Consider the following 57,153-nt stretch of genomic DNA (forward strand, 5'->3'; position numbering starts at 1 on the left):
TCCTTCTCTTCGGATGCGTATGAACTCGCAACGATGCCTATCGTCGGCAGTGTGGGGCGCAGACAGCGCTTGCGAAAAGGAACCACCCTCGACGAGCGGCGTGATCGCTTGCGCCGCAGAATGGCTTCTGCGGCGCAACAAGTACGGCGATCAGGCCGCCGCGAAATTGCTGGGATAGAGCGCCCGCATCAAATCTTCGTCGCCCGGTGTCTTGAAGCTCTTGCCGTCAGCGATGCTATTGGCCACCTCGACAGCCGGTCGGGCATTGATCGCCTCGAACCAGCGCGCGACCTCGGGAAAGCGCGCCAGCCCGTCGTCGCCCAGAACACGGCCGCCCCGCATTGCCCAGCCCCAAAGCGACATATCGGCGATCGAATAGCAGTCACCCACCACGAAGTCGCGGCCTTTCAGGTGAGTGTCCAGAACCTGGTAATGCCGTTCGATTTCGCGCATGTAGCGGTTCTTGGCATAGGGCACGTCTTCGGGCGCGGCATGGTGGAAATGCACCGACTGGCCCGAAAACGGGCCAAGCCCGGTAGCGACGAACATCAGCCACGAGAGGAGCGCGCCGCGCTCTTCCGGGACCACGCCGAACTGGCCGGTCTTCTCGGACAGGTACATCAGGATCGCTGTGCTGTCGAAGACCGCGAGCTCTCCATCCAGGATCGCCGGGACCTTGCCGTTGGGGTTGATCGCCCGGAACTCGGGCGTGTGCTGCTCGCCCTTCGCGGTGTCAACGGGGACCAGTTCGAACGGCATTCCGGTTTCGGCTAGAAATAGCGCGACCTTCATCGGGTTGGGCGTCGGATGGTAGAAGAATTTCAGCATAGTGTCTCCGTTTCTGGGTAAAATCATCAACTTGCAGGCGCGAGTTTGTCCTGCGTCCTCAGGTCGAAATCCGAGGCGTCGTGGCGTTCGCGGAGCTGTTCGTTGAGCGGCCCCGAGGTGCGGTTGACGATGCGCCCGCGCCGGACGGCCGGCCGCTGCAGGACCTCCTGCGCCCAGCGGCGCAGGTGCGTGTAGCGTTCGACGTCAAGGAATTCGCCGGCCTCGTAGGCATGGCCAAGGGCAAGATTGCCATACCAAGGCCAGGTCAGCATGTCGGAGATCGTGTAGGTGTCGCCGCCCAGGTAAGGACGTTCGGCCAGGGCGCGGTCGAGCACGTCCATCTGGCGCTTCACCTCCATCGTGAAGCGGTTGATCGGGTATTCGAACTTTTCCGGCGCGTAGAAATAGAAGTGCCCGAAACCGCCGCCCAGGTACGGCGCCGATCCCTGCAGCCAGAACACCCAGTTCATCACCTCTGCCCGGTGCGCCGGATCCTCGGGCACGAAGGCCCCGAACTTATCGGCGAGATAAAGCAGGATCGCCCCGCTTTCGAATACGCGGATGCCGGTGTCGCGGTCGAGCATGGCGGGGATCTTGGAATTCGGGTTCAACGCCACGAAGCCCGACGAGAACTGATCGCCTTCGCCGATGCGGATCAGATGCGCGTCGTATTCCGCGCCGGTCCGGCCGATGGCCAGCAGCTCTTCGAGCATGATGGTCACCTTCTGCCCGTTCGGCGTGCCCATGGAATAGAGCTGGATTGGGTGCCGTCCGACAGGCAGCTCGGCATCATGGGTCGCGCCGGCGACCGGGCGATTGATGCTAGCCCAGTTGCCGCCGTTCTCGGTGTCCCATGTCCAGACCTTCGGCGGGATGTAGTGCGCCATGCTCTACGCTCCTTGGTTGATGCTCGGTGTCGGTGGGTCGGATGCCGGCCGGAATCACCAGCAGCCTGGAGTGTCTTACTCCCTGCTACTAGCCTATTATTGAGCGACCGCTCAAGTCGAATTTGAGTGATCGATCAAGAAAATCCGCGGCCTCCCCTTCTGCCCGGCACAAGCATGAGTATGTTCGCGACATGGCACGCACTGCTTCATATGATCGGGACGCAGCGCTGGACGCCGCCATGACCCTGTTCTGGGTCTGGAGGGCTCTGATGATGGGTTGGGTAGCCCCTCCTGACGGCACTTGTGCCAGATTGATCCATGGAGGATCAGGAGGAAAGGGCTATGAAGGAAGTCTGTCAACGTGTATGGTCGCTCCCGGCTGAGCAAGAGTTTTCTGAAACTAGGTCTGGATGGAGCGGTCGAGTTCCTACGTGTATCCGCCCTCAAGTTGCGGCTTTCTACGCCGCGGGCCCTCATGGCAATTTCGTGGGCAGGTCCAAATCGGCGGATCGCGCTCGACCGCGCTCCGTTGACAACTGGTTTTCCCGCCCCGTTACTGTCCCGCTCTTCCATGATCTCCTGGCAGAACTTCCGCTCGGCCAGAACCGGCGAGGTCTACGACCTCATGCCGGAACTCTGTAGTATCCGCCCCGCGAAATAAGCGCCCATGCGACCCGGGCCATCTTATTTGCCAATGCGACGGCCACGAGCATCCTCGGCTTGCGACTCAGCATCTGAGCCAGCTAGGAACCGGGTTTCGGGCCCCCAGTTCGGCCGGCCGCCAGAATGACGGCCATCGCCCCAATGATCAGTAGGCGTCGAATGTCCTTCTGTCCCATCTTCGATGGTCTTGCCCAATCGCGTTTTCCCACCTGTCGAATGCTGTCGCGGGGTCAGCCCTACCCATGCCGCAAAATCCCTACCCTTGCGGAACATGTCAGTCGGTGGCGCCAGAGTGGCTAAGGTAATGGCGGTGATCGGACCAATTCCCGGTAGTACCCCGAGAGATGGTGTAAGAGCGCCGACCTTCGGAGAGATCCAAGGCTGATCAGGTCGCCACGGCGGACAGCCTAACGGTTGTAGTGTCGGTGACCCACCTTGGCACACAGATGCCGTCAGGGGGGCGGTCACATCATCAGAGCCTCGTGAACAGGCTGCCCAATAGTACCTCGCCCGGCACCGAAATAATCAGTGAAAGGTCCGCTCGTGCTATAGCGCCGACGATCCCAAGATCTACTCCCCCGGTTAGAGCGGAGCCGATCATCGACAATACGATGAACCTTATGACATTTTTCGTGTCTTTCAGCGCTGGAAGGGATGAGATCCCGCTAATGGGTCGCGATGGCAGACACGAAAACGGGGGCCACAGTGTGGCCCCCACTTGGGTCAGGTCTGGAACACTACGGCTGGTCAGGCGTCGGGCGTTTGTGCCTGGTCCTTGACGAAGGTCCGGTCGGTCTCGCCGCGGAAGAAGTCGCGACCGTAGACCAACAGGCAGAGCACCACGCCGACGCCGAAGGCCCAAGCGGCGCCACGGGTCGCCAGGACGGCGGCCACGATGCCCGCGATGCCCAGGTCCCGCTGCGAGCGGGCTTCCATCACCCCGATGCGGACCGAGACATAGCCCTGGATCAGCAGCGTAAGCGCCAGGGCGATTCCCAGGATCGGTTGCACCAGCGTGACGATCGGCATCAGCAGCAGACCGGTGTTGGTGCCCCAGCGGAACGAGCCCGCGCCGCCGAAGATCGAGTCCATGGTCTTCTTGCCCTGGGTAAAGCGCTCGACGATGACCACGTGCATGGCCGACCACAGCGGGCCGCACATGGCGACGTCGGGCCCGACGATGGACATGATCGAGTTCCGCGCGCCGAAGATCATGTGGGCCCGGTCAGGCGAGTAGTCGATCTTCTCGTCGGTACGCTCGGCGTCGGCTTCTTCCAGGATGGCCTTGGATTGCAGCACGTCACCGAAGAGGACGATGTAGGCCGCCAGCACCGTGGGGATGGCGGTGAGGAACATCGACAGCGGCGGCAGACCCAGGCCGAAGACGGTGTATTCCGCAAAGAGCGTGGAGAAGTCGGGCTTCGAGATGCCCCACTCAAGATCCGGCCAGGGCGCTTCGCCGAAGATCGGCGCGACGACGATGGCCAGGGCTACGATGGGGAAGATCCCCAGCTTGCCGATCATGCCGAACAGCGCGACCTCGCGCTTCAGCTTGGCGAAGTGGCGCGAGAAGATGACGTAGAAAGCGATGCCCACGGCGATGGTGATGGTGAAGGGGAAGCTGTCGAACCGGCCGCCGACCTTGAAGACCGAGATCACGGCCGCGATGCCCGCACCGATGATGACACCGGACTTGATCGCCTGTGGAATGGCCGCAACTACCTTGTGTGCCAGCCCCGAGGCGCCGATGAAGATCGAGAAGACCCCAAGCAGCAACTGGAACGAGATCAACGCATGCACCCGCTCCGGCCCTTCCGGGAAGGAGGCGCAATAGGCCATGAGCAGCGGAATGGCGGGGGTGATCCAGCCGGGCACCACCGGGTCGCCCAGCAGGTGGTGCATCAGGTACAGTACGCCGTTCATCATGACGACGGCCAGGGCGACCTCGAAGGGCATGCCCAGCAGCTCGACCATCAGCGGAATGGCGGCCAGGTCGACGGCGCACATCAGCAGGCCCTGGAAATAGTCCGGCCATTCGAAACGGTAATGCAGGAAGGGCAGGCGAATCTTGAACGGACCCGCGCCCCAATAGGGCGTTTCCTGCCCGTCGATACGTTCTTGTCTCACTTATCTCTCCTCGCTTGACGCAGTCTGCCCCTCCCTCCTAGGGCATGGGTTTGGCAGGCGCTCCACCATGCGATGCATGGGAGCGCCTATTTGCTGAGGGTCAGAATGCCTCGCGGTACAACGCGAGCGCATCCTCCTCCGTCACCTCGACGGGGTTGTTGATCAGAAGGCGGGTCTGCAGCATGGCGTCGCGCGCCAGCATCGGCAGATCCTCTTCGGGAACCTTCACGTCACGCAGCTTCAGGGGCGCGCCGGAGCGGTCCATCAGGTCCTGCATGAAGTTCACGAAATTGGCCGAGCGCGCCTGGGTGCCCTCGTCCGAGGGGCCGATTACCACGTCGGCCAGGTCTGCGTACAGCGCGGCCGCGGCGGTCATGTTGTAGCGCAGGACCGGGCCCAGCATCAGGGCGTTGGTCAGGCCGTGGGGCAGGTGGTAGTGGCCGCCCAGCGGATAGGCTAGGGCATGCACGGCGCCGACGGGGCTGTTGGCGAAGGCCTGGCCCGCCAGCGTCGCGCCCAGTAGCATCGCTTCGCGGGCGGCGCGGTTCTGGCCGTCCTCGCAAGCGGTGATCAGGTTCGCCGTCATCAGCCGCAGGGCTTCCTTGGCGAAGACATCCGACATCATGTTCTTCTTGTGCTGGCCGGTGAAGGCCTCGATCGCATGGACCATGGCGTCGATGCCGGTGGCGGCGGTCTGCACCGGCGGCAGGCCCACGGTCAGCTCTGCATCCAGCAGCACGCGGTCGGCATAAAGCTGATGCGACACGATCCCCATCTTGGTGGTCTCGCCGGTGGTCAGGATGGTGATGTTGGTCACCTCCGAGCCGGTGCCGGCGGTGGTGGGGATCTGCACCAGCGGCGCGCGTTTGCCCTGCACGTTGCCGATGCCGTACATCTCGGACAGCGGCTGGTCCGAGCTGAGCATCACGGCCACCAGCTTGGCGATATCCATGGAGGACCCGCCGCCCAGCCCTAACACCACATCGGCGCCTGCGGCCTTACCCTGTTCGACACAGGACATCAGCACCGCTTCGGGCGGATCCGCGACCACGTCGTCGAAGACGGTGACGCTGAAGCCCGCCTCGGCCAGCGAGGCCTTGGCCGGGTCGAGAAGCCGGTTCTCGTGCAGGAACTTGTCGGTCACGATCAGCAGGTTCCGCTCGACGAACCAGTCGCCCATCAGCGCGCCCAGGCGTTTCGCGCCACCCCATTCCACCAGCAGCGAACCGGGCGTGTCGAAGGAGAAGGGTTTGATACCATCGGTCATTGAACTTGTCCTTGGAGTGATGATTTCACGGTCCTCCGCCCGCATCAGGAGGGCAGGGGGACGGGCGACGCTTACAGCGCGCTGCAGAGGTACTTCAGCTCGAGGTAGTCCTCGATTCCGTACTTGGACCCTTCGCGGCCAAGGCCCGACTGCTTGACGCCGCCGAAGGGCGCCACCTCGTTCGAGATCAGGCCGGTGTTATGGCCGACCATGCCGTATTCCAGCCCCTCCGAGACGCGCACGGTACGGGCGAAATCACGGGTGTAGAAATAGGCGGCCAGGCCGAAGATCGTGTCGTTGGCCATGGCGATGGCCTCGTCTTCGGTGTCGAAGGCGAAAAGCGGGGCCAGCGGGCCGAAGGTCTCTTCGGTGGCGACCTTCATCTCGGCCGTGACGCCGGTCAGGATCGCCGGTTCGAAGAACAGCCCGCCCAGGCGCTTGCCGCCCTGGATCAGCGTGGCGCCCTTGGCCACGGCGTCGTTGATGTGGTCCTCGACCTTGTCCAGCGCCTTGGGCTCGATCATCGGGCCGATCTCTGTACCCTCGGCGGTGCCGTCCCCGACCTTCAGCGCCGCGACCTTCTCGGCCAGCTTGGCGGCGAAGGCATCGTAGACGCCGCGCTGCACCAGGATGCGGTTGGCGCAGACGCAGGTCTGGCCCGCGTTGCGGTACTTCGAGGCCATGGCGCCTTCGACTGCCGCATCCAGGTCGGCGTCGTCGAAGACGATGAAGGGCGCGTTGCCGCCCAGTTCAAGGCTGACCTTCTTGATGGTGTCGGCGCATTGCGCCATCAGCAGTCGGCCCACTTCGGTCGAGCCGGTGAAGGACAGTTTTCGCACGGTGTCGCTGTCGGTGATCACCTTGCCGATGGTGGAGGCCTTGCCGGTCACCACCTGGAAGACGCCGTCGGGGATGCCCGCGCGCTGCGCCAGCTCGCCCAGGGCGAGGGCGGTCAGCGGGGTCAGGTCGGCAGGGCGCACGATCATTGAGCAACCAGCCGCCAGGGCCGGCGCGGCCTTGCGGGTGATCATCGCGGCGGGGAAGTTCCAGGGGGTGATCGCGGCGGTCACACCGATTGGCTGGCGCAGCACGGTGATGCGCTGGTTGGCCTTGGGCGCGGGGATCGTGTCGCCGTAGACGCGCTTGGCCTCTTCGGCGAACCACTCGATAAAGCTGGCGGCATAGGCGATCTCGCCCTTTGCCTCCGCCAGGGGCTTGCCCTGTTCCAGCGTCATGATCAGGCCCAGGTCGTCGGTGTTCGCGATCATCAGCTCGAACCAGCGGCGCAGCACGGCGGCGCGGTCCTTGGCGGCCCAGCCGGCCCAGGCCTTCTGCGCGCGGGCCGAGGCTTCGATCACCGCCGGAATTTCTGAAGGGTCCATGTAGGGCACGCTGCTGACCATGGATCCATCGGCGGGGTTGGTGACCTCCGCCATCTCGCCGGAGGCCGCCTGGACCCACTGGCCATCGACTAGGCAGGCTGCCTTCAGCAGGGTTGGATCATTGAGCTTGGGCATCGGGAACTCCTCCTCCACGACGTATTCGAACTTGACTGCTCAATTGCCATTGTTTCATATATGGAACGCTGGTTGCAGTATGGAACGGATGCAACCGTATACAGTCAAACGAAGCCCAGGCAACCTTCTTTGGCGCTAACGGGGGAGAAAATTGAAATGACAGAGAATGCGAAGCGTCGCGCGCCGGCAGTAGAGAGGGCGGTTCAGCTGCTGGATTGCCTTGCGGCCAAGGCCGGGCCGGTGGGCGTGTCCGAGCTGGCGCGAGAAGTCGGCGCCCCGAAAAGCTCGGTCTACGGCGTCTGCGAATCGCTCGTGGCGACCGGGGTGCTGCATTACAATTCGCGCGGGTACAGTCTGGGCTCCCACTGCCTGAGGTGGAGCGGCGCCTACCTGCAGCGGTCGTCCCTGGTGTCGGAATTTCAGCGGGCCTTGGCGGTGGACCGGCGACTGGCGGACTACACCGTGACCCTGTCGTCGCTAGAGGCGGACCAGGTGGTCTACCTGGCCTGCCGCAACTCCGACAAGCCGCTGGGCTTCACCTTCCAGATCGGAATGCGCCTGCCTGCGGTCTATTCCGCGACGGGTAAGGCGATGCTGTCCTACGTCTCGCCCGAGGAGCGCGCGGAGGTCCTGTCGGGCGCCTGGCCGCAGGGCTTCACGACGAACAGCGTCCCCGACCGCGACCATTTCGAAGCCGACATCGAGACCTGGCGTGCCAAGGGCTACGCGATCGACAATGGCGAGATCCGGGAGGGCATGGTCTGCCTCGGTGCCCCGATCCTGGGGCCAGGTGGCCTTCCGGTGGCGGGCATCGCCATCTCGATGACCAGCGCCGAGGCCCGCCAGGGCTCGCAGGACGACCTGGGCCGGACGGTGCGCGAAATCGCCAACGCCCTGGCGCTTCATTACACGGGCTGAGAGGGCAGATCAGGTCCCGGCGTCCTGCCCCTGTCTGGCATCCTTGCTGTCCATCCGCAGGGGCGCACTCCAATTTTTGCCGAACTGGGCTCCTTCGCGTCTATGAGCCGCCGCGGCAACCCGTACGATAACGCAAAGGCCGAGAGCTTAATGAAGACACTGAAGGTGGAGGACGCTTACCTTACGGAGTATGAGTTGTTCGACGACGTCGCCACCGGCCTGCCCCGGTTTATCAAGGCTCAAAACAACCGCCGCCTGCATTTAGCCTTGGGCGATCTTAGCCCTGTACAGTTCTAAGATCGCCACGCCCGCGCCACAGTCAAAACCGCCGCCTAAGAATGTCCATCGGCAGGGGCGCACTCCAGTCGCTCAGCGGACAGCGAATGCGACCGGACTGACAGGCCATGAGGTGACGCTGTTGCTGATCCTTGAGGGACTGACCCAGGCGTGGCCCCTGCATGATCAGGCCGCCGTCACGGCAGCCAAGGCGCTGGTGTCAACCGTGCCAGCAGAAAGTCCATGAACACTCGCACCTTCGGTGTCAGGACGTTGGACCGGGGATAGATCAGCCACAGCACCGACGCATCGGCAAGCCGCCAGTCGGGCAACAGATGTTCCAACCGCCCCGCGCGGATATCGTGGGAAACGCTCCAGAGCGAGTTGATCGAGATCCCGCCGCCGGCCAACGTGGCAATGCGCTGTGCCGTTCCGTCATCGAGGATCGTGCGGCAGATCATGCGGGCCGGATCGAGCGTAAAGCGACGGGTCCCGGCAAGCAGGTCACGGGGGGCGGTGCTGCCCCAGGACAGCAGGTCGTGGCCGTCCAGATCTTCCGGCGTCATTGGCGTGCCATGCCGCCCAAGATACTCCGGCGCGGCGCAAAGAACGCGGGTGTCGTCGCCAAGTTTGCGACCCCGCAAGCTACTGTCCTGCAAGGGTGCGCTGCGCAGGGCCAGATCAAAGCTGCCTTCGATCAAGTCCATGCGGGTGTCGGACAGCCGCAGATCCAGTGTGATGTCCGGATATCCCGCGTGAAATGCGGGCAGAAGCGGCATGATGTGCAGCTGTGCAAAGCTGCTTGGCGCGGCAAAGCGCAGCGTCCCCGTGGGGCGTTTCGCATTTAGGCCAAGGGCGGCGCGAGCGGCCTCTGACTGCGCGAGGATCTCGCGCGCGTAGGGCAGAAATGCGGCCCCTTCCTGCGACAGCGACACTTTGCGGGTAGTGCGGTGTAGCAGCTCTGCGCCCAGCTCATGTTCCAGCTTCGCCAGCCGCGCGCTGGCCATGGCGGGCGCAAGGCCAAGGCTGCGCCCGGCAGCACTGATGTTCAGCCGCTCGGCTGCCGCAACGAACAGGCGCAGAGTCTCAATCTCCATGCAGATTATCCTGAAAATCGGAAAACTGAACTCTGATATGAGCCGTTTTTTCTGCAGTTCAAAGAAGTATCTCTGCCTGCAAGCAAGTTGCAGAGGAAACGCCATGAAAACCATCGGATACACTCAGACCGGCGCCGCCACCGTATTGACTGCGCAAGAGGCCGATCGCCCGGCGCTGCGCCAGCGTGACCTTCTGGTCGCGGTCAAGGGGATCTCGGTCAATCCGGTCGACGTGAAGCTTCGTGCGAACCGGGCACCAGAAGGGCTTGGCATCCTTGGCTTCGACGCCGCAGGTGTGGTGGTCGAAACCGGACCAGAAGTGACGGGCTACAAGGTCGGCGACGAGGTTTTCTATGCCGGCGACGTCACCCGCCCCGGGACCAACGCCGAATTTCACGCGGTGGATGAACGCATCGTCGGGCGCAAACCGGCCTCGCTGGATTTCACCGAAGCCGCAGGCCTCCCGCTGACCGCAATCACGGCTTGGGAAATGCTGTTCGACAGCTTCCGCCTCTCCGAAGGCGCAGGCGGGGGCCAGAGCCTGCTGGTCATCGGCGGCGCGGGTGGTGTCGGCTCGATCCTGATCCAGCTGGCCAAGCGGCTGACCGGGTTGACCGTGATCGCCACCGCCTCGCGCCCAGAGACGCAGGAGTGGGTGCGCCGGATGGGCGCGGATCACGTGATCGACCATCGCGGCGACATGGCCGCGCAATTGCGCGACCTGGCACTGGTGCCGGACTACGTGTCCGCCCTGACCGCCACCGACCAACACTGGCCCGCCATCATCGAGCTGATCGCCCCGCGCGGCCACATCGCCTTGATCGACGACCCTGAGGGGCTCGACATCGCGCCCGCCAAGCCCAAGGCGCTGACTCTAAGCTGGGAGTTCATGTTCACCCGGTCGATGTTCGGCACCGATATGGAGGCGCAGCGCGATCTGCTGAACCGTGTGTCGGCGATGCTGGATGCGGGCGAGCTGATCTCTACCGTGACCGAACGCGCCGATGTGCTGACGGCCGAGACCCTCGCCGCCGCGCATGAACGGCAGAAAAGCGGGCGTGTGATCGGCAAGCAGGTGCTGCCGGGCCTGTCCGCCTAAACTTGGGGGAAGGAGCCAGACATGCGAGACCACTTGGACAGCTTTCCGCAAATCAACAGGGGCTACGACGGCACCTTTCAGGCCGGGCGGTTGAGCCTTGGTCTCGTGGTCCCGATCACCGCCTATCCGGATAGTCCGGTGCCAGACATGATTGGCCATCTGGCGCGGATCCAGCGGGCCGAGACGCTTGGTTTTCGTGCGGTCTGGCTACGGGATGTGCCGTTTGACGTGCCGAGCTTTGGCGATGCGGGTCAGCTGTATGATCCGTTTACATACCTTGGCTACCTCGCGGGACAGACCAGCGACATCGCGCTTGGCGTCGCATCCATCGTGCTGCCGCTGCGCCATCCCGCGCATGTGGCCAAGGCCGCGGCCTCGGTCGATCAGCTGTCAGGCGGACGGCTGATCCTTGGCGTGGCCTCGGGAGATCGCCCCGAGGAATATCCGGCCATGGCCGCCGATTTCGACGGTCGGGGCGACGCTTTTCGTGCAGCGTTTGATTACGTCCGAGCGATGGCCGACCCCTCGCCGCACATCGACAACCGATTTGGCAGGATCGATGGTCGCATGGGCATGCTGCCCAAGCCCCAGGGCACGCGTTTGCCGCTGCTGGTCACCGGCTCCAGCCGCCAGTCGCCTGACTGGATCGCGCAGAATGGCGACGGTTGGATGACCTATCCCCGGGCCGGACAGGCGCAGGATCGGGTGCCGCAGGATTGGCGCGACCGGCTGGAGGCGCTTGGGCAGCCCGCGAAACCTGTCCTGCAGCCGCTGTATGTCGACCTGTCGGACAATCCCGGTGACGGACCGCAGCCCATCCACCTTGGGATTCGGACAGGGGTGCGCTGGCTGACCACCTACCTCAAACACCTCGAAGAAATCGGCGTGAACCATGTTGCCCTGAACCTGCGCTTCAACCGGGCGCCCATCGACGAAACGCTGGACCGTCTCGCACGGGACGTGGTGCCGCAGTTCTCCTGAAAGGATCACTCATGAAGACCATCCTGATTACCGGCGCGACGCAGGGCCTTGGCCTTGCCACCGCGCAGGCCCTGGCCGAACAGGGCCATCGCCTCATCGTGCATGGGCGCGACGCGGCCAAGCTTTCGGACATGGCCGACGACCTTCGGCGCAAAGGGGCCGAGGTCTCGACCGAACTCGCGGACCTGTCCGAGCTCGCGCAGGTCGCGACATTGGCGGGTCGCGTGATGCACGGGGCACGCACAGGTCGACGCTCTGATCAACAACGCGGGTGTGTTCAAGACCGGGCAACCCCGTGCAGGCGCATTCGACGTGCGCTTTGCGGTGAACACGCTGGCCTCGGCGCTGCTGGCCATGCGTCTGTTGCCGGTCATACCGCAGGACGGCCGCATCATTCACTTGTCCTCGGCGGCACAGGCCCCGGTCGACCCACAAGCCCTCGCGGGTGTCACGCCCCTGCAAGACATGGAGGCCTACGCCCAGAGCAAGCTGGCCATCACACTGTGGAACCAGGCCTTTGGCGACGCGCACCCGGAGGGGCCAATGTCGCTGTCGGTCAACCCCGGCTCGCTTTTGGCGACGCGCATGGTGCGCGAGGGCTTTGGCACTTCCGGCAATAATCTGAACATCGGCGTCGACATCCTGACCCGCGCCGCGCTGTCGACAGAATTCGCCGCAGCAACCGGGCGCTACTACGACAACGACGCACGACGGCTCGCCCCGCGCTACGACGCGGCCACTACGGCGCAGATCGCCGGCCAGATCGACGCGCTTCTCTCCCAAATCAACTGAGGACATTCCCATGAAAACCATGACCCTGAACGCCTACGGTCCCGACGCTGTCTTTACCGAAACCGAAACCCCGCGCCCCACAGCCGCCCCCGGCCACGTGATCGTCCGCATCAAGGCGACCAGCGTGAACACCATCGACACGATGATCAAGGATATGGGCACCGACCTCCCGCTTTCCCCCGCGTTGCCTGCCGTGCTCGGCATGGATTTCGCCGGGGTGATCGAAGAGGTCGGCGCCGATGTGACCGGCTTTGCCGTGGGTGACGAGGTTTACGGCTGCGCCGGTGGGCTGGCCGATCTGAAGGGCGCGCTGGCAGAATACATGCTGGCCGATGCTCGGCTGATCGCGAAGAAGCCGCAAAGCCTGTCAATGCGCGAAGCCGCTGCCCTGCCGTTGGTGGGCATCACCGCTTGGGAGGGGCTACACCGGGCAGGCGTCTCGGGTGGCCAGTCCGTACTGGTGCAAGGCGGCGCAGGCGGCGTCGGCCACTTGGCGGTGCAGATTGCACGGCACCTTGGCGCAAAGGTTACGGCCACCGGCACAGGTGCCGCGCAGATGCAGGTGATCGAGGACTTCGGTGCGACGCCGATCGACTTCAAGACCACGCAGATCGACGACTATGTCGCCGCGCAGACCGGCGGGGCCGGCTTTGACGTGGTATTCGACACCGTGGGTGGGGCGAACATGACCAACTCCTTTGCGGCGGCGGGGCTGAACGCGCATGTGGTCTCAACCGTCGCGCTGCTCGAAATCGACCTAAGCCTCGCGCATTTCAAGGGTCTGTCGCTGCACATTGTCTTCATGCTGCTGCCGATGCTGCATGACGTAAACCGCGCTGCGCATGGCGAAATCCTTGCCCAACTGGCCGCGCTCGTAGATGCAAGCGCGGTCAAGCCGCTGCTGGATGACCAACGGTTCACACTGAGCCAGGTGGGCGAGGCCTACGCCCGACTGCAATACGGCGCCGCCCTGGGTAAGGTGGTGATCGAGGTCTGAACGCCCCCAGCCCGCCCTCCATGGGGCGGGCGGTCACCCCTGCGCCAACTGCGCCCGGTAGTGACCGAGGCGCGCATCGGCCATGCTGTCCACCACCATCACCACGCTCAGAAAAGCGATGGCCGTGATAAACGACGCTCGCCAGAGCGGAGCGTCGAGGAACACGATCCCCAGCGCCGCCGCTGCCACCATCAGGGGCATCACCTTGAAGACGGCGGTGGCATAGCCCGCGCGAGTTTGATCGATCCGGGCAAGCTCTGACGTGACAAAGCTCTGCATGTCAGTTGCCGCTTCGGCAAAGCCCGACAGGCTGGACCACGTGCCAAACAGCAAACCACCCCCGAGGATCAGCAGCAACACGCCTGCCACGCCCATCGGCCAGACAAAGGAGCGGGCCATCTCGGTGCGGCACATGTGCCATAGGGCGAAGCAGGTGGCCAGAAAGACCATCCCCATCAGGATGAAGGCGCTGTTCGAGAGCATCTCGGCCCGGGCCCAGCCGGTTGCAGTCTTGAGTGGGGTCATGGCCCACCTCCGTTGTTAAGGGGGCAAGCCGCCCCGGTGCGTGCAAGGTCGCTTAAAGAGACCATGTGAAGCCCGTAGCCGTCTCGGAGACGCTCCAAAGCCGGGTCATGACCTCCTTGTCATAGGCGTGGGACTTCAACGTTCCCTTACCGACGGGGCCCACAAATTCCATGCGGCCGGTTGGGCCGTAAAGCGCACGTTGCTGGAGGCCGGTTTCGGTGGCGCACATCACCTCGGGGTAGGCGCCTTTTTCGGCGGACTGTACCATCGGGGTCAGGGTCATGAGCTTGAAGATCAGCTTCGACAGCGCGCTGCCGCTGGTGTTGATCAACGAGGTCGCGGACGAGCCGGGATGGCAGACGTAGACCTCGACCGAGGTTTTCGCTGCCGACGCCAGACGGTCCTGCAATTCGTAGGCGAACATCATCTGCGCCAGTTTCGACTGGCTGTAGGCGGTGTTCGCGCCATAGCCGCTGTTCCAGTTCATGTCGTCGAATTTGATTGTCTTCAAACCCATGTTGTAGCCAAGGCTGGCCACCACGACGATCCGGCCCGCCGACTCTTCAATCCGGTCGAACAGCAGTCCCGCGAGTAGGAAATGCCCATAGTGGTTGGTGCCCAGCTGGCTTTCGAATCCATCCTTGGTCATCTGGCGCGTCGGCACCTGCGCGATGGCGGCGTTCTGGATCAGCGCGTCGATGCGCGGTACTTCCGCCAGAACCCGAGCGGCGGCCTCGCGCACACTGCAGAGATCCGACAAGTCCACGCGGATAAAATCGACCTCCGCCTTCGGTCCTAATTTTGCGCGCAGCATCTCCACAGCGGCCTTCGACCGCTCGGCGCTGCGGTTAAGCATCACCACTTTCGCGCCCTTGGTCAGCAAAATCTGTGTCGCCTGATACCCGGCCCCCGCGTTGCCACCGGTGATCAGAAAAGTCCTGCCGCTGAGATCTCCGAGGCGTTCCGGTGTCCAGCCCTTGGGTCCAAATGTCGTGTCGGCCATCGTCTTGTCCTTCATTTTCTGCTGTGTCAGCGTTGGGGGGGAGAAATAAATCTCAAAGCCGGTTCAAAACAGGCGAGATACTCTTGAATACTTGCCTGATTGTATCGATCCTATCGCGCGACCCGTTTCTTGAGAGCAAGCCGCACCCATGACAAAAACGACCCTCCGACACATCATCGAACGTCGCATGCCCGAGGACGGCCTTGTTCAGACCGGGGTTCGCGGTGTGCAGCTCTTCCGCGCAACCGAGGCCGTGCCTTGTATCCCGGCGGTTTATGAGCCTTGCGTGATCGCCATCGTCAGCGGAGCGAAGGAGGCCGTTCTGGACGGGTATCACCATGTCTACGACCACCGCGATTACCTGATCTGCCCCCTGTCAATGCCGGTTGAGGCGGGCACCCCGATGGCCGCGCCGGACAACCCGCTGATGGGCGTCTACATCGCGCTGGACACGCGGCTGATGACGGGGCTCACGATGGAGATGGGTCATGCGACGGCGGCAGGGCCAGTGGTCGAGGCTCGAGGCATCCGTCTCTCGCCATGGGATGACGGGTTTGCCGAGGCGCTCTTGCGACTGGTTCAGCTGGAGGACCCGACAGACCTGGCCATTTTGGGAGCAGCCCGTTTGCGCGAGCTGCATTATGCGATCCTGAAGGGCGACGCCGGGGCCTTTGCCCGTCAGGCCTTTGCGCCGGGCAATGGCATCGCGCGGGCCATTGCGCATCTGTCCAACCATTTGCACGATACTGTCACAATCGACGACATGGCCACCCGTGCGGGCATGAGCCGCGCCGTTTTTCACCGTCGCTTCAAGGAGGCGACCACCATGTCCCCGATCCAGTTCGCCAAGGCGATGCGGCTGAACCACGCAGCGATGAAGATCTCTGCCGGGATGACGGTCTCAGAGGCGGCGATGGATGTGGGCTATGTCAGCCCATCGCAATTCAGTAGGGAATTCAAGCGCATGTACGGCACTTCTCCTCGTCATTGGAGCGCGTCCTACCAGCCGGGACGCGCCTGAATCCCGGACAGTTCGGCGTGACACGGCGCGTCGCCAAAAGAAAACGCCCATGCCCCGCCTCACCACAGATGATGCCCGCAGGTAATTGCGCAAATCCTTGTGGCCGAAGCGGCGGATTCGAGGCTTGCAATATGTACACTGCCGGTGTCGTCAGCCCCGCCAAGGTGTCAGCCGAGACCATTTACTTTCTTGTCGGAAACGAGGGCGACATGCTGCGAAAGGTTTGGTGGAATTTAGTCTGTGGATGATGTCCCGGGAAGTGGTGTAGCTCCTCATGGGCCTCGCGCTCATTGGCGGGCCGAGCTGGTCAGTCGCTCTGCGCTGCAGGCAGGCTGACATTGAGATCATCGCAGACAGGGGCGAGCGTTTCCAGCGTCATGTATCTGGCGCGCTGGACCGTCCATTCCTCGGTCTGCTCCATGAGGATCGCGCCGACGAGGCGCCGGATCGAAGCCTCGTTGGGAAAGATACCGACGACGTCCGTGCGTCGCTTGATCTCGCCGTTCAGCCGCTCGATCGGATTGGTAACCGGTATGAAGATCCCGGTGCCGATGTTCGGCCCCGATTTTCGGATCAGGGTGTATGCTGCGAGCATCCGGGACAGAGGCACCGGGAGCACGAAGGTGCGGGCAGGCCGATCCACACGATGAGCTGCGAGCTCGTGTTAGTAGCTGGCCGCCTCTGCGACTCGCCCGGTTGCGCCGAGAGCGCGAATCCGTAGTTGTCATGTCGCCCGCCGCTCCCGCCTGTTTCCATTGGCAAGGGAGGCGCGCATGCGACGCGTGATTGGCATCGACATCCACCGGACCTTCGGAGAGGTGGTGATATGGGAGAACGGCCTGACCCGGCACGAGGGTCGGGTCGATATGACACGAACGGCGCTCGAGGGTTTTGGGCGGCAGCTCTTCAAGACAGACGAGGTCGTGATCGAAGCGACAGGGAATTGCATGGCGGTTTCGCGGGTGCTTTCACCTCACGTCTCGCGAGTGGTGATCGCCAACCCGCTTCAGGTGAAGGCGATCGCTCATGCCCACGTGAAGACCGACAAAGTGGATGCGGCGACTCTGGCGAGTTTGTACGCCGCGGGCTATCTGCCGGAAATTTGGACACCGGATGCGGCGACGGAGCGGCTGCGCAGGCTTGTCGCTCGCCGCTACCAAATCGTGCGCCACCGGACCCGGATCAAGAATGAAGTGCATGCCATCCTGCACGCGCATCTGATCCCGAAATGCCCGCATGCAGATCTCTTCAACAAGCGCGGCCGCGACTGGCTGACACGCCAACCGGTTCCGGAGGATGAACGCGCCGCGATTGCGCGCCATATCCGCGAACTCGACCGGCTCGGGGACGATCTTGCCCAACTCGACCGCGACATCGCGCAAGATGCCTTGAAGGACGAAGAGCTTCAGCGCCTCCTGACAATCACTGGGGTTAATCTGGCGGTTGCCGCGGGCCTGATGGCGGCGATCGGCAGCATCGAGCGGTTCAAATCGCCGCAAAAACTGGTGAGCTACTTTGGTTTGAACCCACGTGTGCGCCAATCCGGTCTAGGGCCTGCCCACCATGGCCGGATCAGCAAGGCTGGCCGCAGCCATGCCCGCGCAATGCTCGTCGAGGCGGCCTGGGCCGCCGCGAAGGCACCGGGACCGCTGCGGGCTTTCTTTATCCGCATCAGGGCGCGGCGCGGACATCAGATCGCTGCCGTGGCTGTGGCCCGCAAGCTTGCGACCCTTTGCTGGCACATGCTGACGAAAGGCGAGGATTACCGCTGGGCCCGGCCCAGCCTGGTCGCCCACAAACGCCGCGCCATGGAACTGGCGGCCGGGTTGCCGCAGAAGAAAGGCAACAGGCGTGGCTCAAGCTATGCGTACAACGTAAAGGAGTTGCGCCATCAGGAAGCCAAGATCGCCCAGCATGCGGAAAAGAGCTATGAGCACTTCGTTGCGGCGTGGCGGACGCATCCTCCCGGAAAGGGCAGAGGGTGTGCGGCCGCCTCAAACCGGCAGGAACTGAATAGGCTGCCCGGTGACGCTTCCAGCCGACACGCCACGCTTCGCCCCGAGGTCGACCGCACCGTCAAAGAATAGAGAATTCCGGCGGAAAAGTCTTGTCGATCTCATCCGTGCTGTGCAGCTTGGTGCGATGCTGGGCCGGGAAGGTCATATAGGCCAGGACGTCCTCCTCGGCCGTGTCCATGAGCGTCGCCAGTTTGGGGAGCTTGCCGCGCATCTGGTCCGCCACGAGACGCCACTGAGCCTTCGCCGCCGCATGGTCGGGCTGGGCGAAGGCCGTGGCGATGAAGGCCGAGACCACCCGGCGGCTGTTCTTGCCGGCATGGGCGAGCGCATTGCGCTGGAAGTGGACGCGGCAGCGCTGCCAGGTCGTGGAAAGGACTCGAGCGGTGGCGGCCTTGATGCCCTCATGCGCATCGCTAATCACCAGTTTTACGCCACTGAGGCCGCGCCGGACGAGATCGCGCAGGAACTCGGTCCAAAAGGGTTCGGCTTCGGAGGCACCGATCGCCATGCCCAGCACCTCGCGCCTGCCGTCGGTGTTGACGCCCACCGCGAGCGTGACCGCCACGGATACGATCCGCCCACCCTGGCGCACCTTGAGATAGGTGGCATCGATCCAGAGGTAGGGCCATTCGCCCTCAATCGGCCGCGTCAGGAAGGCGTCGACACGCTCGTCGATCTCCTCGCACAGGCGGCTCACCTGGCTCTTCGATACCCCGGTCCCACCCATGGCCTGCACCAGGTCGTCCATCGATCGCGTTGAGACGCCATGGACATAGGCCTCCTGGATCACGGCGGTCAGCGCCTTCTCAACCGAGCGCCGCGGCTCGAGAAACGAGGGAAAATAGGAGCCGGTGCGCAGGCGCGGGATGCGCAGCTCGACGCTGCCGGCCCGGGTCTGCCAGTCCCGATCGCGGTAGCCGTTGCGCTGCGCCAGGCGCTCGCTGCTCTTCTCACCATAGTCAGCACCGGTCTTGGCGCCGACCTCCAGCTCCATCAGCCGCTCAGCAGCAAAGCCGATCATCTCGCGAAGCAGGTCGGCATCGGCGCTCTTCTCTACCAGCGCACGCAGGTCCATCATGGGTTTGGTCATCGGGGGCATCCCTCGGTTCAGGTTGGCTCAGCAACCCGACCCTACCGAGAAACCCGATGGCCACCGAAAGCTACACCACGACCTGGGACGTCACCTAGTCTGTGTACAACAATGCTTTCGACCGTATCATGCTGCGGCAAATCAACTTAGGATCAGCTCGATATGGCCAACAGATTGAACCACCGGGCCTGATGCAAGTTCCTGACCTGAGTGAGTGGATCGTTTGTCCGCATCTATGCCGATTGAAGGTGGCTGGCGGCCGCGCCTGCGGCGAAGGTCCGCTCTCGGCAAGTGCGCCTGCAGCACGGACCTCCTGCCATGCCGCCAGTCCCGTCGCGTTTGCAAATGTTCCTATCTGCGAACTGTCGCCATCCGCCCATCTCGATATCGTGGGTGCAGCGAACGGCGGCAATGTCCCCACTTGAGCCGCTCGGGCGGGTGGCGGCGAAGGTCGGTAGCCAGCCTATTCCGTTGAAAAACTCGGCTCGGTGATCGCGTTGACCCTCGCCCAGGATTTGCGGTGCCTGTGCCTATCCTACCTCAACAGGAGACCGGTGAGGTCGGAAGGAGCTTTGCGAGCTTCCGGAGGTTCTGTGCGGTGGCTGCGAGGTGGAATTCATCTCGTGCGCCGCTCGGGCCTCGCAATCGGAGACGGTTGAGGCCCAGAATTCGCTTCAAATGCGCGAAGAGCATCTCCACCTTCTTTCGGAGCTTGCAGGAGATCGCGTAGTCGGGCGTCTGAGCGATCGCACGCGCCCGATCCCGGGAGGGCTCGAAGATTGATCGGGTTACCTTTCGAGACGGCCCCTTGGGGCAGCAGCGCGCCTTCAGGTCGCAGGCATCACAATCGGCCTAGCCGGCGCGGTAGCGAAGCATGCCATCGTCATCTGGTTTCTTCTCCCGGGGTTTCGTGAAGGTCCGGCGGCTTTGCCTCAACTCCTTGCCGCCCGGGCAGATGTAGACATCCCTCTCGGCGTCATAGGCGAAGTCGGCGCGCTCGAATGTTCCGTCCCGGCGAGCTGACTTGTCGAACACCGGGATATGGGGTGCGATGCCGCGCTGCTGATCCAGCCAGTCCAGCATGACGCCGGTGCCGTAGGCGGTGTCGGCGATCAGCCGTTCCGGCGTGATGCCGAATGCATCGTTCACCCGATCGATCATGGTCTGCACCGATCCGACCTCGGCCTGACGGATCGACCGAGTGGCTTCGACATCGAGGATCACGCCGTTGTCGGTGTCGATCAGGTAGTTGGTGGAATAGGCAAAGTAGGCCGGACCTCCCCTGGCCCCGGTCCATTGCGAGGCCGGATCGGAGTGCGAGGTGAACTTCGCCTCGACCGGGCTCGCCGCGCCGAATGCGGCATCGTCGAGCGTTTCCAGGTATTCCCTGACGGCCCGAGGCGCGTCTCCGGGATCCATGCTGGCGGGGTGCCAGTCCGACTTCGGCGTGGAGTTCTGCCGGTTCGCGTCAGCCTGGATGATACATGCATCCGCGGCGAGGCGCTGGCCGCTGGCCAGGCCCTCTGCGATGCACCGGGCCACCACGGTCTCGAAGAGATGGCGCAACAGGTCGCTGTCGCGGAAGCGGCCGTGACGGTTCTTGGAGAAGGTCGAATGATCCGGCACCGGCACGGTCAGATCAAGGCGGCAGAACCAGCGGTAGGCGAGGTTGAGATGGACCTCCTCGCAGAGCTGGCGCTCGGACCGGATGCCCGTGATGTAACCGACCAGAAGCATGCGGATCATCAGTTCCGGATCGACCGACGGCCGTCCGGTAGAGCTGTAGAATGGCGCCAGGTGCTGACGGATGATGGCCAGGTCGACGAACTGGTCAACCGATCTGAGCATGTGGTCCGGCAGAACGTGTGTTTCGATCGAGAAATCGTAGAACAGAGCGCCTTGCGCTTCCTGCCGGGACCCTATCATCGCCGTTCACCTCAAGCTGCCGCAGCCAAATTGAATTAGCGGCCAGCCCTTCAGGCAAGCGGAGTTTTTCAACGGAATAAGCCCAAAACGGCCGTCGATATCCGCGGCGACTTGCCGGCTACCTGTATCCCAACGCGACGTGCACCGCATCCTAGTAGACCAGCCTATCGCCCCGCTTGTAGGGCGTCATCTCGGTCCCAACATCTTCGATCAGGTCTGAGCCAGTTCATTTTTGCCAATCCACATCGCGGGATCAGCAGCCAGTACAAGCGATCCGGCTTCTGATCCCGGTACGTTGCAGGTTTCCGCCAAAGGTTCCCAGCAGCACTTCGACGACAGGTCGATGTTCGTCAATAGGTTGTGCCGCAGAGCAATGGAGAGGCGCATGACGGATACAGTTGCTAGGCGATCTCGATCACCAGGGCTGTCTTCCGTTTCGCCGTCCAACGCTTGATGCTGTCATCCATCGTCATACTCATCGCTACTGTTTCCCGGAATGCGACCACCACGAGCCTGGAGCAGGCCTACATCTTGCGTTACAATTCTTACGGATTTTTCCTTTAAGCGAGTTTTGGATGCGCATACTGTTGGCTGACGACCATTCTCTTATAAGAGATACCTTAAGCGCCTTCATCTCTACCGCGGATGGCTATGAGGTTGTCGCTGCTGGTACTCTCGAAGAAGCGGTGAACCTAGCAGATGATGGTCAGACATTTGACCTCGTCGTGTTAGACTACGACATGCCAGGAATGCATGGGCTCGAAGGTCTGAAGCGGATGATTAGGCATCCTGATATTGAGAAAGTTGCCCTCATCTCTGGGGTGGTCCGCAAGGACGTCGCTGAGGAGGCACTTGCCCTAGGAGCTGCTGGGTTCCTGCCCAAAACACTTAAGCCGAAATCTCTCTTAAACGCATTGCGGTTCATGGCGATGGGCGAGGTCTATGCGCCCCTGGCATTTATGACGCAAGAACACAGTGAACCCGACCACCCCGTCCTTGCGAAGCTGTCATCTCGTGAACGCGAAGTCTTGAAAGGTGTACGCGCTGGGAAATCTAACAAGCAGATAGCGCGCGACCTCGACCTCGCAGAGCCAACAATAAAACTGTACCTGAAAACACTCTACCGAAAGTTGGGTGTGTCGAATCGAACGCAAGCGGCACTGTTGGCGCAGGAGATTTCGTCACTTTGAGGTAAATCGGCACGACCGATGATACTGAATAGCTCCGCGTTTCTTAGACGCCTTCCTGTCTCAATCTCTGCTGCCGCTCGAACTCGAAAGGCGACAGCATTCTGTTCCGCGCGTGCTTGCACTTTGGATGTACGCCTCCGGCGAGGGCCGTCTGACGGGGAATTGGGAGTGATGCTAAGGCACGATGCTTCGACACATCCAGCCCATCCGTCAGAACCGCGCTGAGATCATCCACCATCTGCCGATCGCCATTGGATGCTCGCCCAGCTTGCGCTGGACCCGTCGCATGGCAGGTAGCAGCTCCCACTCCTTGAAGGGGCACCATTCCGCAGGGCACCGGCTTCCGTGCGAGCACGGGGATTTAGTGCAGCGGGTCGTAGACATCTTTGCCGCGTCCGAAAACGCGCGCATGCTCACCCGCGAGCTTTCCATCCTGCCAGAGCTCGACGCGTTCAGCATAAGCGCGGATCTCGACGGGACGGCCGACGGCATGAGCCTCGACCGAGTAGCGGTTGTTGTCGAACCGGACGAGGCAGGTCTTCGAGACCGAGGCCGGCACCGCATGGTATCCGTCGAAGGGGCCAGCATAGGGCACAAGGCTGATAGTGCCCCGCGGCGTGGTGTAGGAAGCCGCGAGCGTCGCTGATCGCAAGGCTGGCGGTCATCGTCGATCTTCGGAGTAGGTTTGGGTTGCGACACCTGAAATCTGAGACGGAGATGACGATGACCGACGACAGAATGGCTCTGATGGAGCTGGTTGAGAAGCAGGCTGATGGCGATCTCGTGCGCGAGATGCTGGCCTTTGCAGCCGAGCGCATCATGGAGGCCGAGATCGAAGCGCGGACCGGCGCGGCCAAGGGCACGCGCTCGCCAATGCGAGAGGCCCAGCGGAATGGATACCGGGAGCGGGGTTGGGATACGCGTGCCGGCCGGATCGCGCTAGAGATCCCGAAGCTGCGCAAGGGCAGCTATTTCCCCAGCTTCCTTGAACCGCGGCGGACAGCCGAGAAGGCATTGGTGGCGGTGATCCAGGAGGCTTACGTTCACGGCATCTCCACGCGGTCCGTGGATGACCTGGTGAAGGCCATGGGAGCTGGCGGCGTGTCTAAGAGCCAAGTCAGCCGGTTGTGCATGGAAATCGACGAGCGGGTCGACGCCTTCCTGTCGCGGCCGCTTGAAGGCGCGTGGCCCTACCTGTGGTTGGACGCCACATACCTGAAGGTCAGGGAGGGCGGGCGCATCATCAGCAAGGCGGTGATACTCGCGGTGGCGGTCAACGAGGACGGCAAGCGCGAGGTTCTGGGTGTCGCAACCGGTCCATCCGAGGCGGAGGTGTTCTGGACTGATTTCCTGCGCAGCCTCGCCGACCGGGGCCTGCGTGGCGTCAAGCTGGTCATCGCCGACGACCACAAGGGCCTGCGGGCCGCCGCACGCCGAGTCTTCAACGCCACTCATCAGCGCTGCCGCATCCACTGGATGCGCAATGCCCTGGCGCATGCCCCTGCGAAACAGCGCACGGCAGTGGCGGCGATGTTGAAGACGGTCTTCGCCCAGGAAAGCAAGGCCGACGCCGAGAACCAGTGGGCCGTCGTGGCGGACGCCCTTCGGGAGAAACAGCCCAAGCTCGGCGCCCTGATGGACAACTCCCGCGACGATGTGTTGGCCTACATGTCGTTCCCTCGAGAGCACTGGACCCAGATCGCTTCGACCAACCCGCTGGAGCGGGTGAACCGAGAGGTAAAGCGACGTGCGGATGTCATCGGGATCTTCCCGAACGACGCCGCCATCATCCGCCTCGTCGGCGCTCTGATGCTCGAAACCAACGATGAATGGGCAGTGGCGCGGCGATACATGAGCCTTCCGTCTTGGGGCCTTGGTCGTCAATACGTAATGTGCATAGGAACGTTGCCGCATTTGCCGGGCTGGCAGCGGAACGCGAGGCGCGGGTGGCGCGTAGACCCCAGATATCGGAGCGCAACCCGCGCCTCGCGTTCCGCTGGGTAGTATGTTCCCTCAGCAGCGCCATCAATTCCACTCCCAGCTCCCGTACCGGTGTCATGCTTCCGTCCGTGGTCAGCACATTGGCCGCCTACTTGATGTCGGTGAGATCGGTTTCCGGGCACCCATCTTGAAAACGCACTCGGACGGAACGTCCGGTGGCAGGCACATGTCCGGCGTCGCCGGAAACCGCGTCCCGGTAGGGACTTCGTCGTGGCGAGGGCAGACCCTGCCAGGAGTTGATTTTCTCCTTCTTTCCGTGTCGATGGTCGTCTCAGGAGGCCAACGTCACCGTATCGCGCTGCAAGCGGAACTCAGTGCCGTCCAGCCACATGCGGTGAAGCACGACACCGATCCGTCGTGCCACGGCGACCGTGGCGCGCTTCGAACCGCGGCGCCTGGCAACCTGCATGCCCCATGCCTTGAGCCAGCAGGGCCTCGCATTATGCATCATCACGGTGGCAGCGTTGAAGAGCGCCGTTCGCAGGGCGACATCTCCTGCCTTGGTGATCCGGCCGGTGACATCGCGCTCGCCGGACTGCTCGCGCCGAGGTGTGAGGCCGACCCATGGTCCGACGTCCCGCGACGATCTGAACCGTGCCGGGTCGTCGATCGCCGAGCGCACCGTCAGAGCGATCACGGCGCCGATGCCCGGCATTGTCATCATCAGCCGACAGGCTTCGTCCTGCCGGGCAAGCTCGATCACCCTGCAGTCCAGCGCCGACAACTTGTCGCGCAGCATCGCCCGGGCGTCGAGGATGGCCGAAGCGGCTGTCTCCAGCGCAGCATTCCCCGCGACAAGTTCGCGGACCCGTGCCTCATAGCGCCCTTTGCCCTTGCCGACGGGACCGAGCTTCATACCGAAATTACGCAGCACGCCGCGTAAGGACTGCTCGATGTCGAGTGCTGCTTTCTGGACCGACTTGCGGGCGCTGAGCAGGGCGCGCATCTCCTGGGCAGATACAGACTTGCAGTGAACCGGCCTGAACCAGCCCATGCGAAGCAGTTGCGCAATCCCCTCGGCATCGCGGCGATCTGTCTTCACGGGTATGGCCTTCAGGACCGCCTTGACCTGCCGCGTCTCCATCAGGATCAGCGCGAAGCCGGCTTCCCCCAAACTGCGGTGAAGCCACTGCGACAGCGGGCCGGCCTCGAGCCCAATCGCCTCGATGGTCCAGGGCAAGTCCCGCAGGAACGCAGCGAACGCCTCGGGCTCGCTGTCGATCTGCGCCCGCTTGACGACCTGCCCATGTTCGTCCAGCACGCAAACTGCGGAACTCGCAAGCGAAACGTCAATGCCGATGAAGGTCTTCATGTCGTCCTCCTCTGGGATGCGGAAGCGCCAGCCTATCCGGTCTTGGCTGCCCCATGACGACATCTTGAAACCCTGGCCCGCGTCACCGACAATCCCACCGTCAGGTTGCCCGCCGTGGCATCCTGATCAGACCCGGACCTCTCCGAAGGTCGACGCTCCTACACCACGCGCGGGGGCACTATCCACAAGGCTTGGGCGCTCAGCCTCGAAGACGTCCCAGGTCGATCGCTCGCGCAGCTCGGGGTGCGGGTGGGACTTGGCCCAAGCTAAGCAGCGATCTCGCAGCCAAGCATTCAGTTCGGCAAGGCTTTTGAAGCGCGGTCGCGGCACGAAGAAGCGCCGACGCACCACACTAACTTAGTTCTCGACCTGGCCTTTCTCCTACCCCGATGCAGGCATGCAGGCAACCGGATCGACGAGATAATGCCTGCACATCTGTTGGAAGCGGCGATTGCGCAGCTCGTCGGTGACTACAACGCGAGTTGCGCCAAACTGAGCGTTCAGACGCTTCAGGAACCGCTTCGCCGCCTTCGCGTTCCGGCGCGGCTGGACGAAAATGTCCCGAATGTAGTCATGGGCATTGATCGCGCGCTAGAGCCAGTGCTTCATGCCACGTATCGAAAACATCACCTCGTCAAGATGCCATTTGTCCGCTGCGCGCGGCCGGTCCCGCTGGATGCATGCTGCGAAATAAGCGCCAAAGCGGTTCACCCACAGCCGCACAGCCGCACAGCCTCCCGGCTGACGGTGACGCCACGGTGTGCGACAAGGTCCTCGACATTCGCCGCGCTCAAGCGAAACGGTGGTACGCCCAGATGGCGTAGGCGACCACCTCGCACGGAATACGAAAGCTCTACAGGAGAGGCATGGAAGCCTAATCGGTCATATCCGATCGCTATCTGACACGAACGCCATCATCAACTTGGAATGCCGGTGACGGCAAAGCCAATGCGGCCGGTTTCGGGGCAGCGTCCAGCAAGCGAATAGGTCATTGGTCGATCTCCACCCCTGTCTGTGCTGTGATCGGTCCGTAGTGTTCGATCCGGCGATGTTTCGCGAAATTGAAGACCGAGCGGCGGATGTATTCGCCGAGCGCCAGGTCGCAGTTATAGGAGATCACCTCGTCCTCTTCGGTGACCGCGCGAGTGACGGTCTCGCCGGTTGGGGCGATGATGGCCGAGCCGCCGATCATAGTGAACCCGTCCTCCGAGCCGCATTTTCCCGCCGCCATCACCCAGGCACCGTTCTGGTAGGCGGCCGATTCAAGGCTCAGGCGGTGGTGATGCTCGCGCAGGTGCACCGGCTCGTTGTGGTGGATGTTGCGGGTGGGCGTGTTGTAGCCGAGCATGAAGATCTCGGCGCCGCGCAGAGCCATGACGCGGAAAGTCTCGGGCCAGCGCCGATCGTTGCAGATGCACATGCCGATGCGGCCGGCATCGGATTTGAACACCGGGAAGCCAAGGTTGCCGACCTCGAAGTACCGCTTCTCCAGGTGTTCGAATTCGGGATCGCCGATCGGGTCCTTGGTGCCGGGCAGGTGGATCTTGCGATACTTGCCAAGCAACTCGCCCTCAGGCGACATCAGGATCGAGGTGTTGAACCGGTGCACCGTGCCACCCTCGGTCACCTTCTCGGCGTAGCCGAGGTAGAAGCCGACGCCGAGCTTTTTTGCTTCCTCGAACAACGGCGCCATCGCGGGCGAGGGGAAGCCCTCTTCGTAGAAGCGGTCGTATTCGGCGGGATCGTCATAGACATACCGCGGGAAAAATGTGGTCAGGGCCAGCTCGGGGAAGGTCACCCAGCGGGCGCCACGGCCATGAGCTTCGCGCAGCATCTCGATCAGGCGAGCGACGGCGGCCTGCTTCGTGTCGTTGAGATGGACAGGCCCCATTTGGGCCACGGCGAATACGGTTTTACGGCTCATTGCCTGCTCCTTCGAAATCTTGAGGAGGAGGGTAGACAACGTGATTTTCATCTGGAAATAAAAAAGCAGCTACAACAAATAATGTCAGGTTATTCGATATGATCCGGTTGAGACAGCTTGAGGTGCTTTGCGCGGTCATTGATCTTGGGACGACTTCCGGGGCGGCCGAAGCGCTTTCGGTGAGCCAGCCCGCGGTCTCCAACATGATCCGGCATATCGAGGACCTGGTGGGCTTTCCGCTGTTCAAACGGGAGAAGGGGCGACTGACGCCCACCCCCGAGGCGCTGCACATCGCCCAGGAAGCGCAGCACCTCTTCTCGCAGCAAAAGCGCGTGGACCGGATCATCAACCAGCTGCGCGGCGGCACAGTGGGGCAGCTCAACGTGATTGCGACGCCCTCGATCGGCTACGTTCTACTGCCGCGGCTGATCACCGAATTCACCCGCACCCGGCCCCGGGTGAAGCTGTCGATCGAACTCGGCAGCGTCGATGACATTATCCAGCAACTGATCAGCGGGCGGGCGGACCTGGGGTTTTCCATTACGTTCCCGCGCCATAGTGCGTTGAGCGTCCGGCCCATGGCCTCGGGGAACATGGTCTGTGCAATGCCCGAAAATCACGAGCTGGCGTTGTCGCGCCGAATCAACGTGCTCGACCTGAACCATGTGCGGCACATTTCCTACGGATCCGGCACGCCCCTCGGGCAGATGGTCGACGAGGTCTACCGCAAGCACGGTATCGAACGGCGCTATTTCTGCGAGGTTCGCCACACGTCCACCGCGCTCGAAATGGCATCCGCCGGCGCGGGCGTCGCCTTGGTGGACAATTTTGCGCTTCTGGGGGTCGCGCGGCGCAACATCGCGGTGCGGGACATCGAGCCCGCGATGCCGGTCACGCTGCACGGGGTGACCTCGAACCTCTTCCCGACGTCACATGTCGCCATGCAGTTTCAGGAGTTTGTGCGGGACGCGCTGAATGATCCCGCTGCGTTGGCCGAATGGGGAATAACCGCAGATTATTCCTGATGTCGAAATTTTTATTTCAAAATGTTGGTCGGCCCTGCTCTCTTCACGTCAACGACGGAGCTCACAGCTTCGCACCGACGTCAGAAGGCAGCAGAATGTCCGACCCCATCCTCTCCGTCCGCCAGGCCGTAAAGATCTATGGCAGCTTCCGCGCGCTTGACGCCGTGGACCTCGATATCCGGGAGGGGGAGTTTCTGACCCTGCTTGGGCCGTCCGGCTCCGGTAAGACCACGCTGCTTTCGGCGATAGCCGGTTTCACCGCTCTCGATGGTGGCGTGGTGCATGCCCGAGGCGGGGACATCACCCGCTTGCCACCCGAGAAGCGCGATTTTGCAATGGTGTTTCAGGGGTATGCGCTGTTCCCGACGATGACCGTGGCAGAAAATGTCGGCTACCCGCTGCGGGTGCGCAAATGGGGTAAGCAGGAAACCCGCGATCGGGTCCGTGAGTGCCTCGATCTTGTACAGATGGGCCAGTTTGCCGACCGCATGCCGAACCAGCTATCAGGCGGGCAGCAGCAGCGCATCGCGCTGGCGCGCGCTTTGTCCTTCAAGCCCGACGTGCTGCTGCTCGACGAGCCGCTCTCGGCGCTCGACAAGAAGCTGCGTGCCGACCTGCAATGGGAGCTGAAGGCGCTGCACGAGCGGCTTGGCGTGACCTTCGTTTATGTGACCCACGATCAGGACGAGGCGCTGTCCATGTCCGACCGTATTGTCATCCTAAAAGACGGGGCAATTCAGCAGGAAGGTGCCCCGGGCAACCTTTACGACTGGCCCCGCACTCGCTTCGTGGCGAACTTCCTCGGCAAATCCAACTTCATCGAGGTGCGCATGGCGGGCCGCGAGGGCGAGCATCTGATCGCCGAGGCCGCCGGCCAGCGCTTCGCGGTGAAGCCCGCCGCGGGGGCCCCGGAAACCGGGGCTGGCTGTTTGGCTCTGCGGCCGGAACGCATCCGCCTCGGTCACCCCGGCGAAGAGACGTTCACCGGCCGCGTCCGGCAGATCAGCTACCTCGGCGAGCGCTGCCAGGTGCTGGTGGATCACGATGTGCTGGGCGAGGTGCTGGTCTCGCAACCGACCTGGCACGCGGGCGTGCGTCCCGAGCCGCACATGGACGTGAGTTTCGGCTGGGACGCCGAGGCCTGCGTGCCACTGATCGACGCCTGACACTCCGTTCCGATGCCGCGCATCTCCCTCCCTGCGCGGCGGACGCAAGAAGAGCTGCCCGCTAAAAGGACAGCTTCCCCAACAAGGAGACTTCACTTGGACACTTCCGATCGTCACTTCCAGTCCGATCTCGCCGAGATCGCGGCGGAGAAATACAAGGCCGGCACGCTGTCGCGCCGCGGCTTCCTCAGCGCCATGGGCGCACTCGGCCTCGTGCCCCTGCTCGGCAACCGGGCGCTGGCACAGGCCACCGAAGTGGTCGTCTGCAACTGGGGCGGGCAGGCCTCGGACATCCTGCGCGACCTGCTCGGCAAGGCCTTCGAGGAAGAGACCGGCATCCCCGTCCGTGTCGACGGCGACGGCCCGAGCCCGGGCAAGGTCCGCGCCATGGTCGAGAGCGGCGCGGTGGTCTGGGACCTCTGCGACAGCGCGGCGGGCTCGGCGATGGTGATGAACGACGCAGGCGTGATCCAGGAGATCGACTATTCCATCGTCGACAAGGGCAAGGTTCTCGAGGGTACCGCGCTGCCCTTTGCCGTGGGCAACTACATCTTCTCCTACGCCATGGCCTACAACCCGACCATGCTGCCAGACGGTGTGCCGCAAAGCTGGGCGGATGTTTGGAACGTCAAGGACTTCCCGGGGATGCGGACCTTCCGCAAGTCGGTGCGGGGCCAACTCGAGACCGCGGCGCAGGCCATGGGCATCGCCAGGGAGGAGGTCTACGCCTTCCTCGACGACGAGGGCATCAAGGCCGCCATCGCCAAGTTCCGCGAGCTGCGCGACAACATCATCGTCTGGGGTTCGGGTTCTGACAGCCAGAACCTGTTCCTGCAGAACGAGGTCGCCATGGGCAACATCTACTCGACCCGGGCCTTCTTGCTGAAGGACCAGATGGAGCCGGGCACCTTCAAGATGACCTATGACGGAGCGCTGCTGCAGCCGGGTATGTGGGTCGTGCCGAAGAACAACCCGGCGGGCGCCGAGACCGCGATGAAGTTCATTGCCACCGCGCAGGATCCGCAGCTTCAGGCGGATTGGTTCGTCGCCATCGGCAACGGCCCGATCAACCCGGCCGCCGCCCAGCTGGTCCCGGCCGAGTTGGCCGAGTGGAACCCCAACACGCCCGAGAACGTGGCCAAGCAGGTGATCTACAACGACGAGTGGTACGGCAAGAACCAGGTCGCCGCCGAAGAGCTCTACATCGACGCGCTGATCGGCTGACACGAGCCCAGGAATGCCCCGAATGAACGAAAAACTCCGCTACTGGATGCTGGTCCTGCCAGCGCTGGCCGTGATGATCCTCTTCTACATCTGGCCGGTGCTCAACATTTGGGGCATCTCCGTCACCGAGCCCTCTTCGGGGCTCGGCAACTACTCCAAAATGTTCGACTCGAACGCGGTGCGGGTCAGCTTCGTGCTGACCTTCCGCATCGCCGCGATCACGACCATCCTGTGCCTGCTGCTGGGCTACGTGCTGGCCTACACGATCTCGAATTTCGCCACGAGGGTCAGGCCGCTGATGCTGGGGCTGGTGCTGTTGCCCTTCTGGGTGTCGGTGCTGATCCGCTCCTTCGCATGGCTCGTGCTGCTGGGCCGCTCGGGGCTTGTCAACGATGCGCTGATGGACACGGGGCTGATCTCTACCCCGATCCGCTTCATGCACAACGAGCTGGGCGTGCTCATCGCCATGGTGCACGTGATGCTGCCCTTTGCCGTGCTGCCGATGCTGACCAACATGCGCGGCATCGACGGCAGCTACATGCGGGCGGCGCGCGGGCTGGGCGCCAGCGAATGGCGCGCCTTCCGCGAGGTGTATTTCCCGCAGACGCTGCCCGGTGTCTTCTCGGGCGGGCTGCTGGTCTTCGTGCTGTCGCTCGGCTTCTACATCACCCCGGCGCTGCTCGGTGGCGGCCGCGTGATGATGATCTCGGAATACATCACCTACCAGATCCAGGAGTTCCTCAACTGGGGCCTCGGCGCCGCGCTCTCGGTCGCGCTGCTCGTCGCCACCGCCATCGTCCTTCTCGTCGCAGCCCGTTTCGTGAACCTGCGCAAGACCTTCCTGGAGCGAAGCTGATGACCCGGTCCCCTCTTCGCATTTTCTTTGCCACCGGAAGCTGGGCGATCCTGGCCTTCCTGGTGCTGCCGATCCTGGTGGTAATCCCGGTCTCGCTGACCGACACGGCGTTCATCGGCCTGCCCAAGGAGCATCTGTCGCTCCAGCACTTCGACACCTTCCTGCACTCGCCGGAATGGCTGCACGCCACTTGGACGAGCATCTGGATCGGGGCCATAGTGGCCGCGGCCTCGACGGCGCTCGGCACCGCCTTCTGCATCGGCTGCTGGTTCCTGTCGGATCGCGCAGCGATGATCGCACGCTGGGTGATGATCGTGCCGATCCTCGTGCCGCCGGTGGTGCAGTCGCTGGGATTCTACAAGTTCTGGGTGACCCTCGGGCTCATCGACACCCATTTCGGCGTGATCCTCGCCCACACGCTGCTGGCATTGCCCTACGTCACGATCTCGGTCTTTGCCGCGCTCACCAACCTCGACCGGCGCATCCCGCAGGCGGCCCGCAACCTCGGCGCGCCGCTCGGCATGGCGATCCGCACGGTGATCCTTCCCTCGATCCGCCCGGGGATGATCACCGGAGCGATCTTTGCGTTCATCGTCAGCTTCGACGAGATCGTCGGCGTGCTTTTCCTGACCGTGCGCCGGGTCGAGACCCTGCCCAAGATGATCTGGGAGGGGATCCAGGAATCCGTCGATCCGGTGATCGCCGCAGTGGCGACGATCCTCGTCTTCATCACCCTCCTGGTCACCGCAGCCGCGGTGGCGCGGTCCTACCTGGCCTCGAAACCCCAAGCGTCCTGAGAGGAGCAAGACATGACCTTTTCGATCATCGGGCACTGTGACCGCACGGGGGCTTTCGGCGCTGCCATCACCACGTCGGACCTCGCCGTCGGCAGCCGCTGTGTCCGGCTCGCCCATGGCAAGGGTGCCTTCCTGTCGCAGCACCGCACGGACAGCCGTCTGGGCGATCTCGGCATCTCGCTTCTGCGCGAGGGCCTGTCTGCCGACGACGCCATCACGCAGGTCGCGGCGAGTAGCCCCGACATCGAGTGGCGTCAGCTCGGCGCCCTCGATGGGCGCGGTCAGAGCGCTGTCTTCCACGGCCGCCGCATGTATTCGATCTACACCCATACGGCCGGGAAGAACTGCCTCGCCCTCGGGAATATCCTCGACAACGATCAGGTGACTGCCGCCATGGCTGCTGCGTTCCTTGCTGATCCGGAGTTGCCGATCGCGCAAAAGCTGTTGCGGGCCCTCGAGGCCGGGCGGGACGCGGGCGGAGAAGTCGCGGGCAGCCTGCGGTCCGCGGCGCTGCAGGTCACCGGAGATCACGGCATCCCGAGCTGTGATCTGCGCATCGACATCTCCGAGGGGCGCGCGGTCGAGGATCTGCGCGCGCTCTACGAGGCCTACAAGGGCCGCGAGGCGGCGCTGCGTGCGGTCGCTCTCTCGCCAGACGCGGTGCCCGTGCAATCCGGGCTCTTCGAGACCAGCATCGACCGGATCGCGGAGCTGGGGCTCGACGCGCGCTTCCCCACGGCGCTGCACCGGGACAGCTGGACGGTCGCAGGTTGAGAGAGGACAGGGACATGCAGTTCGACACGGTGATCCACGGCGGCACGATCGCGACCGCCGACTACACGGCGAAGGGTGACATCGGCATCCGCGGCGGGCGCATCGCCGCCGTGGCCGAGAAGCTCGAGGGCGGCGCGCGCCGCATCGACGCGGGCGGGCGCATCGTCGTGCCCGGCGGCATCGAGGCGCACGCGCATATCGCGCAGGAAAGCTCCTCGGGCGTGATGACCGCCGACGACTACCTCTCGGGCTCGATCTCGGCGGCCTATGGCGGCAACTCGTCGTTCATCCCCTTCGCGGCGCAGCAGCGCGGCCAGTCGGTCGATGACGTCATCGCCACCTATGACGCCCGCGCCGCCCGCTCGGTGATCGACTATTCGTATCACCTGATCATCTCCGACCCGAAGCCCGAGGTGCTGGAAGACCAGCTGCCCCGCGCCTTCGCCCGCGGCATCACCTCCTTCAAGGTCTTCATGACCTACGACCTGATGAACCTCGGCGACGGCGGCATGCTCGACATCCTCACCGTCGCGCGCGAGCACGGCGCGATCACCATGGTCCATGCCGAGAACAACGACATGGTCAAATGGATGAACCGCAAGCTGGCGGCCAAGGGGCTCACCGCGCCGAAATACCACGCCGTCTCGCGCCCCGAGCTGGCCGAGCAGGAGGCGATCAACCGCGCCATCCAGCTCGCCAAGCTGGTCGACGCGCCGCTGTTCATCGTGCACGTCTCGACCGAGGGCGGCGCCGAGATCGTCCGGCGCGAGAAGTTTGGCGGCGCCAAGCTCTTCGCCGAGACCTGCCCGCAGTATCTCGCGCTCACCCGCGAAGACCTCGACCGCCCCGGCATGGAAGGCGCGAAATACATCTGCTCGCCGCCGCTGCGTGACGCGCAGACCCAAGACGCGCTCTGGCATCACATCGCGCAGGGCACCTTCGAGAGCGTCAGCTCCGACCACGCGCCCTACCGCTTCGACGAGACCGGCAAGTTCCTGAACGGGTCGGACATTCCCTATCCGAAGATCGCCAACGGCATGCCCGGCATCGCCGCGCGCCTGCCCTATCTCTTCTCCGAAGGGGTGGTGAAGGGCCGCATCACGCTCGAGCAGTTCGTGGCGCTCTCGTCCACCAATGCCGCCAAGACCTTCGGCTGCGACAGCAAGGGCCGGATCGCCCCGGGCATGGACGCCGACATCGCCATCTGGAACCCCGAGGCGCGCGTCACCGTGACCGCCGCGGACCAGCACGACAATATGGATTACACGCCCTTCGAAGGCATGGAGATCTCCGGCAAGCCCGAGATCGTGATGAACCGCGGCGCGGTGATCGTCGAGCACGGCGAGCTGAAGGCCAAGGAAGGCCAGGGCCGCTTCGTCGCCCGCCAGCCCGTCGACCTGCGCGGCAAGCCCCGCTACACCGCCAAGGAGCTCGACCCGGCCCAGAACTTCGGCGCGGAGCTGCGCTGATGCGGGTGCTGGTGGTCAACCCGAATTCCTCGTTTGACGTGACCGAAGGCATCGCCTCGGCTTTGCTCCCGCTCGGTCCGGTCTTCGAGGTGGTATGCCGCGAGGACGGCCCCGAGACCATCCGCACCGACAAGGATGTGGCAGAGGCTGGCGAGGCCTTTGCCCGCCGTATCGCGACCGAAGAGGCGGACGGCTTCATCACCGCCTGCTTCTCCGACCCCGGCCTCGATCTCGCGCGCGCCCGTGTGGGCAAGACGGTTGTCGGCGCGCAAGAAGCGGCGGTGCTCGAAGCCTGCGCGACCGCCGAGCGCTTTGGCATCATCGCGCTGTCCGAGCGGGCCATCCCGCGCCACCTCAAGCGGATCGAGGCATTGGGCTGTCTTGACCAACTCGTGGCCGAGCTGCCGCTTCGCGACGTGTCGGCGGCGGACTCGGGACGCGACCCCGAGGTCTACCGTCACGTTCTGGCGCTTGGCGAAGAGCTGCGCGATCGCGGGGCAGGGGCCATCGTGCTCGGCTGCGCTGGCATGGCGCAGCTTGCGGCGCGGCTCGAGGACGATCTCGGGGTGCCGGTCATCGACCCCGTGGCCGCCGCGGGCCGCCTCATTCTTGCGAGGTTGGCCCCGCAATCCTGACTTCCCCGTCGGGGTCCGAGCTACGCTCTGGCCTCGCCAACTCCAGCGTCGGCGCAGAGCGTCGACGCCTTCTTACACCCCGCCGTCGGCCTCGCCGCGGCACGTTCCTGGTGCCTGCCGGTACCGCTTCGAAAGGCCCCGATCATGACAGTCTCCCCGATCTCCGCCCTGCCGGACATGGACGGCAAAACCACCGCGGTCTTTGGCTCCTACGTGCTCGCGAGCGGCGCAGAGGGGCAAGAGGTCCTGCGTGATCGCTGGGTGATCCTCGAAGGCGACCGGATCGCCGCTGTTTCCGAGAGCCGGCCAAATCAGGCCGACCTGGTGATCGACCGGCCCGGTCGCTTCGTGCTCCCCGGTCTGATGAACCTGCACAACCACTGTTTCAGTGAAGCCATCGCCCGCAGCCACGCCGAGGACGGCGTCAGCAAGCGGAACGATCAGAGCATTGTCTATACGGTGCTTCTGCCCCTTTCGAAGACCGGACTGGACATCCTGACGCCGGATGAGCGCCTGGCGGTCGCGCGCATGGGCATCGTGCAGCTTCTCCTGGGCGGCGCGACTTCGGTGATGGAGCCGTTTCGCAACAATCTGCCCGAGATGTTCGACGCGGCGGCGGAACTGGGCCTGCGCTTCTGGGGCGCGCCCTATCTCTTCTCGGCCTCCGATCCGCGAGCGGGCGCCGAGGGCGGCGTTTCCTACAACGCTGCCTCGACCGATGGCAGCGACAATGCGGTAGATCTGGCCACTTGGAACGCGCTGTTCGACAAATGGCACGGGCAGGAGAATGGCCGGATCAGCCTGGCCATGAGCCCGCATGCGACCGACACCTGCGACCCCGACCTCCTGCGGGCAGCGACCGCCCGCGCGCGCGAGCAGGAGGTGCCGATCACCACGCATGTCGCACAGAGCGAGGGCGAGGTCGCAACAATCGCGAGGCGGTGGAGCGGGCGCACCCCGGCAGAGTACCTCGACTGGCTGGGCGTGCTGGGGCCCGACCTTCTTGCCGCGCACTGCGTCTACAGCAGCGAGAGCGACCTTGCGCTGATGAGGGCGCGGGACGTGACCGTGATGAACTGCCCAAGGGTCTTCGCGCGGACCGGCAAGACCGCCTCCTTCGGGCGCTTTGAAGCGGCAGGGCTGCGCACCATGGTGGGCACCGATGGCTACAACATGGACCTTCTGGGAGAGATCAACGCGGCCGGCATCGTCTCGAAGGTGACGCAAGGCGACGCGCGCAGCGCCACCGCGCCGGCGCTGCTCAGCGCGATCACCGAGGCTGGATCGGTGGCGCTCAATCGCCCCGATCTTGGGCGGATCGCGGTCGGCGCAAAGGCTGATCTCACGCTCATCGACATGACCCATCCGCACCTTCAGCCGCACTTTGATCCACGCCGCGCCCTTGTGGCCCTGGCGAACCGGGCGAATGTCGAGACGGTCATCGTGGACGGACGACTTCTGGTCGACAACGGGAGAATCGCCATCGCCGACGGGGCCGCCTTGGCCGAGGCCGGGGCCTCCGCGGTCCGCAAGATCTGGAATCAGCCAGAGGCGCGTGAGGCCTTCGCATCGGCATAGATTCTCACCTTGGCTGGGCTGCGCCGCGGTGCCGGTCAGGCGCGGTGGCGGGAACGGGCCACCGCCCATATGCGCGCGATATCGAGGCTACATATTTATGTAGTAACAGGGCGGAGGCTGCACTCCTCCCGAAAGATCACCGGCCTGCATACTTCTATCCGTAGCACGTCGAGAACAAACGCTGCCAACAGGTTATGGCCACGCGCGCTGCCTCCAGACAGCACAGCCTGTGGGCATAACCTGGTCTCAGGTCTCAACAGTAGTTTTGCACAACCACACCGCTGAGGAGACCGGCTATGACAGCCATCCATTCTACCGCTGCAACCTTGCTGGTCGCCATCGACATTTCCAAGCACCGGCATGAGGTCCTGACCAGTATCCCGGACAAGATGCGCCGACGCCGCATGACTGTGACCAACACGCTGGACGACTTCCGGCGGCTGTCTGCGGCCCTCGTCAGCTACAATCTGCCGGTTAAGATCGGGTTCGAGGCGACCGGCAACTATCACCGGCCGCTGGCTTATCTTCTCTAGAATGGGCCCCAATAGTGAAGCTTCTTCGACCTTCAGGGGCTGAGCGCAGAAGCGATAAAGTGCTCGGGCCAGATCACAACCAGCCGAGATCAAGGACGGACTGGATGGCCTCGCTGCGCTTCTTTGCGCCCAGCTTCGCGTAGAGAGGACAGAGACCAAGCTCGCCTAGAATGCTCTGTGCGAAAAATGCAGCACCGCTGTACAAATGATGAGTGCTGGATATTCCGGAATGTTGCTAAAGAGCGTCAAGTTGGCATCTTGAACGTGGCCGCCGAATTGGTCTCTTCCGCCCGCGCCATTTCGTGAGTGTAGGCGCGTGGCAAGTGGTCAGCCAACGTCCTTGTAGACAGACCGTGTGGCGGACATTCCCTACTCTGATTTAGGAACTTCATGCGCGGAACGACAGATAGAAGTTCTGTCCTGCCGGGCGCTGCGACGGTAGCCCCGCCGCAACCGTACTAAGCCCTTTTGTCTCGGGCAATGTTGATCCGCAGGCCCGCGAGGCTAGGTGCGATGAGAACTCGCGCAGGACCACAGGGGGCAGGATCTTTGACACGCCGATTGATGAATCTTGGGAACGGATTTTGGAATATCCGTTGCACCATGAAGGTGGCCGGTGTCGTTAACGTCGGCACGCAGGTCTCGATCGTTCGGCTACAGAGCGGCCGTTTCATATTTCTGGACAGCTACACGTTGAATGGCGAAATCCGCGAGCTCGTCATGGGGCTAACCCAGGATGGCAGTCTTGTGGAAGCGGTCCTCAATCTCCACCCGTTCCACACACTGCACTGCGCTGCCATGGCTCGGGATTTCCCAAAAGCGAAATTCTATGGCTCTGAGCGGCATCATCGTGTCTGCACCTCGGTGCCTTGGGAAGCTGAGCGCGTGGAAAGCGCAGCGGTGGCAGAGCGGTATTCTCGCGATCTCCAGTTTTCGCTGCCGTGGGGCATCCAGTATTTTTCTGAAAATGAGAAGGTGCATGCAGGCTCACTCCTGGCATTTCATCCGGCCAGCGGGTCTCTGCACGTCGATGACACGCTGAATGTTCTGCCTGTGCCAGGAGCTCTGCGGGGGTACGTGCCGCGGCTCGTCCTGCATCCCACGCTAGGGGCGGCGATGAATGCCGAGGACGGTGCTGAAGAGAAGTTCTGCCGCTGGCTAGAGGAAATCGGTGCGCGATGGTGCGGCACGAAGTCCGTCTGCGCCGCACACAATGGGGTCGCACGTTTTGCTGAGGGCGATTTCGAGCAGGTCATGCGCGGCCTCGCAGCACGAACCCGGAAAAAGCTAGCTGCCTAGCCTTTCTCAAGGCCCGCGCTACAGACCTTCCTAGATGCCCATGACCCGCAATTCCGTGGCAGACTCCGGGATGACGAAGGTGCCGTCCGCGTTCGCCTCGACCTTGCGCCCGTTGCCCAGAACATAGCGTTGGTGGGTTCCATCAGATTGCCTGAACACGGTGACGGCGCGGCCGACCACGTCTTCGCATTCCATGATTTGGATGTTGATCCATTCGGCTGACATGTCTTCCTCCAGCGCAGTGTTGCCGTCGCTTGATGTCTTGCCTGCTGCAGTGTTCTGCTTTCTTCCACCGTCGGCGATTGGGCCCGGTCACCGCAAGAGAAGATTTCAACCTCAGTCAGATTGCGCTAGCTTCTGCTCTAGATTTGCCGTGTGAATAAACGCCCAAGGTGAGGTACTGCAAATCATTTGTTCATTATTTGTTCTGTTGCAACCAAGTTGAAATGTCAGCGCGTCTGCAAAGCAGGAATGTCATCAGGCGGCGCGAGGGTAGCAAGGCTTAGCAGCCCGAAGACCCCAAATATCGCAGGGCTGAAAAGCCTTGCGAGTTGCGGAGTTGATCCTTGGTTTCCAGCTATGCACCGCCTCAAGATGCTTGGATGTTGCTCCGAGCGAGGCGCTTGCGGCAAGCGCGTTCAGAGTGGCGTTAGCTTTTGAGCTTCAGCTGCCCGTTCTTTGCGGCGGCGCTCGTAGTAGGCTTCCATCTTTGATGGCCGACCTGGTGGGCGACGTCCGGTCTTCTTGTACCCATTCTTGGCGCTGACCGGTTTTACCGTTGGCGGCGGCGAGGTCTTCTCCTGTTCTTTCTTAATGTGGGCGAGGACAGCGCTCAGGTGTTTGTTCTCGGTAATGGCGGCGTGTGTGACGCGCTGCTGGTGTGGATCAAAGATGCTGCAGGGTAGGGCGACGCCTTTGGCGCGGACTTGGATGCGCCCGTCGGGCATCTCGTAGACATCCACGTATTTGCCAACGAGCCCGCGCGTCAGCTCATTGACCTCCAGCCGGATGCGCTTGCGATCGTACTTCAGAGTTAAATCCTTGGTAACATAGCGTTTGTCACGTAGGCAGAAGACTTCGGCGAGGCGGTCCGGCGCGATGTTCAAGGCCCGGTTCAGATTGTCTGGCTTGGCCGGGGCCTTTGCAAACTTGGCGTTGTAGCGGTTAACGAAACCAGCAAGGAACGCGTTGCCGTCTGCCATGTTTGAGATGCCTGCGATGCGCAGGTCCTTGACCAGCCGGTCTTACAGCGTCCGGTTCGCGCGTTCGACGCGGCCTTTGGCTTGGGAGGAATTGGCGCAGATGATCTCTATGTTCAGCTCGGCCAAGGCCCGTCCGAACTGCGTCATGCCCGTCGTGTGCTCGTTTGGTTTGGGAACCCTGAACACCGAGTGTTTGTCGCTGTAAAATGCAACGGGTCGGCCATGCTTCAGCAGGTAGCTTCCCAGAGCCTCGAAGTAGCTGAAGGTGCTCTCGGCGGTGACAAACCGTAGTTCCATCAACGTACTGGTCGCATCATCAATAAAGACAAGCAGGGTGCAGGGATCGCCGCGATCTTCGAACCAGCGGTGATCCGAGCCGTCGATCTGAACCAGCTCGCCAAAGCACTCTCGGCGCAAACGCGGCTGATGAAAGGTCCGGCGTTGTTTGCGCGATAGCCAGATGCCGTCTTCCTGCATCCACTTGCGGACGGTCTCGCGCGAGACCTTAATCCCGTGGTGTTCGGCCAGCATCTCCGTCGCCAATGTCGGGCCGAAATCTGCGTAGCTCTCCTTGATCAGGCTCAAAGCATAGTCGCGCTTGGCTTTGTGGATGTGGTTGTTCGGAGGCTTCCCGCGCGCCTTATGGCGGATCGCGGCCGCGCCATTCTGGCGGTATCGCTTCAACAGCCTGAAGATCTGCCGACGCGTCAGCTCTAGCATGTTCGCCGCGTTGTCCACGGTCAGTCGACCGTCATCGACCTGCGCCAGAACCTCCACACGATTCAACTCGCGCTCGCTCATAATCAGCCATCCCACGTCCGCTCATCCTCGCATCGTTTTGCGGGGAGAGTGACATTCCTGAATTGTTCATGGGTGACATTTTAGCTTTGCCGCTACACAGCTCCTGTTGCAACCAAGTTGAAATGTCTTCGGCTGCGCAAAGCAGAAATGTCTCACCGAGGGTGGAGAAGCATGGCCGGGCAGGGCGAAGACCCCACATATCGCAGCCCTGATCGGCCATGCGTTCAGAGCCGGAGCTTGCGGCGCTCCTTTGCGCTGTAGAAGGCACGGAAACCTTGCTCATCGAGGAGCTTCTCGAAGGCCCGCCAGGCAAGGCCGTCGGCAAAATATGGAGGGTTGTCCAAGATCGTCAGCGTCCCGAAGGCGTTCTCCACTGACAGGATCCAAGAAGGATCATCTGAGGTTCGGTAAATCTCCACGGTGAAGCGGTGGCCGTCGATCACCACGTCCTGCGTCAGGTTCGAGAAGATGATCTCCGGCTCTGTATTGCCTGCCATGTGCCTGCCTCGCTCATTCGCTCGCGGCGGAGGTTAGCATCGCGGCGACGCGGCGACAGCGTCATTCCGGGGGTGCTGCGGCCCGCGCCTTTGCCTGGCGCGCTGCCAGCGAGTTCCAGCCGTCGTTGCGGCGACCTGTCGGCTCGTAGCGGGTCCGCTGCTTACCGGCCCGCCGCTTCTTCGGAGGCGCCTTGTCCTGCTCGGCCTTGATGTATTCCAGCACCGCGCTCAGATGCTTGTTCTCGGTGATCGCGGCATGGCTGACACGCTGGTCTTTGTCGAACACGGAGTAGGGCAGCGACACGCCTTTCCAGCGGACCTCGAACCGGCCATCGGGGAACTCGTAGGTGTCGACATACTTGCCAGGCAGTGCGCGCGTGATGTCGTTCTCCGCAAGGATGATGCGCTGCCGCTCATAGGAAAAGGCCAGTTGCCTGGTGACATAGCGCTCATCGCGGAAGCACAGGATCTCTCGCAGACGTTCCGGTTCCATGTTCAGGGACCGGTGCAGGTTGTCGGCCCGTAGCGGCACCTTGGCGAACTTCGCATTATGGCGCGCCAAGAACCTTGGCAGGATCGCGTTGCCGGCTGCCATGTCGCAGACGCCCGCCAGCCGTAGTTCCTTCACCAGCCGATCCTGTAGGGTGCGGTTCGCGCGCTCGACGCGGCCCTTTGCCTGGCTGCTGTTTGCACAGAGGATCTCGATGTTCAGATCGTTCAGCGCCCGACCGAACTGGGTCATGCCATGGCCCGACTTCGCCCCTTGCTTGGCGACACGGAACACCGAGTGTTTGTCGGAATAGAAGGCCACGGGCCGGCCGTGCGCCGCGAGATACCGCTCGAGCGCGCCGAAATAGCTGAAGGTGCTCTCAGAGGCTACAAACTCCAGGTGCATCAGCGTGCTGGTGGCGTCGTCGACAAAGGCCAGCAACGTGCAGGCCGGACCGCGTTCCTCGAACCAGGCGTGATCAGAGCCGTCTATCTGCACGAGCTCGCCATAGCAGTCCCGGCGCCGGCGCGGCTGGTGAAACGTTCTGCGCTGATTGCGCGACAGCCAGATGCCGTCTTCCTGCATCCATTTGCGCAAGGTCTCCCGCGACACCTTCAGGCCATGGTCTTCCGCCAACTTCTCGGCTGCGAACGTGGGCCCAAAGTCGGCGTAGCGCTCACGGATCAGCGTCAGCGCAAACTCACGCACCGCGGGATCGATCCGGTTGTTGGACGGACGTCCGCGGGCCTTGTGCCGGATCGCCGCCGGACCATCGGCCTGGAACGTCTTCAGAAGCCGGTGAACCTGCCTTCGACTCAAGCCCAGGACCGAGGCCGCCGCCACCGCAGACATCCGGCCTTGCACCACATCACTCAGGACTTCGATCCGGTTCAGCTCGCGCTCGCTCATGACCACCAATCCCACGGCCGCACTCCAATCCTGCCCAATCAGGGGAGTGTGACACTTCAGCTTTGCTCATGTGAGACATTCTAACTTGGCGCTTACAGCTCCACTGCGCGTAAGGATAATTATGTTAATATAATAGGTCAGAAGACAGCGCTTCGAAAACATCTAGTATGCGTGGCATCGGCGGCGGGGCGCCTTCTGCAATAACCGTAAACGTCGTCAGGCGCTTGCCATTCCACGCCCGACTAGGCATTCAGATTGGCGGCTCAACCTAAGCAGCTTCCGCTGAGTCGATACTTGCGCTCGCAGCCAGTCCGAATCTCGGTTAATGTAGGCTCTCGCTCGGTTTAGATGCGAACCGCGCGCTGTTTCGCGCTTCCCAGATGCGCCGCCAGCGCCTCTTCCGCGGCTGCTGCATCGCGTGCGATCAGCGCATCGATAAGAGCAAGGTGTTCGTCCATGACGGAAACCACGAGTGCTGGCAGCATCCGCGTGTCTTCGTTGCGGATCAGCCGGATTTTGATCGAGTTGGTGCGGTAGATCGCCGAGATGATGTCATTGTCGAGCGCGTCGATCATCCGGTCGTGCATGTCCCAGTCCATCTGCTGCGCGGTGGCCAGAAGCTGCGGGCTCACCCCCTGCAACGCCGCCTCGCGAATGTCGAGATGGCGGCGCCGCAACTCCTGAAGTTCGTCGTCGGTCGCGACCGTGACGAAGTTGCGCACCGCCTCACGCTCGAGCACCGCGCGCAATTGGAACGCGTTGCGGATCAGGCCAACGTCCACCTGCACGATCTGCAACCCGCGGTTCGGCACGGTGCGGATCAGGCCATCCGCCTCAAGCCGGGGGATCATCTCGCGGATCGCACCTAGTGGCATGCCGGTGATCTTCACCAATTCGCGCTGCGACACGAACTGTCCCATCGAGATCTGACGGGACAGAAGCTGTTCGGTGAATGTCTCGTAGGCCTGGTCGCGCAGCGTCATGTCTTTCTCCGTCAGGGGACCTGTGTGGCCGCGAGTTCTTCCACGCGGGGGGCCAGTGCGGCAACCACTGACGCGTCGGCAGGCTGCAGAGGCGCGCGGGTGCGTTGCCATCCGTCCTCGCCGCGGGCAGCGCCGACAAGCGCCTTGACCAGCGGTGTCACCGGAACCTGCACAATCTCGTCCACGAGGGAATCCAACGCGGGCTGCGGCTCGCCCGCGTGCACGAGGCCCCGCATCACCCCGGGAAGCAGGTTGGCCATGCCGCTGATCGCGCCGGCACCACCAAGCGGGGCCGCGCGGGCAAGCAGCCGCTCGTCACCGATCAGGATCGCCAGATCGTCCATCGGCAAGAGCGCCGCCGCGTGATCCCAGCTGCCCGCGCTGTCCTTGACGCCGTAGATCGCCGCGCCGCAGGCATCCTTCAGGCGGCGCACCAGCGGTGCATCAAAGCTGACGCCGGTGACTTGCGGAATATGGTAGAGGATGATCTCGGGGCTGGCATCGCCAAGGCGCGCGACAAATTCGGTCACCCAAGTGAAGAGCGCATCGTCGGTGATACCCTTGAAGTAGAACGGCGGCGCCAGCAGCAAGCGCGATGCCCCGTCCCTGAAAGCGGCCCGGGCCTGAGCCTCTGCGGTCTCGAGATCACAGGCTGCAATGCCGACGGTGATCCTGTCGGCGGGCACGCCCGCGTCTTTCACAGCGTCCAGCATCGCCGCGCGCTCGGTCATGCCAAGCGAGGCACCTTCGCCCGTGGTGCCGTAGAGCGTGATCCCGTCCACCCCCTGCCCCACGACATCGGCGGCATGCGCCGCCAGCCGCGCAAGATCCACCGATCCGCTTTCGGTGAACGGTGTCACCATGGCCACCGAGACCCCGAAAAGATGGGCACGGGGCGCGCTTTTGGCGCTCTGGTCAAGGGTCAAAGGGGCGGACATGTGTTTCTCCGAGGCTGAATGCATGACTGACATGTTGGTGGGTTGACAGTGATATTGCAAGCTGTAAATTTCGAAGCAGTTGGTGCCCTAGAGGAGGAGTGCGCTGCATGGACGGAGGAGTCCCCAATCCTGCATGCCAGCCGGAGGCCTTGGCCGCGATGCTGTCCGGACTACCCGAGATCGCGCGCGCTGCGCTTGTCGATCCGGTGCCGCCGCGCAATTGGAACGACTGGTCAGCGCTCGCGCCGGAAGCGCCTGCCGCGCTGTTCTGTCCACGCTCTGCCGAACAGGTCTCGGCGATCCTCGCCGCCGCCAATGCCGCACGCGTGCCGGTGGTGCCGCAAGGCGGTTTGACCGGGCTTTGCGGCGGAGCGCGCCCGATCGCGGGCGGCATTGCGCTGTCGCTCGAGAAAATGGTCGGCATCGAGGAAATCGACGAGGCATCTGCCACGATGACGGTGCTCGCGGGAACACCGCTTGAGACTATCCAGAAGGCCGCCGCCGAGCGCGGGCTGTTCTTCTCGCTCGACCTCGGCGCGCGCGGTTCCTGCGCCATCGGCGGCAATGCCGGAACCAATGCGGGCGGCAATCGGGTGATCCGCTATGGCATGATGCGCGACCTCGTGCTCGGCGCCGAGGTGGTGCTGCCCGATGGCACCATCGTCAACGCGCTGTCCAAGCTCATCAAGAATAACACCGGCTACGACGTGCGGCAGCTGTTCATCGGCTCGGAGGGCACGCTTGGGGTGATCACCCGCTTGGTGCTTCGCCTGCACCCTGCCCCCGGCTGCACCCATGCGGCGATCTGCGGCCTGTCGGATTATGGCAAGGTGGTCGATCTGCTGCGCGGCGCGCGGCGCAAGCTGGGACCGACGCTTTCCGCATTCGAGGCGATGTGGCCAGACTACTGGCAGGTGGCCTGCGCTGTGCCGGGGGTGCGCGATCCGCTCGAGCGGACCCACGCCCATACCGTGCTGATCGAGGCGCAGGGCACCGACGAAGAGATCGACGGGCCGCGCTTCATGGCCTTTCTCGAGGCGTTGTTCGAAGAAGGGGTGATCGAGGACGCAGCGATCTCGCAGAGTCTCTCGGACGTGCAGTCCTTCTGGGGCGTGCGCGATGCCTGCGCCGAGTTCAAGACCACGCTGGGGCCGCACCATGCCTATGACGTCGGCCTGCCTACGGGACAGATGGACGCCTTTGCCGATGCCTGCCGTGACGCCGTGGCCGCGGCGGTGCCCGGAGGTCGGTCGGTCTATTACGGCCATATCGGCGACGGCAACCTGCACCTGCTGGCTTGGGTGCCGGGAGCAGAACCGCAGCCGGGCGAGGCGCTCGACGAGGCGGTCTATGCCACGGTGCGCGCTTTCGGCGGCTCGGTTTCCGCCGAGCACGGCATCGGCACGACCAAGAAGAAATATCTCGAATTCTCCCGCACGCCGGAGGAACTGGAGGTGATGCGCCGGGTCAAACACGCACTTGATCCCAACGGCATCCTCAACCCCGGCAAGGTGATCGACGCATGAGACTGCTCCGCGCACTAGAGGCGCATTTCGAGCGCGCCATCCTTGCCACCATCCTCTTCGCGCTGGTCGCGATCCTCGCCGCGCAGGTGGGGTTTCGCTACATCGTTGGCTCGCCGCTGGTGTGGTCCGAGGAACTGGCCCGCTACCTTCTGGTCTGGTGCACTTTCATCGGCGTGAGCCTCGCGGTGCGCGAGGGACGCAATATCTCGGTCGATCTGCTGCCGGTGCTCTGCGGCACGCGCTGGCTGCGCGCCTTCGCGGTGCTGGCGCTGCTCGGCTCCGGGCTCTTCTTCGCGCTGATGGTCTGGTACTCGGTGCCCCTCACCCAGCGGATCGCGAAGATCGGACAGGCCTCGCCGGGGCTGGGGATACAGATGTGGCTGGTCTACCTCGCGGTGCCGGTCGGCATGGGCATGGCCTTGCTGCGCGCCCTTCAGGCGCTCTGGCTGCTGGTCCGCGACGGGGCCGTTCCGGGCCTTGACCTGACGGACGAGCACGCCGTCATCCACGAAGACGTGTAGGGGGCCATGATGCTTGCCGTTTATTCTCTTGGCTTCTTTATCGTCGTCTTGCTGCTGAGCATTCCGGTTGCCTTCGCGCTCGGTTACGCGGCGCTGCTGCCCGGCTGGCTTGGCGCTCCGACCAACCCGGGGCAAGTGGTACGCTCGGTGGTCACTGCGCTCGACAGCTTCCCGCTGCTGGCAGTCCCGCTGTTCATCTTGGCGGGCGAGATCATGACGCAGGGCGGGCTGGCCCGCCGTCTGTTCAGCTTTGCGGACGCGGTCTTCGGCCGGTTCCGCGGCGGTTTGGCGATGTCTACCGTGGCGGCCTGCATGCTGTTCGGAGCGATCTCCGGCAGCTCGCCCGCGACGGTGGCGGCGATCGGGTCCATGGCGGTACCCTTGCTGGTGGCGCGCGGCTACGACCTTCGCTTCGCGACCGCACTGGTCACCGCGGCGGGCACGCTCGGCGTCATCGTCCCGCCCTCAATCCCGATGATCATCTACGGCATGTCCGCGCAGGTTTCGGTCTCGGCGCTGTTCATTGGCGGCATTGGCCCGGCCCTTGTGATTGGCGCGCTGCTGATGCTCTACGCCCATTTCTACGGGCGCAAACACGCCGCGCGGATCACCTCTGACGCCGGAACGGTGAGCGCTGCGAAAGCCTTCCGCCAAAGCTTTTGGGCCCTCGTCGCGCCTGTCTTCGTGCTGGGCGGCATCTATGCCGGGGCGTTCACCCCGACCGAGGCAGCGGCCATCGCCTGCGTCTATGGCGGCTTTGTCGCCATGGTGATCTTCCGCGAGCTTTCGCCGTCCGATCTGGGCCGCGTGCTGGTCAACACAGGGCTGACCATCGCACCGATCCTGATCATCGCCGGAACCGGGGCGGCGCTTGGCCGGGTGCTGACACTGCTGCAGGTGCCTGCCGCTATCGGCGAGTTCATCGGCGGCGCGATTGACGAGCGGATCATCCTGCTGCTGCTCATCAACGTGATCCTGCTGGGCGTTGGCATGGTCATGGAAACGCTCTCGGCGATCATCGTGTTGACCCCGATCCTGCTGCCCGTGCTCGCCCCTTACGGCGTCGATCCGGTGCATTTCGGACTGATCATGGTGGTCAATCTTGCGATCGGCTTTGCGACGCCGCCGGTGGGGGTAAACATCTATGTCGCGAGCGGCATCACCAAGCTTTCGGTGATCCAGATCTGCCGCGGCCTCGTGATCCCCATCGCCTTGCTTATCATCGGCCTTCTGGTCGTCACCTATTGGCCGGGGCTGACGCTTTGGCTGCCAAGTCTCGCCGGTTGACGACCGCCGAGCGCAACACCCACAGGGAGGACACCACCATGAACTTGAAGACGCTTTCGGTATCAGCAGTGCTCGCGCTTGGCGCAGCGATGCCCGCCGCCGCCGCCGATTACACGATGATCCTCGCGCATACGCTCAACGACAAGTCGCACCCGCTCTACCAAGCGTTCGACAAGATCGAAAAAGAGATCGAGGAAAAATCCGACGGCCGGATCGACGTGCAGCAGCAGGGCGGCGGCGCATTGGGCGGAGACCGCGAACTGATGGAGTCGCTGATGCTGGGCGACGTGCAGTTCGTACCGACCTCGACCTCGGGCGCGGTGCAGTTTGTGCCGGAATTCGCAGCCTTCGAAATTCCTTACGTTTTCCCGACCGACACGGCCCGGCTGCGCACTATCCTCAACGACAGCGAGTTCTCGGCCTTCATCGACGGCAAGCTGGCGGAGAATGGCGTCAAATTCGGCCTGTTCCACAACGCTGGCTTCCGGCAGCTCACCACCTCCGAAGTTGCGGTGCACACGCCGGAGGACATCAAGTCGAACAACCTGCGTATCCGCGTGCCCGAGAACCCCTATTCGGTCGCGACCTGGGAAGCCATCGGCGCCGCCCCGACCCCGATTGCGTTCCCCGAGCTCTACGGCGCGCTGCAGCAGAACGTGGTGGACGGTCAGGAAAACCCCTTCGGCCACATCCTGTCGCAGCGGTTCTATGAGGTGCAGAAATATCTGACCACAACCAGCCACATCCTGCTGGCCAACGTGAACCTCATCAACAAGGAGTGGTACGACAGCCTGCCCGAGGATCTGCAGCAAGTGGTCGACGAGGTGCTTGTGGATGCTGCCAACTTTGAGTGGGACGTGCAGGACGAAATGCTGAGCGAGCAGCGCGCACAGATCGCCGAGCATATGGAGATCATCGACCTCAGCGAAGACGAACTGCAGCAGTTCCGCGATGCGACCGCGCCGCTGCAGGACATGGTGCGTGAGAAGATCGGCGACGAGGCCGTGGACTCGCTGCTGAGCGCGATCAACGCCAACAGCTGATGAGACATAGGCGTGGGGCGGCATTTGCTGTCCCACGCCATCGCCGATGCGAGCTTCCTCCCCGGGATGTTGAACGGAGTGGGACCGGCACCCAGCGCCAGATCGCGCGGCACTCTAGCTGTTGATCCGTGTCGCGATGCGGGCTCCCGCCCCCTCAAACGCACACTGGCCAAGACGCAAATTCCTGAAGGAACATCCGCATGACCATCACTGCATCCACGCCCCGGCCTGTTGGCGACACCGGGCTGACCCTCACCGCCCTTGGCATCGGCACGGCGCCTCTTGGCGGCCTCTATGCCGATGTTCCGCGTGAGCAGGCGCTGGCCACGCTTGAATGCGCTTGGGACCTTGGCATCCGTTATTTCGACACCGCGCCGATGTATGGGCTCACCCGCTCCGAGCATCTCGTCGGGCACGTGCTGCGCGAGAAGGACGACAGCTACGCGCTCTCGACCAAGGTTGGCCGGCTGATGACCACCGAGCGGCACGGTCGGCCACTCCCCCCCGAACCGCCGAAGAACCCGCTCGATCCCGGCTTCGTCAACGCCCTGCCCTTCCGCGAGGTCTTTGACTATTCGTATGATGCCGTGATGCGGAGCTATGACGACAGCCAGCAACAACTCGGCCTGCGCCGGATCGACCTGCTCTACGTCCACGACATCGGCCCGGTCACCCATGGAGAGGCGAACGCCCACCATTGGAACGCCCTGACCAAGGGCGGCGGCTTCCGCGCCCTTCAAGAGCTGAAATCTGCTGGCGACATCAAGGGCTTCGGGCTTGGCGTCAACGAATGGGAGGTGATCCGCGACGCGCTGGAGGAAACCGACCTCGATTGCTGCATGTTGGCTGGGCGCTATTCGCTTCTTGACCGCGATGCCGAAGACAGCTTCCTGCCGATCGCGCAAAAGCGCGGTGTCGCGCTGGCGCTTGGCGGGGTCTATAATTCCGGCATTCTCGCTGCACCCAAGGGCGGGCGGCGCAAGTTCAACTATGCTGACGCACCTGCCGAAATCATCGCCCGCGTCGAGGCGCTTCGCGAGGTCTGCGACGGCTACGGCGTGCCATTGGCCGCCGCAGCGATCCGCTTCCCGATCCGGCACCCTGCTGTCACCTCTGTGGTGATCGGCGCCAAGAGCCCCGAGCAGCTTCAACAGAATGTCGACTGGTTCGGCACCGAATTGCCGGACGGCCTCTGGTCCGACCTCGACGCCGCGCTTCTCGCGACCCAAGGCCACTGAAAAAGGGCTTCGACAATGCTCAAAAATATCGACCCGCTGCTGACCGGGGACCTGCTCGCCATCCTGCGCGACATGGGGCACGGCGACGAAATCGTCCTGACCGACGCCAACTTTCCGGCGGCCGCCTTGGCCCGGCGCCTGATCCGCCTGCCGGGCATCGGTGTTGACCGCGTCGCCGAAGCAATTCTTTCGGTCATGCCCCTCGACGATTTTGTCGATGCCCCTGCCGCCGCCATGTCGTCTCCCGACGGTCGCCCGCCGATCTACGATGACTTTGATCGTATCCTTTCCGATGCCGCAGGCGCGCCGGTCACGATGGAGGAGATTGACCGCTTTGCCTTCTACGACCGCGCAAAGACCGCCTATGCCATCGTGGCGACGGGCGAACGGCGGCTCTACGCCAACCTCATTCTCAAGAAAGGGGTGCTGCGGGCATGACGATCGACGCCCATCAGCACTTCTGGCAGGTCGACCGCGGAGACTACGCTTGGATGACGCCGGACCTGACCCCGCTGTTGCGTGACTTCGGGCCCGAAGACCTTGCGCCCCTGATGGCCGAGGCCGGGATCGAACGCAGCATCGTCGTGCAGGCCGCAGAAACCGAGGCCGAGACGGATTTCCTGCTCGATCTTGCCGCACGGTCCGATTTCGTCGCGGGCGTGGTGGGTTGGCTCGACATGACCTCGCCGGATTTCGCCGCGCGGCTCGACCATTACGCGGAGCATCCGAAGTGGCTGGGGCTTCGGCCCATGCTGCAGGACCACGACCCCGCCCTCATCACCTCGGATGCCTTTCGGGCCAACCTCCGGGAGGTCGCCCGGCGCGGCGTGCCGTTCGATATCCTGACCTTCCCGCGCCACCTGCCTGCGCTTCTGCAGGTGCTGCCCGACGTGCCCGGTCTGCGCGGCCTTGTCGACCATATGTCAAAGCCGGACATGACCTCTGGCGAGCTTGGACAATGGGGAGAGGACATCACCCTCATCGCCGCGCACCCCAACCTTTCGTGCAAAATCTCGGGCATGGTGACTGAGGCAGGAGCGGATTGGACCGCAGAACGCATCCGCCCCTTCCTGAGCCACGTGGCACGGGCCTTCGGTCCCGACAGGCTGATTTTCGGAACCGACTGGCCGGTGTGCACGCTCGCCGCGACCCATGCCGAGGTCACTGCGCTCGCCCGCTCGCTCCTCGGCGAGCTCTACACCTCCGAAGATCTCACCAAGATCTTTGAAACCAATGCGGCCCAATTCTACCGGCTCCCCGCACGCTGATCTGCTCGATACCACGGTTCAACGCTCGGCCTGGGCGTGGCGGTTTGTCCAGGCTCCTATGAAACTTGGTAGAAGGCTGGAGTTCGTCGAGACGCTCACACGGTAGGGCGTCTCGCCACTCGATTAGGACGCACATGCCACCGGCAGAGATCCAAACATCAATGCTCTAGTAGACGCCGGAAAGGACTTTAAGATGCACGGCTCGATCCGGAACTTCACCCGCACGGCAAACACCTAATCGCAGGCGAATAGATCGCCACCGATGCGCAACCTTCCTCCCAGGCCGTTACCGGCCCGGGGCACCAATTCTGCGTCGGCACCCCCGATCTCGTTGATCAGGCCTTCAAGGCCGCTGAAGACGCTACGGCTACACCACGCGCGCCGCCCGCGCCGAGTTCCTGAACGCCATTGCCGACGAGATCGAGGCCCGCGCCGAGGCGATCACCGAGATCGGCACGCAGGAAACCGGCCTGCCCGAGGCGCGCCTGCAGGGTGAGCGCGGCCGCACCACCGGCCAGCTGCGGCTCTTCGCCAGCCACATCCTCAAGGGTGACTACCTCGACCGCCGCCACGACGAAGCGCTGCCCGACCGCCAGCCGCTGCCGCGCCCCGACATCAAGCTTGTGATGCGCCCGATCGGCCCGGTCGCGGTCTTCGGCACCTCCAACTTCCCGCTCGCCTTCTCCACCGCCGGCGGCGACACCGCCGCCGCGCTGGCCGCCGGCTGCCCGGTGGTGGTCAAGGGCCACGGCGCGCACCCCGGCACCGGCGAGATCGTCGCCGAGGCGATCCTCGCCGCCATCGAGAAGACCGGCATGCCCAAGGGCGTCTTCTCGCTCGTGCAGGGCGGCAAGCGCGATGTCGGCCAGGCGCTGGTGCAGCACCCGCTGATCAACGCCGTGGTTTTCACCGGCTCGCTGGGCGGCGGTCGCGCGGTGTTTGATCTCTGCGCGCAGCGCGACGTGCCGATCCCCTTCTTCGGTGAGCTGGGCTCGGTGAACCCGATGTTCCTGCTCCCCGAGGCGATGAAAGCGCGCGGCGCTGACATCGGCACCGGCTGGGCCGGCTCGCTGACGATGGGCGCCGGCCAGTTCTGCACCAACCCCGGCAATCGCCTTGGTGGAGACGGGCGCCGCGGGCGACGCCTTTGTCGCCGCCGCCGCCGAGGCGCTGAAGGGTGTGACCACCCAGTGCATGCTGACCAATGGTATCGCGCAGGCGTATAAAGACGGTAAATCCCGCTTCGATGGCCGCAATGCCGTCAAGCCGGTGCTGACCACCGACAGCGAGGGCCGCGATGCGCTGCCCAACCTCTTCGAGACGGATGCTGCGAATTACCTGCAGGATCATTCGCTTGGCGAGGAGGTCTTCGGCCCGCTCGGGCTCGTGGTGCGGGTCTCGGGCCCCGACGAGATGGAGACGCTTGCCAAGGGCTTCGAGGGCCAGCTCAACGCGACGATCCATATGGACGAGGGCGACACGCCCCTCGCGCAGCGGCTGATGCCGGTGCTCGAGCGCAAGGCGGGCCGGGTGCTGGTCAACGGCTTCCCGACCGGCGTCGAGGTCTGCGACGCCATGGTCCACGGCGGACCTTACCCCGCTTCCACCAACTTCGGCGCCACCTCGGTCGGCACCAAGTCGATCCGCCGCTTCCTGCGCCCGGTCATCTATCACAACCTGCCCGATGCGCAGCTGCCGGTCGATCTGAGTGGAGTCAGCGAAATTATCGCTTGCTCAGTCCTTGCAGAATGCACAGTGTGCCATCCCTGTGACTCACAAATCATGGTACATTCGTTGCCACGGACCGAGCCATCAGGGAATTGAACGCGCGACCGTCTTCGACCTGGCTCCGAGGCGCTACGTTCCGCCGACCGGGCGCTGGCTGCGCGCACGCCCTAATCCGGTAATTAGGAGCGTAAGGCAAAAACGTGTACTTTAAACCTGCCGTCAGGTGCTGCTCCAAGGTCGCGCTCGAAGGGAATCGCGGGACGGCAACTCTCAGAAGGCCACAATCAGCGAATACGCGAAGCAAAAAGGGTCACAACTAAACGCTTGGCCTTCATAACGCAGGAGCTGAGCGTCCTTGTCATCCCGATCGCAAGCGCGCATGGTGTCCACTCTGAGGCGTCGCCCGCCAACGCGAAGATCGCCGCGTTTCCAGCGCGTCGGACACTTCGGACCTCGCGAGACCAACGGTCTTGCGGCTTCAGCAAGGCGGTGTAGGGAGGGCCGATGACGTTTATCGGTATCGACGTGGGCACCGGAAGTGCGCGCGCCGGGGTGTTCGACACGGAGGGCAGGCTGCTCGCCGCCAGCGGGCGCGAGGTCGCGATGTGGCGGCCGCGTCCCGACTGGGCGCAGCAGAGCAGCGCGGATATCTGGGAGGCGATCTGCGCCGCGGTGCGCGAAGCGGTCGCGGCCTCGGGCGTCCGGCGCGAAGATGTGGCGGGGCTCGGCTTCGACGCCACCTGCTCGCTGGTGCTGGCGGATGCCGTGGACCGGCCCGTTTCGGTCGATCCCGAAGGCGCGCCCGAGCAGGACGTGATCGTCTGGATGGATCACCGCGCGATTTCGGATGCCGAGGAGATCAACGCCATCGGCGGCGCGCCGCTGCGCCACGTCGGCGAGATGATCAGCCCCGAGATGCAGATGCCGAAGCTGCGCTGGCTCCAGCGCGAGATGCCTGACCGTTTCGCCCGCGCCGCGCACCTGTGGGACCTGCCCGACTGGCTGGTCTGGCGCGCCTGCGGCAGCCGGGCGCGTTCGCTCTGCTCGCTGGTCTGCAAGTGGACCTATCTCGGCCATCTCGGCCTTGAAGGCGAAGGCTGGGACGACGGCTTCCTTTCGTCGATCGGCCTTGCGGCGCTGACCGGCCCCGAGGGCCATACGCGGATCGGCACCGAGATCGGCGCCCCCGGCACGCGGCTCGGCGGGCTGACCGCGCCGGCGGCGGCCGAGCTTGGCCTGCCCGAGGGCATCGCGGTCGGCGCGAGCCTCATCGACGCCTATGCCGGGGCGATCGGCACGCTGGGCGCGGGTGGCGAGCGCAGCCTCGCGATGATCGCCGGGACCTCGACCTGCCACATTGCGGTGACCGCCGAGCCCGCCTATGTGCCCGGCGTCTGGGGACCCTATTTCGGCGCGCTGCTGCCCGGGCTCTGGGTCAACGAGGGCGGCCAGTCGGCGGCGGGGGCGCTGCTCGACGCCCTGCTCGCCCGCCACGGTGCCTTCCCGGCGCTGAAAGCCGAGGCCGTGGCGGCGGGCCGTCACCCCGCCACTCTGCTCGATGCGCGGCTCGCCGGGATGGCAGAGGAGACGGCCACGCTCACCCGTTCGCGCCATGTCCAGCCCGACGCGCATGGCAACCGCTCGCCGCTGGCCGCGCCCTGGCGCAAGGGGGGCATCGACGGGATCACGCTCGACACCGGACAGAACGACCTGGCGCTCGACTACCTCGCGACGCTGCAGGCGCTCGCCTACGGCACGCGGCACATCTTGGACGAGATGCGCGCCGCCGGGGCCGGGATCGACAGCATCGTCGTCTCAGGCGGTCTGGCGAAAAACGCGCTCTACCTGCGCGAGACGGCGGACGCCTGCGGCGTGCCGGTGATCGTCCCGGAAGCCCCCGAGCCGGTGCTGCTCGGCTCGGCCATGCTGGGCGCGGTGGCGGCGGGGTCGCAGCCGTCGCTTGGCGAGGCGATGCGCGCCATGGCCCCCGCGGTGCAGCAGATCACGCCGCGCGGCGGCGGGATAGCCGCCTACCACGACGCCAAGTACCGCGTGTTCCGCCGGATGCAGGCGGATCACGCGGCCTATCGCGAGATAATGGCGGCGGGGTGAAATCCCCTCGCCCTGCCGGGTCACCCGTGCAGGGCGCGCTCGGGCCCCGCGAAACGGGCCCTGGCGAACTGCGCCTGGTGCCAGTGCGGATAGATCAACGGCGGGCGGCTCACCGCGTCGATGCGGGCGAGTTCGTCGTCGCTGAGATCCACGTCGAGCGCGCGCAGGTTGCGCTGCATCTGTTCTGGCGCGCTGGCACCGACCACCAGCGAGGCCACCGCCGGACGGCCCAGCGTCCAGGCCAGCGCCACCTGCGCCGCCTCGACCTCATGCGCGGAACCGATCTCGGCCAGCACGTCGACGATGTTCCACAGCCGATCCCAGTCGCGGATCGGCGGCTCGGTCCAGCCTTTCGCCTGCCGGCTGCCCTCGGCGAAACCGTCGCGGCGGTGCTTGCCGCTGAGCAGCCCGGCGGCGAGCGGGCTCCAGACCGTCACCCCCAGCCCCTGGTCGAGAGAGATCGGCAGCAGCTCGTATTCCGCCTCGCGCGCCTCGACGGTGTAATGGATCTGCTGGGTGACAAATCGCGTCAGATTGTGTCGCTCCGAGGCCATCAGCGCCTTCATCAGCTGCCAGCCGGTGTAGTTCGAGCAGCCGGCGTAGCGGATCTTGCCCTGCCGGGTCAGCGTGTCGAGCGCCTCCATGGTCTCCTCGACCGGGGTCAGCCCGTCCCATTCGTGGATGTGGTAGATGTCGATGTGGTCGGTGCACAGCCGCTTCAGGCTGCGCTCGCACTCGCGGATCAGGTGCCAGCGGCTGGCGCCCTCGTCGTTCGGCCCGTCACCGATGCGCATCCGCGCCTTGGACGAGATCAGCACCCTCTCGCGCCGCCCCTCGAGCGCCGCGCCGAGGATCTCCTCGGCCAGACCCGTCGAGTACATGTTGGCTGTATCGAGCAGATTGATGCCGTGATCGAGGCAGGTGTCGATGAGCCTTTGCGCCTCGGGCACGCCCTGCGCGCCCACCATGCCGAAATCGCCCTTGCCGCCGAAGGTGAAGCTGCCCATGGCGAGCGCAGAAACCTTCAGCCCGCTGCGTCCGAGTTGCCTGTAATTCATGTTGTCTCCTTCTGTGCGTCGCGGTCGTGGCGGCTGGCTCAGCCCTGCGCCGCATCCCGTGCCACGTCGCGCATGACCTCGATAAGGATCAGCGCCACGGTGCCGCCGGCATCCGGCAGGCCGCGCGATTTTTCCTGGAAGGCCGCCGCTTTGCCGTGCTGCGCAACCATCAGCTTGGTCGCTTCCAGCGCTTCTGCCGCGGCCTCTGCCGCGGCCTCCAGCGCCCCAGAAAGACCCACGTCGCTGCCCTCGAGCGCGGCGGCGATCGGGTCGAGCACGTCGAGTACCGTCTTGTCGCCGAGCTGCGCCTTGCCGCGCTGCGCCACACCGTCCGCATAGGCGCGCCAGAAGGCAGCCGCCTCGGCGGTGCCGAACTGCTCGGCGCCCTCCAGCGCCTTGAAGCCGCGCAGGAAACCGGTGGCCATCAACGTGCCCATGGTCGAGGGCGCGGCCTTGGCCAGCGCCGCCCCCGCCGCCTTCATCTGCCCGGCGACGGACGCGCCCTCGAGCCCCTGCACCGCCTCGTTGGCGGCGGCAAAGCCCTTGGACATGGTGATCCCGAGATCGCTGTCGCCGACCTTGCCGTCGAGCGCGATCAGCGCCTCGCGCTCGGCCGCGAAGCGCTCGGCCCAGGCGGTGTAGAGCGAGCGCATCTGCTCCGCAGTCAGTGCCATGGTCTTATCCCTTGATGTGCTTGAAGAACGGCGTGTTCGCCGGCTCGGCAATCAGCGGCTCCA

43 protein-coding genes and 14 pseudogenes (1 of these 57 only partly in view) are annotated in these 57,153 nt (G+C 63.9%); 31 read left to right on the forward strand and 26 right to left on the reverse strand.

Annotated features, from left to right (window positions below):
- Positions 1 to 150 precede the first annotated feature (150 nt).
- The 6 genes and pseudogenes from ACXAD2_RS00285 to ACXAD2_RS00310 form a co-directional block, all read right to left on the reverse strand.
- A complete protein-coding gene (locus tag ACXAD2_RS00285; protein ID WP_475165370.1) occupies positions 151 to 828 on the reverse strand; it encodes a glutathione S-transferase family protein in 678 nt (225 codons plus the stop codon).
- A gap of 26 nt (positions 829 to 854) precedes the next feature.
- The gene (gene yghU / locus ACXAD2_RS00290; protein ID WP_475165373.1) at positions 855 to 1,715 is read right to left on the reverse strand and encodes a glutathione-dependent disulfide-bond oxidoreductase; all 861 of its coding nucleotides are present in this window, start codon (positions 1,713 to 1,715) and stop codon (positions 855 to 857) included.
- 623 nt (positions 1,716 to 2,338) lie between these two features.
- Positions 2,339 to 2,720 (reverse strand): annotated as a pseudogene (locus tag ACXAD2_RS00295) (transposase); the annotation flags it as partial.
- A 405-nt stretch (positions 2,721 to 3,125) separates the two neighbouring features.
- Entirely contained in the window at positions 3,126 to 4,505 is a 1,380-nt protein-coding gene (locus ACXAD2_RS00300) for a hypothetical protein (RefSeq protein ID WP_475165374.1), read from the reverse strand.
- A gap of 100 nt (positions 4,506 to 4,605) precedes the next feature.
- Positions 4,606 to 5,772 (reverse strand): iron-containing alcohol dehydrogenase, encoded by a 1,167-nt coding sequence (locus tag ACXAD2_RS00305; protein ID WP_475165377.1) that lies wholly within the window; start codon positions 5,770 to 5,772, stop codon positions 4,606 to 4,608.
- 71 nt (positions 5,773 to 5,843) lie between these two features.
- Positions 5,844 to 7,289, reverse strand: coding sequence for an NAD-dependent succinate-semialdehyde dehydrogenase (locus ACXAD2_RS00310; protein WP_475165379.1), 1,446 nt, complete (start codon positions 7,287 to 7,289; stop codon positions 5,844 to 5,846).
- 156 nt (positions 7,290 to 7,445) lie between these two features.
- Here ACXAD2_RS00310 and ACXAD2_RS00315 point away from each other — a divergent pair, with 156 nt between their 5' ends.
- Together ACXAD2_RS00315 and ACXAD2_RS00320 are read left to right on the forward strand one after the other, a co-directional pair.
- On the forward strand, positions 7,446 to 8,207 hold the full coding sequence (locus tag ACXAD2_RS00315) for an IclR family transcriptional regulator (RefSeq protein ID WP_475165382.1): 762 nt from the start codon (positions 7,446 to 7,448) through the stop codon (positions 8,205 to 8,207).
- Between the two features lie 99 nt (positions 8,208 to 8,306).
- Positions 8,307 to 8,504, forward strand: a pseudogene (locus tag ACXAD2_RS00320) (integrase core domain-containing protein); the annotation flags it as partial.
- A gap of 176 nt (positions 8,505 to 8,680) precedes the next feature.
- On the opposite strand, the gene ACXAD2_RS00325 reads toward ACXAD2_RS00320, so the two are convergent.
- Positions 8,681 to 9,580, reverse strand: coding sequence for a LysR family transcriptional regulator (locus ACXAD2_RS00325; protein WP_475166044.1), 900 nt, complete (start codon positions 9,578 to 9,580; stop codon positions 8,681 to 8,683).
- Between the two features lie 103 nt (positions 9,581 to 9,683).
- On the opposite strand from ACXAD2_RS00325, the gene ACXAD2_RS00330 reads away from it, so the two are divergent.
- The 5 genes and pseudogenes from ACXAD2_RS00330 (at position 9,684) to ACXAD2_RS00350 (ending at position 13,449) form a co-directional block, all read left to right on the forward strand.
- Complete coding sequence (locus ACXAD2_RS00330) at positions 9,684 to 10,679, forward strand: zinc-binding alcohol dehydrogenase family protein (protein WP_475165385.1); 996 nt, start codon at positions 9,684 to 9,686, stop codon at positions 10,677 to 10,679.
- A 21-nt stretch (positions 10,680 to 10,700) separates the two neighbouring features.
- On the forward strand, positions 10,701 to 11,660 hold the full coding sequence (locus ACXAD2_RS00335) for an LLM class oxidoreductase (protein WP_475165388.1): 960 nt from the start codon (positions 10,701 to 10,703) through the stop codon (positions 11,658 to 11,660).
- 11 nt (positions 11,661 to 11,671) lie between these two features.
- A pseudogene (locus tag ACXAD2_RS00340) lies at positions 11,672 to 11,830 on the forward strand (SDR family NAD(P)-dependent oxidoreductase); the annotation flags it as partial.
- A gap of 103 nt (positions 11,831 to 11,933) precedes the next feature.
- Positions 11,934 to 12,452, forward strand: coding sequence for a Rossmann-fold NAD(P)-binding domain-containing protein (locus ACXAD2_RS00345; RefSeq protein ID WP_475165393.1), 519 nt, complete (start codon positions 11,934 to 11,936; stop codon positions 12,450 to 12,452).
- 10 nt (positions 12,453 to 12,462) lie between these two features.
- On the forward strand, positions 12,463 to 13,449 hold the full coding sequence (locus ACXAD2_RS00350) for a zinc-dependent alcohol dehydrogenase family protein (protein ID WP_475165396.1): 987 nt from the start codon (positions 12,463 to 12,465) through the stop codon (positions 13,447 to 13,449).
- 33 nt (positions 13,450 to 13,482) lie between these two features.
- Here the strand turns inward: ACXAD2_RS00350 and ACXAD2_RS00355 are convergent, their stop codons facing one another.
- Positions 13,483 to 13,974 (reverse strand): hypothetical protein, encoded by a 492-nt coding sequence (locus ACXAD2_RS00355; protein ID WP_475165401.1) that lies wholly within the window; start codon positions 13,972 to 13,974, stop codon positions 13,483 to 13,485.
- Positions 13,975 to 14,026: 52 nt separating this feature from the next.
- Positions 14,027 to 14,977, reverse strand: coding sequence for an SDR family oxidoreductase (locus ACXAD2_RS00360; RefSeq protein WP_475165404.1), 951 nt, complete (start codon positions 14,975 to 14,977; stop codon positions 14,027 to 14,029).
- A 148-nt stretch (positions 14,978 to 15,125) separates the two neighbouring features.
- Between ACXAD2_RS00360 and ACXAD2_RS00365 the strand changes: the two genes are divergently transcribed.
- The gene (locus tag ACXAD2_RS00365; RefSeq protein WP_475165409.1) at positions 15,126 to 15,998 is read left to right on the forward strand and encodes an AraC family transcriptional regulator; all 873 of its coding nucleotides are present in this window, start codon (positions 15,126 to 15,128) and stop codon (positions 15,996 to 15,998) included.
- A 307-nt stretch (positions 15,999 to 16,305) separates the two neighbouring features.
- Here the strand turns inward: ACXAD2_RS00365 and ACXAD2_RS00370 are convergent.
- A pseudogene (locus ACXAD2_RS00370) lies at positions 16,306 to 16,524 on the reverse strand (transposase); the annotation flags it as partial.
- 265 nt (positions 16,525 to 16,789) lie between these two features.
- Here ACXAD2_RS00370 and ACXAD2_RS00375 point away from each other — a divergent pair.
- Positions 16,790 to 17,980, forward strand: a pseudogene (locus tag ACXAD2_RS00375) (IS110 family RNA-guided transposase); the annotation flags it as partial.
- A gap of 124 nt (positions 17,981 to 18,104) precedes the next feature.
- On the opposite strand, the pseudogene ACXAD2_RS00380 reads toward ACXAD2_RS00375, so the two are convergent.
- Together ACXAD2_RS00380 and ACXAD2_RS00385 are read right to left on the reverse strand one after the other, a co-directional pair.
- Positions 18,105 to 19,106, reverse strand: a pseudogene (locus tag ACXAD2_RS00380) (IS256-like element ISPebe1 family transposase); the annotation flags it as partial.
- Positions 19,107 to 19,646: 540 nt separating this feature from the next.
- A pseudogene (locus ACXAD2_RS00385) lies at positions 19,647 to 21,032 on the reverse strand (IS1182 family transposase).
- A gap of 587 nt (positions 21,033 to 21,619) precedes the next feature.
- Between ACXAD2_RS00385 and ACXAD2_RS00390 the strand changes: the two are divergent.
- Entirely contained in the window at positions 21,620 to 22,222 is a 603-nt protein-coding gene (locus ACXAD2_RS00390) for a response regulator (protein ID WP_475165411.1), read from the forward strand.
- 196 nt (positions 22,223 to 22,418) lie between these two features.
- Here ACXAD2_RS00390 and ACXAD2_RS00395 read toward each other — a convergent pair.
- Positions 22,419 to 22,823: pseudogene (locus ACXAD2_RS00395) on the reverse strand (Mu transposase domain-containing protein); the annotation flags it as partial.
- Between the two features lie 122 nt (positions 22,824 to 22,945).
- Between ACXAD2_RS00395 and ACXAD2_RS00400 the strand changes: the two are divergent.
- Positions 22,946 to 24,082 (forward strand): annotated as a pseudogene (locus ACXAD2_RS00400) (IS256 family transposase); the annotation flags it as partial.
- Between the two features lie 412 nt (positions 24,083 to 24,494).
- Here ACXAD2_RS00400 and ACXAD2_RS00405 read toward each other — a convergent pair.
- The 4 genes and pseudogenes from ACXAD2_RS00405 to ACXAD2_RS00420 all read right to left on the reverse strand — a co-directional run bounded on the left by ACXAD2_RS00405 (position 24,495) and on the right by ACXAD2_RS00420 (position 27,459).
- Positions 24,495 to 25,535 (reverse strand): IS110 family RNA-guided transposase, encoded by a 1,041-nt coding sequence (locus tag ACXAD2_RS00405; RefSeq protein ID WP_475165413.1) that lies wholly within the window; start codon positions 25,533 to 25,535, stop codon positions 24,495 to 24,497.
- 183 nt (positions 25,536 to 25,718) lie between these two features.
- Positions 25,719 to 25,994 (reverse strand): annotated as a pseudogene (locus ACXAD2_RS00410) (IS21 family transposase); the annotation flags it as partial.
- A pseudogene (locus ACXAD2_RS00415) lies at positions 25,986 to 26,379 on the reverse strand (DDE-type integrase/transposase/recombinase); the annotation flags it as partial. The pseudogenes ACXAD2_RS00415 and ACXAD2_RS00410, both read right to left, overlap by 9 nt.
- A gap of 144 nt (positions 26,380 to 26,523) precedes the next feature.
- Complete coding sequence (locus ACXAD2_RS00420; RefSeq protein ID WP_475165414.1) at positions 26,524 to 27,459, reverse strand: N-carbamoyl-D-amino-acid hydrolase; 936 nt, start codon at positions 27,457 to 27,459, stop codon at positions 26,524 to 26,526.
- A gap of 98 nt (positions 27,460 to 27,557) precedes the next feature.
- Between ACXAD2_RS00420 and ACXAD2_RS00425 the strand changes: the two genes are divergently transcribed.
- The 11 genes and pseudogenes from ACXAD2_RS00425 to ACXAD2_RS00475 all read left to right on the forward strand — a co-directional run bounded on the left by ACXAD2_RS00425 (position 27,558) and on the right by ACXAD2_RS00475 (position 38,815).
- Positions 27,558 to 28,484: a LysR family transcriptional regulator gene (locus ACXAD2_RS00425; protein WP_475165415.1), complete on the forward strand. Its 927-nt coding sequence runs from the start codon at positions 27,558 to 27,560 to the stop codon at positions 28,482 to 28,484.
- A gap of 95 nt (positions 28,485 to 28,579) precedes the next feature.
- Positions 28,580 to 29,650 carry an ABC transporter ATP-binding protein gene (locus ACXAD2_RS00430; RefSeq protein ID WP_475165418.1) on the forward strand — a complete coding sequence of 357 codons (1,071 nt, stop codon included), beginning with the start codon at positions 28,580 to 28,582 and terminating at the stop codon, positions 29,648 to 29,650.
- 96 nt (positions 29,651 to 29,746) lie between these two features.
- The gene (locus ACXAD2_RS00435) at positions 29,747 to 30,874 is read left to right on the forward strand and encodes an extracellular solute-binding protein (RefSeq protein ID WP_475165421.1); all 1,128 of its coding nucleotides are present in this window, start codon (positions 29,747 to 29,749) and stop codon (positions 30,872 to 30,874) included.
- Between the two features lie 22 nt (positions 30,875 to 30,896).
- A complete protein-coding gene (locus ACXAD2_RS00440; RefSeq protein WP_475165423.1) occupies positions 30,897 to 31,730 on the forward strand; it encodes an ABC transporter permease in 834 nt (277 codons plus the stop codon).
- On the forward strand, positions 31,730 to 32,527 hold the full coding sequence (locus ACXAD2_RS00445; RefSeq protein ID WP_475165428.1) for an ABC transporter permease: 798 nt from the start codon (positions 31,730 to 31,732) through the stop codon (positions 32,525 to 32,527). The genes ACXAD2_RS00440 and ACXAD2_RS00445 overlap by 1 nt, the downstream gene beginning before the upstream one ends.
- Positions 32,528 to 32,539: 12 nt before the next feature.
- A complete protein-coding gene (locus ACXAD2_RS00450) occupies positions 32,540 to 33,301 on the forward strand; it encodes a DUF1028 domain-containing protein (RefSeq protein WP_475165431.1) in 762 nt (253 codons plus the stop codon).
- 14 nt (positions 33,302 to 33,315) lie between these two features.
- A complete protein-coding gene (gene hydA, locus ACXAD2_RS00455) occupies positions 33,316 to 34,770 on the forward strand; it encodes a dihydropyrimidinase (protein WP_475165433.1) in 1,455 nt (484 codons plus the stop codon).
- On the forward strand, positions 34,770 to 35,405 hold the full coding sequence (locus ACXAD2_RS00460) for an aspartate/glutamate racemase family protein (protein WP_475165437.1): 636 nt from the start codon (positions 34,770 to 34,772) through the stop codon (positions 35,403 to 35,405). The genes hydA and ACXAD2_RS00460 overlap by 1 nt, the downstream gene beginning before the upstream one ends.
- 144 nt (positions 35,406 to 35,549) lie before the next feature.
- Entirely contained in the window at positions 35,550 to 36,983 is a 1,434-nt protein-coding gene (locus ACXAD2_RS00465) for an amidohydrolase family protein (protein WP_475165440.1), read from the forward strand.
- A 296-nt stretch (positions 36,984 to 37,279) separates the two neighbouring features.
- Positions 37,280 to 37,513, forward strand: a pseudogene (locus tag ACXAD2_RS00470) (IS110 family transposase); the annotation flags it as partial.
- 606 nt (positions 37,514 to 38,119) lie between these two features.
- The gene (locus ACXAD2_RS00475) at positions 38,120 to 38,815 is read left to right on the forward strand and encodes a hypothetical protein (protein ID WP_475165441.1); all 696 of its coding nucleotides are present in this window, start codon (positions 38,120 to 38,122) and stop codon (positions 38,813 to 38,815) included.
- A gap of 30 nt (positions 38,816 to 38,845) precedes the next feature.
- On the opposite strand, the gene ACXAD2_RS00480 is transcribed toward ACXAD2_RS00475, so the two are convergent.
- The 6 genes and pseudogenes from ACXAD2_RS00480 to ACXAD2_RS00505 form a co-directional block, all read right to left on the reverse strand.
- Positions 38,846 to 39,040, reverse strand: a complete 195-nt coding sequence (locus tag ACXAD2_RS00480) for an MHC class I heavy chain (protein ID WP_092431548.1) — start codon at positions 39,038 to 39,040, stop codon at positions 38,846 to 38,848.
- Positions 39,041 to 39,453: 413 nt separating this feature from the next.
- Positions 39,454 to 40,833, reverse strand: a pseudogene (locus ACXAD2_RS00485) (ISNCY family transposase).
- A 209-nt stretch (positions 40,834 to 41,042) separates the two neighbouring features.
- Positions 41,043 to 41,315, reverse strand: a complete 273-nt coding sequence (locus tag ACXAD2_RS00490; protein WP_206895879.1) for a hypothetical protein — start codon at positions 41,313 to 41,315, stop codon at positions 41,043 to 41,045.
- Positions 41,316 to 41,376: 61 nt separating this feature from the next.
- A complete protein-coding gene (locus ACXAD2_RS00495) occupies positions 41,377 to 42,729 on the reverse strand; it encodes an ISNCY family transposase (protein WP_475165444.1) in 1,353 nt (450 codons plus the stop codon).
- Positions 42,730 to 43,058: 329 nt separating this feature from the next.
- Positions 43,059 to 43,697, reverse strand: a complete 639-nt coding sequence (locus ACXAD2_RS00500; protein ID WP_475165446.1) for a GntR family transcriptional regulator — start codon at positions 43,695 to 43,697, stop codon at positions 43,059 to 43,061.
- Positions 43,698 to 43,708: 11 nt separating this feature from the next.
- Positions 43,709 to 44,635 carry a dihydrodipicolinate synthase family protein gene (locus tag ACXAD2_RS00505; RefSeq protein WP_475165450.1) on the reverse strand — a complete coding sequence of 309 codons (927 nt, stop codon included), beginning with the start codon at positions 44,633 to 44,635 and terminating at the stop codon, positions 43,709 to 43,711.
- 158 nt (positions 44,636 to 44,793) lie between these two features.
- Here ACXAD2_RS00505 and ACXAD2_RS00510 point away from each other — a divergent pair, with 158 nt between their 5' ends.
- From ACXAD2_RS00510 to ACXAD2_RS00550, 9 genes and pseudogenes are all read left to right on the forward strand, one after another.
- Positions 44,794 to 46,161, forward strand: a complete 1,368-nt coding sequence (locus ACXAD2_RS00510; protein ID WP_475165452.1) for an FAD-binding oxidoreductase — start codon at positions 44,794 to 44,796, stop codon at positions 46,159 to 46,161.
- Positions 46,158 to 46,682, forward strand: a complete 525-nt coding sequence (locus ACXAD2_RS00515) for a TRAP transporter small permease (protein WP_475165457.1) — start codon at positions 46,158 to 46,160, stop codon at positions 46,680 to 46,682. The genes ACXAD2_RS00510 and ACXAD2_RS00515 overlap by 4 nt, the downstream gene beginning before the upstream one ends.
- 6 nt (positions 46,683 to 46,688) lie before the next feature.
- On the forward strand, positions 46,689 to 47,969 hold the full coding sequence (locus ACXAD2_RS00520) for a TRAP transporter large permease (protein WP_475165460.1): 1,281 nt from the start codon (positions 46,689 to 46,691) through the stop codon (positions 47,967 to 47,969).
- A 38-nt stretch (positions 47,970 to 48,007) separates the two neighbouring features.
- Positions 48,008 to 49,012 carry a TRAP transporter substrate-binding protein gene (locus ACXAD2_RS00525; protein WP_475165463.1) on the forward strand — a complete coding sequence of 335 codons (1,005 nt, stop codon included), beginning with the start codon at positions 48,008 to 48,010 and terminating at the stop codon, positions 49,010 to 49,012.
- Positions 49,013 to 49,212: 200 nt separating this feature from the next.
- Positions 49,213 to 50,250: an aldo/keto reductase gene (locus ACXAD2_RS00530; protein WP_475165464.1), complete on the forward strand. Its 1,038-nt coding sequence runs from the start codon at positions 49,213 to 49,215 to the stop codon at positions 50,248 to 50,250.
- Between the two features lie 15 nt (positions 50,251 to 50,265).
- Positions 50,266 to 50,688 (forward strand): RbsD/FucU family protein, encoded by a 423-nt coding sequence (locus ACXAD2_RS00535; protein WP_164181254.1) that lies wholly within the window; start codon positions 50,266 to 50,268, stop codon positions 50,686 to 50,688.
- Positions 50,685 to 51,518, forward strand: coding sequence for an amidohydrolase family protein (locus ACXAD2_RS00540; RefSeq protein WP_475165468.1), 834 nt, complete (start codon positions 50,685 to 50,687; stop codon positions 51,516 to 51,518). The genes ACXAD2_RS00535 and ACXAD2_RS00540 overlap by 4 nt, the downstream gene beginning before the upstream one ends.
- Before the next feature lie 252 nt (positions 51,519 to 51,770).
- A pseudogene (locus ACXAD2_RS00545) lies at positions 51,771 to 53,228 on the forward strand (aldehyde dehydrogenase (NADP(+))); the annotation flags it as partial.
- A 522-nt stretch (positions 53,229 to 53,750) separates the two neighbouring features.
- Positions 53,751 to 55,358 (forward strand): FGGY-family carbohydrate kinase, encoded by a 1,608-nt coding sequence (locus ACXAD2_RS00550; protein WP_475165470.1) that lies wholly within the window; start codon positions 53,751 to 53,753, stop codon positions 55,356 to 55,358.
- A 20-nt stretch (positions 55,359 to 55,378) separates the two neighbouring features.
- On the opposite strand, the gene ACXAD2_RS00555 is transcribed toward ACXAD2_RS00550, so the two are convergent.
- The 3 genes in view from ACXAD2_RS00555 to ACXAD2_RS00565 are tightly spaced (at most 38 nt apart) and all read right to left on the reverse strand, a layout consistent with a single transcriptional unit that may run on beyond the window.
- The gene (locus tag ACXAD2_RS00555) at positions 55,379 to 56,416 is read right to left on the reverse strand and encodes an aldo/keto reductase (protein WP_475165474.1); all 1,038 of its coding nucleotides are present in this window, start codon (positions 56,414 to 56,416) and stop codon (positions 55,379 to 55,381) included.
- A 38-nt stretch (positions 56,417 to 56,454) separates the two neighbouring features.
- Positions 56,455 to 57,090, reverse strand: coding sequence for a dihydroxyacetone kinase subunit L (locus ACXAD2_RS00560; protein ID WP_475165477.1), 636 nt, complete (start codon positions 57,088 to 57,090; stop codon positions 56,455 to 56,457).
- Positions 57,091 to 57,094: 4 nt separating this feature from the next.
- Positions 57,095 to 57,153, reverse strand: the final stretch of a protein-coding gene (locus tag ACXAD2_RS00565; RefSeq protein WP_108970035.1) for a dihydroxyacetone kinase subunit DhaK. 943 nt of this gene lie beyond the right edge of the window; 59 of the gene's 1,002 nt are visible here — the last part of the coding sequence; its start codon lies off the right edge, out of view — the gene reads right to left on this strand; it ends in the stop codon at positions 57,095 to 57,097.

The organism is Salipiger sp. ABN3_019 (assembly GCF_056158605.1).

Excerpts from the sequence above, each read along its gene's own strand:
- hydA (WP_475165433.1), top strand. The coding sequence starts at position 33,316 with ATGCAGTTCGACACGGTGATCCACGGCGGCACGATCGCGACCGCCGAC.
- ACXAD2_RS00475 (WP_475165441.1), top strand. The coding sequence starts at position 38,120 with ATGAAGGTGGCCGGTGTCGTTAACGTCGGCACGCAGGTCTCGATCGTT.
- ACXAD2_RS00480 (WP_092431548.1), bottom strand. The coding sequence starts at position 39,040 with ATGTCAGCCGAATGGATCAACATCCAAATCATGGAATGCGAAGACGTG.
- ACXAD2_RS00465 (WP_475165440.1), top strand. The coding sequence starts at position 35,550 with ATGACAGTCTCCCCGATCTCCGCCCTGCCGGACATGGACGGCAAAACC.
- ACXAD2_RS00285 (WP_475165370.1), bottom strand. The coding sequence starts at position 828 with ATGCTGAAATTCTTCTACCATCCGACGCCCAACCCGATGAAGGTCGCG.
- ACXAD2_RS00425 (WP_475165415.1), top strand. The coding sequence starts at position 27,558 with ATGATCCGGTTGAGACAGCTTGAGGTGCTTTGCGCGGTCATTGATCTT.
- ACXAD2_RS00555 (WP_475165474.1), bottom strand. The coding sequence starts at position 56,416 with ATGAATTACAGGCAACTCGGACGCAGCGGGCTGAAGGTTTCTGCGCTC.
- ACXAD2_RS00325 (WP_475166044.1), bottom strand. The coding sequence starts at position 9,580 with ATGGAGATTGAGACTCTGCGCCTGTTCGTTGCGGCAGCCGAGCGGCTG.
- ACXAD2_RS00420 (WP_475165414.1), bottom strand. The coding sequence starts at position 27,459 with ATGAGCCGTAAAACCGTATTCGCCGTGGCCCAAATGGGGCCTGTCCAT.
- ACXAD2_RS00510 (WP_475165452.1), top strand. The coding sequence starts at position 44,794 with ATGCTGTCCGGACTACCCGAGATCGCGCGCGCTGCGCTTGTCGATCCG.
- ACXAD2_RS00450 (WP_475165431.1), top strand. The coding sequence starts at position 32,540 with ATGACCTTTTCGATCATCGGGCACTGTGACCGCACGGGGGCTTTCGGC.
- ACXAD2_RS00310 (WP_475165379.1), bottom strand. The coding sequence starts at position 7,289 with ATGCCCAAGCTCAATGATCCAACCCTGCTGAAGGCAGCCTGCCTAGTC.
- ACXAD2_RS00360 (WP_475165404.1), bottom strand. The coding sequence starts at position 14,977 with ATGGCCGACACGACATTTGGACCCAAGGGCTGGACACCGGAACGCCTC.
- ACXAD2_RS00430 (WP_475165418.1), top strand. The coding sequence starts at position 28,580 with ATGTCCGACCCCATCCTCTCCGTCCGCCAGGCCGTAAAGATCTATGGC.
- ACXAD2_RS00365 (WP_475165409.1), top strand. The coding sequence starts at position 15,126 with ATGACAAAAACGACCCTCCGACACATCATCGAACGTCGCATGCCCGAG.
- ACXAD2_RS00440 (WP_475165423.1), top strand. The coding sequence starts at position 30,897 with ATGAACGAAAAACTCCGCTACTGGATGCTGGTCCTGCCAGCGCTGGCC.
- ACXAD2_RS00330 (WP_475165385.1), top strand. The coding sequence starts at position 9,684 with ATGAAAACCATCGGATACACTCAGACCGGCGCCGCCACCGTATTGACT.
- ACXAD2_RS00530 (WP_475165464.1), top strand. The coding sequence starts at position 49,213 with ATGACCATCACTGCATCCACGCCCCGGCCTGTTGGCGACACCGGGCTG.
- ACXAD2_RS00525 (WP_475165463.1), top strand. The coding sequence starts at position 48,008 with ATGAACTTGAAGACGCTTTCGGTATCAGCAGTGCTCGCGCTTGGCGCA.
- ACXAD2_RS00335 (WP_475165388.1), top strand. The coding sequence starts at position 10,701 with ATGCGAGACCACTTGGACAGCTTTCCGCAAATCAACAGGGGCTACGAC.
- ACXAD2_RS00500 (WP_475165446.1), bottom strand. The coding sequence starts at position 43,697 with ATGACGCTGCGCGACCAGGCCTACGAGACATTCACCGAACAGCTTCTG.
- ACXAD2_RS00305 (WP_475165377.1), bottom strand. The coding sequence starts at position 5,772 with ATGACCGATGGTATCAAACCCTTCTCCTTCGACACGCCCGGTTCGCTG.
- ACXAD2_RS00520 (WP_475165460.1), top strand. The coding sequence starts at position 46,689 with ATGATGCTTGCCGTTTATTCTCTTGGCTTCTTTATCGTCGTCTTGCTG.
- ACXAD2_RS00515 (WP_475165457.1), top strand. The coding sequence starts at position 46,158 with ATGAGACTGCTCCGCGCACTAGAGGCGCATTTCGAGCGCGCCATCCTT.
- ACXAD2_RS00405 (WP_475165413.1), bottom strand. The coding sequence starts at position 25,535 with ATGAAGACCTTCATCGGCATTGACGTTTCGCTTGCGAGTTCCGCAGTT.
- yghU (WP_475165373.1), bottom strand. The coding sequence starts at position 1,715 with ATGGCGCACTACATCCCGCCGAAGGTCTGGACATGGGACACCGAGAAC.
- ACXAD2_RS00490 (WP_206895879.1), bottom strand. The coding sequence starts at position 41,315 with ATGGCAGGCAATACAGAGCCGGAGATCATCTTCTCGAACCTGACGCAG.
- ACXAD2_RS00315 (WP_475165382.1), top strand. The coding sequence starts at position 7,446 with ATGACAGAGAATGCGAAGCGTCGCGCGCCGGCAGTAGAGAGGGCGGTT.
- ACXAD2_RS00445 (WP_475165428.1), top strand. The coding sequence starts at position 31,730 with ATGACCCGGTCCCCTCTTCGCATTTTCTTTGCCACCGGAAGCTGGGCG.
- ACXAD2_RS00535 (WP_164181254.1), top strand. The coding sequence starts at position 50,266 with ATGCTCAAAAATATCGACCCGCTGCTGACCGGGGACCTGCTCGCCATC.
- ACXAD2_RS00355 (WP_475165401.1), bottom strand. The coding sequence starts at position 13,974 with ATGACCCCACTCAAGACTGCAACCGGCTGGGCCCGGGCCGAGATGCTC.
- ACXAD2_RS00560 (WP_475165477.1), bottom strand. The coding sequence starts at position 57,090 with ATGGCACTGACTGCGGAGCAGATGCGCTCGCTCTACACCGCCTGGGCC.
- ACXAD2_RS00460 (WP_475165437.1), top strand. The coding sequence starts at position 34,770 with ATGCGGGTGCTGGTGGTCAACCCGAATTCCTCGTTTGACGTGACCGAA.
- ACXAD2_RS00505 (WP_475165450.1), bottom strand. The coding sequence starts at position 44,635 with ATGTCCGCCCCTTTGACCCTTGACCAGAGCGCCAAAAGCGCGCCCCGT.
- ACXAD2_RS00550 (WP_475165470.1), top strand. The coding sequence starts at position 53,751 with ATGACGTTTATCGGTATCGACGTGGGCACCGGAAGTGCGCGCGCCGGG.
- ACXAD2_RS00350 (WP_475165396.1), top strand. The coding sequence starts at position 12,463 with ATGAAAACCATGACCCTGAACGCCTACGGTCCCGACGCTGTCTTTACC.
- ACXAD2_RS00540 (WP_475165468.1), top strand. The coding sequence starts at position 50,685 with ATGACGATCGACGCCCATCAGCACTTCTGGCAGGTCGACCGCGGAGAC.